Source organism: Streptomyces sp. SAI-127, assembly GCF_029894425.1.
Lineage (GTDB): Bacteria > Actinomycetota > Actinomycetes > Streptomycetales > Streptomycetaceae > Streptomyces.
This window is the reverse complement of sequence record NZ_JARXYJ010000001.1, coordinates 3,828,830-3,886,092: the sequence shown is the minus strand read 5'-3', so window position 1 is coordinate 3,886,092 and position 57,263 is coordinate 3,828,830. Positions and strand designations below refer to the sequence as shown.

Annotated in this window: 51 protein-coding genes and 2 pseudogenes (2 of these 53 running past the window's edge); 31 read left to right on the top strand and 22 right to left on the bottom strand. The window is 70.9% G+C overall.

Annotated features, from left to right (window positions below):
- On the top strand, positions 1-300 hold the end of the coding sequence (locus M2157_RS17590; protein WP_280862719.1) for a bifunctional succinyldiaminopimelate transaminase/glutamate-prephenate aminotransferase. 795 nt of this gene lie to the left of the window's left edge; the window shows 300 of its 1,095 coding nt (coding positions 796-1,095); its start codon lies off the left edge, out of view; it ends in the stop codon at positions 298-300.
- Positions 301-367: 67 nt separating this feature from the next.
- Here the strand turns inward: M2157_RS17590 and M2157_RS17585 are convergent, their stop codons facing one another.
- Entirely contained in the window at positions 368-808 is a 441-nt protein-coding gene (locus M2157_RS17585) for an ATP-binding protein (protein WP_280862718.1), read from the bottom strand.
- Positions 809-1,082: 274 nt separating this feature from the next.
- Complete coding sequence (locus M2157_RS17580) at positions 1,083-2,060, bottom strand: heavy metal transporter (protein ID WP_280865685.1); 978 nt, start codon at positions 2,058-2,060, stop codon at positions 1,083-1,085.
- A gap of 84 nt (positions 2,061-2,144) precedes the next feature.
- Here M2157_RS17580 and dapE point away from each other — a divergent pair, with 84 nt between their 5' ends.
- On the top strand, positions 2,145-3,224 hold the full coding sequence (gene dapE / locus M2157_RS17575; protein WP_280865684.1) for a succinyl-diaminopimelate desuccinylase: 1,080 nt from the start codon (positions 2,145-2,147) through the stop codon (positions 3,222-3,224).
- 109 nt (positions 3,225-3,333) lie between these two features.
- Entirely contained in the window at positions 3,334-4,092 is a 759-nt protein-coding gene (locus tag M2157_RS17570) for a TIGR00730 family Rossman fold protein (RefSeq protein WP_057610047.1), read from the top strand.
- A gap of 77 nt (positions 4,093-4,169) precedes the next feature.
- Here the strand turns inward: M2157_RS17570 and folP are convergent, their stop codons facing one another.
- Entirely contained in the window at positions 4,170-5,030 is an 861-nt protein-coding gene (folP, locus tag M2157_RS17565) for a dihydropteroate synthase (RefSeq protein ID WP_280862716.1), read from the bottom strand.
- 146 nt (positions 5,031-5,176) lie between these two features.
- On the opposite strand from folP, the gene M2157_RS17560 reads away from it, so the two are divergent.
- Positions 5,177-5,536: a DivIVA domain-containing protein gene (locus M2157_RS17560; RefSeq protein WP_280862715.1), complete on the top strand. Its 360-nt coding sequence runs from the start codon at positions 5,177-5,179 to the stop codon at positions 5,534-5,536.
- Positions 5,533-6,111 (top strand): DNA-3-methyladenine glycosylase I, encoded by a 579-nt coding sequence (locus M2157_RS17555; RefSeq protein WP_280865683.1) that lies wholly within the window; start codon positions 5,533-5,535, stop codon positions 6,109-6,111. Before M2157_RS17560 ends, M2157_RS17555 begins: the two co-directional genes overlap by 4 nt.
- Before the next feature lie 22 nt (positions 6,112-6,133).
- Here the strand turns inward: M2157_RS17555 and M2157_RS17550 are convergent, their stop codons facing one another.
- Positions 6,134-6,925, bottom strand: a complete 792-nt coding sequence (locus M2157_RS17550; RefSeq protein ID WP_280862713.1) for an enoyl-CoA hydratase-related protein — start codon at positions 6,923-6,925, stop codon at positions 6,134-6,136.
- Positions 6,926-7,283: 358 nt separating this feature from the next.
- Here M2157_RS17550 and M2157_RS17545 point away from each other — a divergent pair, with 358 nt between their 5' ends.
- Positions 7,284-7,451, top strand: a complete 168-nt coding sequence (locus M2157_RS17545; RefSeq protein WP_003966491.1) for a DUF3117 domain-containing protein — start codon at positions 7,284-7,286, stop codon at positions 7,449-7,451.
- A 103-nt stretch (positions 7,452-7,554) separates the two neighbouring features.
- On the opposite strand, the gene M2157_RS17540 is transcribed toward M2157_RS17545, so the two are convergent.
- Complete coding sequence (locus M2157_RS17540) at positions 7,555-8,253, bottom strand: O-methyltransferase (protein WP_280863795.1); 699 nt, start codon at positions 8,251-8,253, stop codon at positions 7,555-7,557.
- 235 nt (positions 8,254-8,488) lie between these two features.
- On the opposite strand from M2157_RS17540, the gene sigE reads away from it, so the two are divergent.
- The 5 genes from sigE to M2157_RS17515 all read left to right on the top strand — a co-directional run bounded on the left by sigE (position 8,489) and on the right by M2157_RS17515 (position 14,195).
- Positions 8,489-9,187, top strand: coding sequence for an RNA polymerase sigma factor SigE (gene sigE, locus M2157_RS17535; RefSeq protein WP_266522022.1), 699 nt, complete (start codon positions 8,489-8,491; stop codon positions 9,185-9,187).
- Positions 9,184-10,146, top strand: a complete 963-nt coding sequence (locus tag M2157_RS17530; protein WP_280862712.1) for a zf-HC2 domain-containing protein — start codon at positions 9,184-9,186, stop codon at positions 10,144-10,146. Before sigE ends, M2157_RS17530 begins: the two co-directional genes overlap by 4 nt.
- Before the next feature lie 391 nt (positions 10,147-10,537).
- A complete protein-coding gene (locus M2157_RS17525) occupies positions 10,538-12,598 on the top strand; it encodes a trypsin-like peptidase domain-containing protein (RefSeq protein WP_280865682.1) in 2,061 nt (686 codons plus the stop codon).
- A gap of 234 nt (positions 12,599-12,832) precedes the next feature.
- On the top strand, positions 12,833-13,258 hold the full coding sequence (locus M2157_RS17520) for a sec-independent translocase (protein ID WP_280862709.1): 426 nt from the start codon (positions 12,833-12,835) through the stop codon (positions 13,256-13,258).
- Between the two features lie 271 nt (positions 13,259-13,529).
- On the top strand, positions 13,530-14,195 hold the full coding sequence (locus M2157_RS17515) for a hypothetical protein (RefSeq protein ID WP_280865681.1): 666 nt from the start codon (positions 13,530-13,532) through the stop codon (positions 14,193-14,195).
- 45 nt (positions 14,196-14,240) lie between these two features.
- On the opposite strand, the gene M2157_RS17510 is transcribed toward M2157_RS17515, so the two are convergent.
- The 4 genes from M2157_RS17510 to M2157_RS17495 are packed head-to-tail and all read right to left on the bottom strand — an operon-like array spanning position 14,241 to position 19,263.
- Positions 14,241-16,172: a glycosyltransferase family A protein gene (locus M2157_RS17510; protein WP_280865680.1), complete on the bottom strand. Its 1,932-nt coding sequence runs from the start codon at positions 16,170-16,172 to the stop codon at positions 14,241-14,243.
- Between the two features lie 47 nt (positions 16,173-16,219).
- Positions 16,220-17,353 (bottom strand): Mrp/NBP35 family ATP-binding protein, encoded by a 1,134-nt coding sequence (locus M2157_RS17505; RefSeq protein WP_280862706.1) that lies wholly within the window; start codon positions 17,351-17,353, stop codon positions 16,220-16,222.
- Positions 17,354-17,396: 43 nt separating this feature from the next.
- Positions 17,397-17,996 (bottom strand): DUF1003 domain-containing protein, encoded by a 600-nt coding sequence (locus tag M2157_RS17500; RefSeq protein WP_280865678.1) that lies wholly within the window; start codon positions 17,994-17,996, stop codon positions 17,397-17,399.
- Positions 17,986-19,263, bottom strand: a complete 1,278-nt coding sequence (locus M2157_RS17495; RefSeq protein ID WP_280862704.1) for a CBS domain-containing protein — start codon at positions 19,261-19,263, stop codon at positions 17,986-17,988. The genes M2157_RS17500 and M2157_RS17495 overlap by 11 nt, the downstream gene beginning before the upstream one ends.
- Before the next feature lie 214 nt (positions 19,264-19,477).
- On the opposite strand from M2157_RS17495, the gene M2157_RS17490 reads away from it, so the two are divergent.
- A complete protein-coding gene (locus M2157_RS17490; protein WP_280862703.1) occupies positions 19,478-20,230 on the top strand; it encodes a hypothetical protein in 753 nt (250 codons plus the stop codon).
- On the opposite strand, the pseudogene M2157_RS17485 reads toward M2157_RS17490, so the two are convergent.
- Positions 20,227-20,737: pseudogene (locus tag M2157_RS17485) on the bottom strand (hypothetical protein). The gene M2157_RS17490 and the pseudogene M2157_RS17485 sit on opposite strands and share 4 nt — an antisense overlap.
- Positions 20,738-20,747: 10 nt before the next feature.
- Positions 20,748-21,866 (bottom strand): magnesium and cobalt transport protein CorA, encoded by a 1,119-nt coding sequence (locus tag M2157_RS17480; RefSeq protein ID WP_266522050.1) that lies wholly within the window; start codon positions 21,864-21,866, stop codon positions 20,748-20,750.
- A gap of 484 nt (positions 21,867-22,350) precedes the next feature.
- Between M2157_RS17480 and M2157_RS17475 the strand changes: the two genes are divergently transcribed.
- Complete coding sequence (locus tag M2157_RS17475) at positions 22,351-22,935, top strand: suppressor of fused domain protein (RefSeq protein ID WP_280862701.1); 585 nt, start codon at positions 22,351-22,353, stop codon at positions 22,933-22,935.
- Between the two features lie 30 nt (positions 22,936-22,965).
- Here M2157_RS17475 and M2157_RS17470 read toward each other — a convergent pair whose 3' ends face one another.
- Positions 22,966-24,189: an MFS transporter gene (locus M2157_RS17470; protein WP_280865676.1), complete on the bottom strand. Its 1,224-nt coding sequence runs from the start codon at positions 24,187-24,189 to the stop codon at positions 22,966-22,968.
- Between the two features lie 161 nt (positions 24,190-24,350).
- Here M2157_RS17470 and M2157_RS17465 point away from each other — a divergent pair, with 161 nt between their 5' ends.
- From M2157_RS17465 to M2157_RS17455, 3 genes are all read left to right on the top strand, one after another.
- Entirely contained in the window at positions 24,351-24,992 is a 642-nt protein-coding gene (locus M2157_RS17465; RefSeq protein WP_280862699.1) for a DUF6758 family protein, read from the top strand.
- Between the two features lie 102 nt (positions 24,993-25,094).
- Positions 25,095-25,952: a PHP domain-containing protein gene (locus M2157_RS17460; RefSeq protein ID WP_280865675.1), complete on the top strand. Its 858-nt coding sequence runs from the start codon at positions 25,095-25,097 to the stop codon at positions 25,950-25,952.
- Positions 25,953-26,034: 82 nt separating this feature from the next.
- Positions 26,035-26,640, top strand: coding sequence for a MarC family protein (locus tag M2157_RS17455; RefSeq protein WP_280862697.1), 606 nt, complete (start codon positions 26,035-26,037; stop codon positions 26,638-26,640).
- Positions 26,641-26,752: 112 nt separating this feature from the next.
- Here the strand turns inward: M2157_RS17455 and M2157_RS17450 are convergent, their stop codons facing one another.
- Entirely contained in the window at positions 26,753-26,905 is a 153-nt protein-coding gene (locus M2157_RS17450; protein ID WP_007384531.1) for a hypothetical protein, read from the bottom strand.
- 194 nt (positions 26,906-27,099) lie between these two features.
- Between M2157_RS17450 and M2157_RS17445 the strand changes: the two genes are divergently transcribed.
- Positions 27,100-27,993, top strand: a complete 894-nt coding sequence (locus tag M2157_RS17445) for an NYN domain-containing protein (RefSeq protein ID WP_280862696.1) — start codon at positions 27,100-27,102, stop codon at positions 27,991-27,993.
- A 13-nt stretch (positions 27,994-28,006) separates the two neighbouring features.
- On the opposite strand, the gene M2157_RS17440 is transcribed toward M2157_RS17445, so the two are convergent.
- Entirely contained in the window at positions 28,007-28,876 is an 870-nt protein-coding gene (locus tag M2157_RS17440) for an alpha/beta hydrolase (protein WP_280865674.1), read from the bottom strand.
- 165 nt (positions 28,877-29,041) lie between these two features.
- Positions 29,042-31,777, bottom strand: coding sequence for a DEAD/DEAH box helicase (locus tag M2157_RS17435; protein ID WP_280865673.1), 2,736 nt, complete (start codon positions 31,775-31,777; stop codon positions 29,042-29,044).
- Between the two features lie 495 nt (positions 31,778-32,272).
- On the opposite strand from M2157_RS17435, the gene M2157_RS17430 reads away from it, so the two are divergent.
- The gene (locus M2157_RS17430; protein WP_280862693.1) at positions 32,273-33,019 is read left to right on the top strand and encodes a ferritin-like fold-containing protein; all 747 of its coding nucleotides are present in this window, start codon (positions 32,273-32,275) and stop codon (positions 33,017-33,019) included.
- A gap of 69 nt (positions 33,020-33,088) precedes the next feature.
- On the opposite strand, the gene M2157_RS17425 is transcribed toward M2157_RS17430, so the two are convergent.
- The 4 genes from M2157_RS17425 to M2157_RS17410 all read right to left on the bottom strand — a co-directional run bounded on the left by M2157_RS17425 (position 33,089) and on the right by M2157_RS17410 (position 35,039).
- Entirely contained in the window at positions 33,089-33,358 is a 270-nt protein-coding gene (locus M2157_RS17425) for a hypothetical protein (RefSeq protein ID WP_280862692.1), read from the bottom strand.
- A 180-nt stretch (positions 33,359-33,538) separates the two neighbouring features.
- Positions 33,539-33,766, bottom strand: coding sequence for a DUF3107 domain-containing protein (locus M2157_RS17420; RefSeq protein ID WP_020119766.1), 228 nt, complete (start codon positions 33,764-33,766; stop codon positions 33,539-33,541).
- A 177-nt stretch (positions 33,767-33,943) separates the two neighbouring features.
- Entirely contained in the window at positions 33,944-34,585 is a 642-nt protein-coding gene (locus tag M2157_RS17415) for a TetR/AcrR family transcriptional regulator (protein WP_069765852.1), read from the bottom strand.
- Positions 34,586-34,805: 220 nt separating this feature from the next.
- Positions 34,806-35,039, bottom strand: a complete 234-nt coding sequence (locus M2157_RS17410; RefSeq protein WP_280862691.1) for a hypothetical protein — start codon at positions 35,037-35,039, stop codon at positions 34,806-34,808.
- 190 nt (positions 35,040-35,229) lie between these two features.
- Here M2157_RS17410 and M2157_RS17405 point away from each other — a divergent pair, with 190 nt between their 5' ends.
- The 12 genes and pseudogenes from M2157_RS17405 (at position 35,230) to moeZ (ending at position 50,875) form a co-directional block, all read left to right on the top strand.
- Entirely contained in the window at positions 35,230-36,312 is a 1,083-nt protein-coding gene (locus tag M2157_RS17405; protein ID WP_280862690.1) for an alpha/beta hydrolase, read from the top strand.
- A 653-nt stretch (positions 36,313-36,965) separates the two neighbouring features.
- Positions 36,966-38,414, top strand: a complete 1,449-nt coding sequence (locus M2157_RS17400; protein WP_280868220.1) for a DUF3152 domain-containing protein — start codon at positions 36,966-36,968, stop codon at positions 38,412-38,414.
- Positions 38,415-38,471: 57 nt separating this feature from the next.
- Positions 38,472-38,567 carry an Ms4533A family Cys-rich leader peptide gene (locus tag M2157_RS49125; protein ID WP_311714713.1) on the top strand — a complete coding sequence of 32 codons (96 nt, stop codon included), beginning with the start codon at positions 38,472-38,474 and terminating at the stop codon, positions 38,565-38,567.
- A gap of 165 nt (positions 38,568-38,732) precedes the next feature.
- Positions 38,733-40,451, top strand: a complete 1,719-nt coding sequence (locus M2157_RS17395; RefSeq protein WP_280862689.1) for an ABC transporter substrate-binding protein — start codon at positions 38,733-38,735, stop codon at positions 40,449-40,451.
- Between the two features lie 4 nt (positions 40,452-40,455).
- Positions 40,456-41,460, top strand: a complete 1,005-nt coding sequence (locus tag M2157_RS17390) for an ABC transporter permease (protein WP_280865672.1) — start codon at positions 40,456-40,458, stop codon at positions 41,458-41,460.
- Positions 41,457-42,455, top strand: coding sequence for an ABC transporter permease (locus M2157_RS17385; RefSeq protein WP_280862687.1), 999 nt, complete (start codon positions 41,457-41,459; stop codon positions 42,453-42,455). Before M2157_RS17390 ends, M2157_RS17385 begins: the two co-directional genes overlap by 4 nt.
- Positions 42,452-44,044, top strand: coding sequence for an ABC transporter ATP-binding protein (locus M2157_RS17380; RefSeq protein WP_348541794.1), 1,593 nt, complete (start codon positions 42,452-42,454; stop codon positions 44,042-44,044). The genes M2157_RS17385 and M2157_RS17380 overlap by 4 nt, the downstream gene beginning before the upstream one ends.
- Positions 44,045-44,235: 191 nt before the next feature.
- Positions 44,236-45,942 carry a DUF3492 domain-containing protein gene (locus tag M2157_RS17370; RefSeq protein ID WP_280865671.1) on the top strand — a complete coding sequence of 569 codons (1,707 nt, stop codon included), beginning with the start codon at positions 44,236-44,238 and terminating at the stop codon, positions 45,940-45,942.
- A gap of 587 nt (positions 45,943-46,529) precedes the next feature.
- Positions 46,530-47,747, top strand: a complete 1,218-nt coding sequence (locus M2157_RS17365) for a hypothetical protein (protein WP_280862685.1) — start codon at positions 46,530-46,532, stop codon at positions 47,745-47,747.
- 191 nt (positions 47,748-47,938) lie between these two features.
- Positions 47,939-48,899: pseudogene (locus M2157_RS17360) on the top strand (NAD-dependent epimerase/dehydratase).
- Positions 48,887-49,633 carry a spherulation-specific family 4 protein gene (locus tag M2157_RS17355; protein WP_280862683.1) on the top strand — a complete coding sequence of 249 codons (747 nt, stop codon included), beginning with the start codon at positions 48,887-48,889 and terminating at the stop codon, positions 49,631-49,633. The pseudogene M2157_RS17360 and the gene M2157_RS17355 overlap by 13 nt, the downstream one beginning before the upstream one ends.
- A gap of 63 nt (positions 49,634-49,696) precedes the next feature.
- Positions 49,697-50,875: an adenylyltransferase/sulfurtransferase MoeZ gene (gene moeZ / locus M2157_RS17350; RefSeq protein ID WP_057610084.1), complete on the top strand. Its 1,179-nt coding sequence runs from the start codon at positions 49,697-49,699 to the stop codon at positions 50,873-50,875.
- A 53-nt stretch (positions 50,876-50,928) separates the two neighbouring features.
- On the opposite strand, the gene M2157_RS17345 is transcribed toward moeZ, so the two are convergent.
- From M2157_RS17345 to M2157_RS17335, 3 genes are all read right to left on the bottom strand, one after another.
- Positions 50,929-52,473, bottom strand: coding sequence for an alpha/beta hydrolase (locus tag M2157_RS17345; protein WP_280862682.1), 1,545 nt, complete (start codon positions 52,471-52,473; stop codon positions 50,929-50,931).
- A gap of 141 nt (positions 52,474-52,614) precedes the next feature.
- On the bottom strand, positions 52,615-54,159 hold the full coding sequence (locus tag M2157_RS17340) for an alpha/beta hydrolase (RefSeq protein WP_280862681.1): 1,545 nt from the start codon (positions 54,157-54,159) through the stop codon (positions 52,615-52,617).
- Between the two features lie 81 nt (positions 54,160-54,240).
- A complete protein-coding gene (locus M2157_RS17335; protein ID WP_280862680.1) occupies positions 54,241-56,949 on the bottom strand; it encodes a lysylphosphatidylglycerol synthase domain-containing protein in 2,709 nt (902 codons plus the stop codon).
- 186 nt (positions 56,950-57,135) lie between these two features.
- Here M2157_RS17335 and M2157_RS17330 point away from each other — a divergent pair, with 186 nt between their 5' ends.
- Positions 57,136-57,263, top strand: partial view of an MGMT family protein gene (locus M2157_RS17330; RefSeq protein WP_280862679.1) — the beginning only. The gene runs 259 nt beyond the window's last position; the window shows 128 of its 387 coding nt (coding positions 1-128); its start codon is at positions 57,136-57,138; its stop codon lies beyond the right edge, outside the window.

The following is a 57,263-nucleotide window of genomic DNA, read 5'->3' as shown; positions in this document are numbered from 1 at the left end:
GTGGCGGCCCTGGGCGATGACACCCACGTCCACGAACAGCGCGAGCGCTATCTGGCCCGCCGCACCTTGCTGCGCGAGGCACTGGAGTCCCACGGCTTCCGTATCGAGCACAGTGAGGCCAGCCTCTACCTCTGGGCCACGCGGGACGAGTCCTGCTGGTCGACGGTCGCCCACCTGGCCGACCTGGGCATCCTGGTGGCGCCGGGCGACTTCTACGGCGCGGCGGGCGAGAAGTTCGTACGCGTCGCGCTGACGGCGACGGACGAGCGGGTGCGGTCGGCGGTCGAGCGCCTGGCGTAGTGCACGGGCATACGGCGAAGGGGCCCGGGATGGTGTTCCCGGGCCCCTTCGCCGTATGCGCGAGGTACTAGCCGAGCGGAAGGCCCTTCACCGGCAGGGTGCCGGCAGCCGGCACGCCGCCCTTGGTGAGGGAGCTGGTCGGCAGGCCGCCCTTCGTCGCGGTGGACGCGGTCTGCCCGAGGAGGCCCCCGGCGGAACCGGCGGCCTCGCCCGCCGTCTTCTGCGCGACCGGTGCCACCTTCTTCACGGTCTTGCCCGCGGACGGCACCGCCTTCCCGACCGTCTTGCCACCGGTCTTGGCAGCGGTCCCGGTCAGGTTCTGCGCCGCGCTGTCCACCGTGTTGCCGACGTTGGCCCCGTCCAGAGCGGTCAGCCCACCGAGGTTGGGGGTGGCCGGCGGCTGCGCGGGGGCCGCACTGGCGGCGCCGGCCGCACCGACCCCGGCTGCCGCTCCCGCAGCGACGAGCAGCGCGGCACGGGCGATCCTGCGGGTCAGGGGGAGGGACATGTTGCTCCTTCGACGGAGGAAACGTTGCTAGGACGCCGTGACTACCGCTCGAAGCCGACGAAGGTTGCGGAGGGCCAACGTAAAGAGTTGGCAATGCGTCGCATTATCACCTGCGGATAAAAACGGGCAAAAGGCTTCCGGTCTGAAAGTCCGCCGAATCGTTGCAGCCCTTTGAACCCAAGGGTTCTTGCCGATACGGGGGTGACGTGACGAAAACCTGCGCACACCCGCTCCGACCGCGGGCGGACGTGACCCTTCCAGGTGATCTTCCGAACTACCGTGCCGTCAGTATCCGCACCGAGTCCGAGCCGCCCTCGCCGTCCGCCGTACGCCACTGGCTGTCCGTGTTCCCGGCCGTCCACTGCCGCCCGGCGTACGAGACGCGCTCGATGCGCAGCGCGGAGGAGTTGGCGACGGCCCAGTGGGCGAGCTGCCAGCCGCGTTCCCTGAGACTGCGGCCGGAACCCGGGTCGGTGTCCTCCCGCACGGGCAGGGTCACGGTGCGGCCGTCGCCCGAGGTGGGGGCCGGGCTCGGCGAGGTCTTGCCGCCCACCTCCGCCGCGGTCGTCTCCAGCGCGTCCCGCCCGAAGTCCCGTACGAGAGCCGACCGCACCGCGTCGGGGCCCGTGGCGGTGGCCTGGGCGGCCTGGGTGGCCCGTGTGGAGTCCTGGCGCCCGTCACAGGTCAGGGTGGCCGCCGAGGTGCCGGTCATGGCGGCGGCGAGCAGGGTGGCGTCCGGCTCGTGCTTGGCGTACGCCTCCGGATAGCCGCTGCGCTGCACGCGCTGGGCGGCGACGGTCAGCGGGAGGTCCTGATAGCCCCGCACCTTGACGAGGTGCTTGTAGAACTCACCCGCCGCGTACGTCGGGTCCAGGATCTCCCGCGGGGTGCCCCAGCCCTGCGAGGGCCGCTGCTGGAACAGCCCGAGCGAGTCACGGTCGCCGTGCGAGATGTTGCGCAGCCCCGACTCCTGGAGCGCGGTGGCGAGCGCGATCGCCACGGCCCGCTCCGGCAGCCTGCGCCCGGTGCCGACGGCGGTGATCGTCGCCGCGTTCACCGCCTGCTCGGGCGTGAACTCGTACGACGGTCCGCCCGCCCTGCCCGAGACGACTCTGCAGGTCGGCCCGTCGGTGCCTCCGGTGACGTACTGCACCACGAGGTAACCGGCGACCGCGCACAGGACCACGAGGGACGCCCCGAAGCGGAGGAGGCGGCCACGGCGCTTGCGAGTAGGGGGCAACGGCTCTGGCATCCGGACAAGATACTGGAGAGTACTGAGACGTCCGCGCCGGATGTGGACAGTGGGCGCGGACAGCGGGGCGTTAGGGTCGGGAGCATGGCCGACACCCCTCTTGACCTTTCGCTGGACGCAGCTCAGCTCACCGCGCAGCTCGTCGACTTCCCCTCCGAGAGCGGCAGCGAGAAGCCCCTGGCGGACGCGATCGAGACCGCCCTGCGCGCCCTGCCGCACCTGACGGTCGACCGCCATGGCAACAACGTCGTCGCCCGCACCGACCTCGGCCGTCCGGAACGCGTCATCCTCGCCGGCCACATCGACACGGTCCCCATCGCGGGCAACGTCCCCTCCCGCCTCGACGACGAGGGCTACCTGTGGGGCTGCGGCACCTGCGACATGAAGTCCGGGGTCGCCGTCCAGCTGCGGATCGCGGCGACGGTCCCCGAGCCCAACCGCGACCTCACCTTCATCTTCTACGACAACGAAGAGGTCGCGGCACACCTCAACGGCCTGGGACATGTGGCCGAGGCCCACCCCGAGTGGCTGGAGGGCGACTTCGCGGTCCTTCTGGAGCCGACGGACAACCAGGTCGAGGGCGGCTGCCAGGGAACTCTGCGGGTGCTGCTGACGTTCAAGGGAGAGCGTGCGCATTCAGCGCGCGCGTGGATGGGGACCAACGCGATCCACAAGGCCGCTCCCGCCCTCGCGAAGCTGGCGGCCTACGAGCCGCGCAAGCCGGTGGTGGACGGGCTCGAGTTCCACGAGGGTCTCAACGCGGTGCGGGTGGAGGGCGGCGTGGCCACGAACGTCATCCCCGACTCCTGCACGCTGACGGTCAACTTCCGTTACGCCCCGGACCGCAGCGAGGCCGAGGCGGAGGCCTTCGTGCGGGACTTCTTCGCGGACTGCGGGGTCGACGAGTTCACCGTCGACGACCACACCGGCGGTGCCCGCCCCGGCCTCACCCACCCCGTCGCCCAGGCCTTCATGGCGGCGGTCGGGGGCGTCGCCCGCCCCAAGTTCGGCTGGACGGACGTGTCCCGCTTCAGCGCGCTCGGCGTGCCCGCGGTGAACTACAGCCCCGGTCAGCCGCTGCTCGCGCACAAGGTGGACGAGCGGGTGAAGGTGTCGCTGATTCCGGAGGCGGAGGAGAAGCTGAGGGCCTGGCTGACGTCGTGACGTCGGTCCGCGCCGTGGCGCTTCATGGCGGACACGCGGACGTCCCCCCTCCGTAACCCGCGTAGATCTACGCTGAGACGGAAAGACCAGGCAAGCGGAGGGAGCGCACATGGCTACCGGGAACCCCGAGGGCAAGAAGCAGCCGCCGGAGGAGCAGCGCCTGGGACCTGTCCTCCGCAGGCGGGGACAGGTCACGGCGAGCACGACCGACCAGCGCCTGCTGGACGCGGGCGGTCCCTCGGACTGGGTCCACACCGACCCCTGGCGCGTTCTGCGCATCCAGTCGGAGTTCATCGAGGGCTTCGGCACGCTCGCCGAACTCCCGCCCGCGATCAGCGTGTTCGGCTCCGCGCGAACGCCTGCGGACTCTCCGGAGTACGAGGCGGGCGTGCGGCTCGGCCGGGGCCTGGTGGAGGCCGGCTTCGCCGTCATCACCGGCGGCGGCCCCGGTGCCATGGAGGCGGCCAACAAGGGTGCCTGCGAGGCGAACGGCACCTCCGTCGGCCTCGGCATCGAGCTCCCGTTCGAGCAGGGGCTCAACCCCTACGTCGACATCGGCCTCAACTTCCGCTACTTCTTCGTCCGCAAGATGATGTTCGTGAAGTACGCGCAGGGTTTCGTGGTCCTGCCGGGCGGACTCGGCACCCTGGACGAGCTGTTCGAGGCGTTGACGCTGGTCCAGACCCAGAAGGTCACCCGCTTCCCGATCGTCCTCTTCGGCAGCGAGTACTGGGGCGGACTGGTCGACTGGCTCAAGAACACCCTGATCGCCCAGGGCAAGGCGTCGGAGAAGGACCTGCTGCTGTTCCACGTGACGGACGACGTGGACGAGGCGGTGGCGTTGGTGTCCAAGGAGGCGGGTCGGTAGTCCTTGTGGGGTCGGAACGCCGGAGGGGCTGGGAAATCAGCCCCTCCGGCGTGTGAGGAGCGGTTGCGGAAGGGTTCCTACGCCAGCCCTCGACGCGCGACCGCCGGAGGCCGATGCCCCGCGATCGACGCCACCATGTCCAGCACCTGCCGGGTCTCGGCGACCTCGTGCACCCGGTACACCTGCGCCCCCAGCCACGCCGACACCGCGGTGGTCGCCAGCGTCCCGACCACCCGTTCCTTCACCGGCTTGTCCAGGGTCTCGCCCACGAAGTCCTTGTTGGACAGGGACACCAGCACGGGCCACCCCGTCCCGACCATCTCCCCGAGCCGCCGGGTCGCCTCGAGACTGTGCCGCGTGTTCTTCCCGAAGTCGTGCCCGGGATCGATCATCACGGACTCCCGGGGCACCCCCAGAGCCACCGCCCGCTCGGCGAGCCCCACGGTCACCCGCAGAATGTCGGCCATGACGTCGTCGTACGTCACCCGATGCGGCCGGGTACGCGGCTCGGCGCCGCCCGCGTGCGTGCACACCAGCCCCACCCCGTACCGCGCGGCGACCTCGGCGAGCCCCGGATCGACCCCGCCCCACGCGTCGTTGAGCAGATCCGCCCCCGCCTCGCACACGGCCTCACCGACGGACGCCCGCCAGGTGTCGACGCTGATGATCACGTCCGGGAACCGCCGCCGCACCTCCGCCACGAACCCGACGGTCCGCCGCGCCTCCTCCGCCGCGGAGACCTCTTCCCCGGGCCCGGCCTTGACCCCGCCGACGTCGATGATGGCGGCCCCTTCGGCCACCGCCTGCTCCACGCGCGCGAGCGCGGGCTCGTCGAGGAACGTGGCTCCCTGGTCGTAGAAGGAGTCGGGGGTCCGGTTCACGATCGCCATGATCACCGGCTCGTGCGCGTCGAATTCACGCCTGCCCAGCCTGAGCATCGCCTGTGACCTCACTTCGTGCGTCTGTGTGTTCGGAGTCTGCGGCCGCCTGCGACCCTAACTGTCAGACTCGCATGGCACGATCGGACCCTGACACATTCGACGCCGGCGGCCGGCCGCCGGCAGGGACCATGGGGACCTCAGCGATGGTTATGTTCTTGTTCCTGGTCATCGCGCTCGCGGTCGTGGTCGCCGCGGTGACGCTCGCCGTGGTGGGCGGCGGGGAGAGCGACGGCCCGCTGCCGGACGTCACCCCCGAGCGGCTCCAGGACCCGCTGCCGCCGGACCGACCGCTGAACCGCGCGGACATCGACAGCCTGCGCTTCCCGCTGACCGCCCGCGGCTACCGCATGGCGGACGTCGACGACGCGCTCAGCCGCCTCGGCGCGGAACTCGCCGAGCGGGACGCCCGGATCGCCGACCTGGAGTCCGCGCTGGCCGGGGCCCGGGCCGCGGCCCACGTCTCCATGGAGAAGCCCGAGCACGGCCATGGGGAGCAGCGGTGAGCGACGGCACTGCCCTGGCCGGACCGGACGGCGCGCCGCGCTGCCCCTGGGCTCTGTCCACGCCGGACTACGTGACGTACCACGACGAGGAGTGGGGCCGCCCGGTCCACGGCGACGACGCCCTGTACGAACGCCTCAGCCTGGAGGCCTTCCAGTCCGGCCTGTCCTGGATCACGATCCTGCGCCGCCGCGAGGGCTTCCGCGCCGCCTTCGCGGGCTTCGAGATCGCCAAGGTGGCCACGTTCGGCGAGGCCGACCGCGACCGCCTGCTGCTCGACCCGGGAATCATCCGCAACCGCGCCAAGATCGACGCGACGATGGCCAACGCGCGCGTGCTGGCCGAGTGGGCCCCGGGCGAGCTGGACGAGCTGATCTGGTCCCACGCGCCGGCTTCTCATGCGATCCCCAAGACCCTGGGAGACGTCCCGGCGGTGACTCCGGAGTCGACCGCCCTGTCGAAGGCACTGAAGAAGCGCGGCCTGCGCTTCGTGGGTCCGACGACGGCGTACGCACTGATGCAGGCCTGCGGTCTGGTCGACGACCACCTGGAATCGTGCGTGGCGAGACGCCTTTAGGGGCGCGCCCCGCGACGGCGGGTCACCGCCCCAGATACTCCGGCGTCTCCTTGTTCACGAACGCCCGCACGGCGATCGCATGGTCCTCGGACGCCCCGGCCCGTCCCTGCAGCTCGTCCTCCTTCTCCAGCGTCTCCGCCAGAGAGTGCGACAGCGCGTACGAGAGGGACTCCTTGATCGCCCCGTACGCCACCGTCGGCCCCGAGGCCAGCGCCCGCGCCACCTTCTCCGCCTCCGCGGGCAGCTCGGTCGACGGCACGAGACGGTTCACGATGCCCAGTTCATAGGCGTCCTGGGCCGAGACGGTCCGGGGAAAGAGCAGCAGATCCGCGGCCCTGCCCGGCCCGACCACCCGCGGCAGCGTCCACGAGATCCCGGAGTCCGCGGTCAGCGCGACCCCCGCGAAGGACGTGTTGAAGGCGGCGGTGTCCGCCACCACCCGGTAGTCCGCGGCCAGCGCCAGCCCGAAGCCTGCCCCGGCCGCCACCCCGTTCACCCCGGCGACCACGGGCTTCCGCATCTCCGTCAGCGCCCGCACCACGGGGTTGTAGTGCTCCTTGACCGTACTCATCACGACGTCGGAGCCCTGCATCAGCAGCCCGATGTGCTCCTTGAGGTCCTGCCCCACGCAGAACGCCCGCTCCCCGGCGGCGGTGAGCAGCACGGCCCGTACGGCGTCGTCCGAGGCCGCCGACTCCACGGCCTCCCGCAGCGCGACCTTCGTGGCGATGTTCAGCGCGTTCATCGCCTCCGGTCGGTTCAGCGTGATCGTCGCGAGCCCGTCGTGCACCTCGTAGAGCACGGTGTCGGCCATGGCGTATCCCCTCCGGTGTGTCCGCTGCATCCGATGTCCGAGGGACAGCATGGCGGAGATCGCCGTCCGAGGACCGGACCGGACGTGTGACCTGCGTCAAAGAATTCCGGAGCGCTCACGCCCGGCCGGGATCGGCGCGGCGGCGGAGTATCGCAGCCACATCGCCGAATTGAGTGGTTTTGCTCGCGCGCGTTGCCCAAGCGATGCCGACTGATGTTGGTCATCGGGTCCTGAGATGCGGGATAATGGCTTGGAAGCAATGTGTTCGATGCCGGTGGCGCGTGTCCCACTTTGACGCGCGTGCCCTCCCAGGGCTGTCGGCTTTGACGATGAGCTGGTTTCAGGAAGGGGAACGAGCATGGCGGCCATGAAGCCGCGGACGGGCGATGGCCCGCTCGAGGTGACCAAGGAGGGGCGGGGCATCGTCATGCGCGTTCCGCTCGAAGGCGGCGGTCGGCTCGTCGTCGAGCTGACCCCTGACGAGGCCGACGCCCTTGGCGACGCCCTCAAGAAGGTCGTCGGCTGAGCGGAAGCGACCATACCCTTTCGACTGCCCCGGCATCTCAGGAGATGCCGGGGCAGTAGTTTGCCCGGGCTTTTCCACGAATGGCCGTACGGCCCTCACCGGCTCAGCGCTTGACCGCGCAGAGCAGTCCGTCACCCACCGGCAGCAGTGACGGCATCAGGTCCTGGCTCTCGCGTGCGGCCCGCAGCAGCTCCCTGAGGCGCAGCACCTCCGTGGGCTGCGGTCCCGAATCCATCGTGCGGCCGTTGGCGAAGACGCCCTCGAAGACGACCAGGCCCCCCGGGCGCAGCAGGCGCAACGATTCAGCGAGGTAGTCCATGACCTCCTGCCGGTCGCCGTCGCAGAAGACGAGGTCGTAGCCGGCGTCGGCGAGGCGGGGCAGGACGTCCAGCGCGCGGCCCGGAATGAAGCGGGCCCGGTTGCTGGCGAAGCCACAGGCACGGAAGGCCTGGCGGGCGAACTGCTGGTGCTCCGGCTCGGGGTCGACGGTGGTCAGCACCCCGTCCGGGCGCATGCCGTGCAGCAGGTGGATGCCGGAGACACCGGTGCCGGTGCCGATCTCGGCGACCGCCTTGGCGTCCACGGAGGCGGCCAGCAACCGCAGCGCCGCGCCCGTGCCGGGCGACACCGAGCGCAGCCCCGCGTCACGGGCCCGGTCGCGGGCCCAGCGCAGGGTTTCGTCCTCGGCGACATAGGCGTCGGCGAACGCCCAGCTCGTCTGCCGGTTGCCGGTAATGAGCCTCTCCTTGCCCCGTGGTTGCCTGGGCGTGACTGTATCCGTTGCCGCCGGGAACCCGCAGATGGGACCGGGCGTTTAGAGGGGTGGAGACGCACCCGGGGGGACACAGTTGGATCACGATGCCGAGCAGGCCCTCGAGCAACTGCTGACGCAGGGGACCGAGTGGTATCAGCCCAGATCAAATTCTCGTAAAACCGCTTATCCGGAGCTAACGGGCGAGGTGGCTATGGTAGGGGCTCCACTGGAGACAACCAGAGCCGACAGGGGAGGTGCGGCCGCGCCTGGAGATCGTGGGGGAGTGCTGCGGCGCTTCCTCGGATCGGCGGGCAGGCCGAAATCCGTGAACAACACTGCTGACCACAGCCACGCCGGCGACTACGCCCAGACCGCGACCTTTGCCACCGACGCGGACGGGCAGGCGTGGACTCCGCCCACCTGGGAGGAGATCGTCAGCACGCACAGCGTCCGGGTCTACCGCCTCGCGTACCGGCTCACCGGCAACCAGCACGACGCCGAGGACCTCACGCAGGAGGTCTTCGTCCGCGTCTTCCGCTCGCTGTCCACCTACACACCGGGCACCTTCGAGGGCTGGCTGCACCGCATCACCACCAACCTCTTCCTGGACATGGTCCGCCGCAAGCAGCGCATCCGCTTCGACGCCCTCGGCGAGGACGCTGCCGAGCGACTGCCCAGCCGCGAGCCCTCACCCCAGCAGGTCTTCAACGACGCCCACTTCGACGCGGACGTCCAGCAGGCCCTCGACACCCTCGCGCCGGAGTTCCGCGCCGCGGTCGTCCTGTGCGACATCGAAGGACTGTCGTACGAGGAGATCGCCGCGACCCTGGGCGTCAAGCTCGGCACCGTCCGCTCACGGATCCACCGCGGCCGGTCCCAGCTGCGCAAGGCCCTCGCGCACCGTTCGCCCGAGGCCCGCGCCGAGCGCCGCTCCTTCATGGCCAGGGTCCCCGCCTTGGGGGGAGGGGGCGCGTCCGCGTGAGTGGATCACTGCCCAAACCCGGCGAGGGGAGCCTCGCGGAACAGCATCTGGGAGACCGACTCGCCGCCCTGGTGGACGGCGAGCTCGGTCATGCCACGCGGGAGCGTGTTCTCGCGCACCTCGCCACCTGCCCGAAGTGCAAGGCGGAGGCGGACGCCCAGCGCCGCCTGAAGAACGTCTTCGCGGAGGCCGCCCCGCCCCCGCCCTCGGAGAGCTTCCTGGCTCGCCTCCAGGGTTTGCCGGGAGGTGATCCGGAGGACGGCGACAGCTCGCCGTTCGGCGGGGGAGGGCTCGGAAAACTGTCGGGACGACCCGGCGCCGCCGGAGCCTTCGGCGTGAGACGTGGCGAGCGCTTCGAGTTCGGCTACGTCCCCGCCCGCCCGCACGCCGCGATGCTCCCGCCCTCCGCGGGCCGGGGCTTCCGCATCCATGACGTCAGCCGTCACGAGGCCGAGCGCTCCGCCTCGCGCGGCATGAGGTTCGCCTTCGTCGCCGCCGGGGCGGTGTCGCTGGCCGCGATCGCGCTGGGCGGCGTCACCACGGGTGCGCCGGGCGACACCGACGCCCGAGGGGCCGGCAGCAATGTGACTCCGGCGCGCACGCCGGGCACGGGAGCGGCGGTGCCGGAGAACCAACGGCGGCGTGGCGTGGGTCCGTTGCTCGCACAGGATCAAGGACAGCGGATGCTCGGCGACACCCCGGTCTCCCCGACCGAGGCGTCCGCGCCGCTGTTGCCGGGTGTCCCCGCTCAGGTCGAGGAGGCGGCTCTGCACACCCTCACGGCGCCCGTGCTCGCCGGTGCCGCCGCGATGTCCCCCCTCATACGTCCGCTCAGCACCACCCCACCGCTCACCCTGACGTCCTGGTCCGCGACCCCGGACCTCTCCGCCTCCGGCCTCCCCGCCGCGCCCGTCCCCCACAGCATGTCCGCGCCCACGCCTCCCAGCACCTCCCGCTGACCGGCGCCCTGCTCCGCGGCGCGTGAACCTGGTTGAATCCACAGGTAGGTCGACGTGCCGCGCACCGCGGCCGGTCAGCTGTGGGGAGAGCATGGACGAGGGGAAGCCCACGAAGTCGAAATGGTGGAGCCGACCCAGGCCACGGGGGGTTTCCGGGCCGGGCGAGAGCGACACGCCGACACCTGCCACGACACCATCCGACGGCGACTTCGTGTTGAGGGCTCCGGAGGATGGGGTGCCTGGGTCTGTTGTGCCAGGGGTCGAGGGCGACTTCGAGCTTGCGGCTCGGGGGGATGCGGCCGACGGTGCGGGGGCTGGTGTGCCGAGGGTTGGGGTGGACTCTGAGCTCGGGGCGGCTTCCAGGGATCGGGTTGCCGGTGCGGGGACAGATGTGTCGGCGATCCGGGACGAGGGCGACTTCGAGTTGAGGGCTCCGCTCGGCGGGGCGAACGCGGAGGGGGACTACGAGCTCCCGGCCCCGAGCGGCTTGTCCGTCGAGGAGGGGGACTACGAGCTCACGGCGCCGCGGGACTCGTCCGCCGCGGACGGGGAGTTCGCGTTGGCGCGGCCGGTGTCGGCGGCTGCGCTGCCGACGGAGGCCCCTGCGACGGACACTACCGTCGACGACCGGTCCACCGAGCCGGTCGACGCCGTCGGCCAGGCGCCTGCCGAGCCCGCCACGGACCGTCCCGAGCCTGCGCACGTCTCCGACTCCACCAGCACCCCGCCGTACGGCGTGCCGGGCCCCTGGGCCCCCGCCCCGCCGGTCCAGCATCCGGCGACCGCACCCCCACCCGGCACAGCGATACCCACACCGCCTCCGTCGCCCGCCCACGGCACGCCTGTGGCCCGGGGCACGGTCACTTCCGGGCCGCCGGAGGACGGTGGCGTGGCCGTGCCCGAGCCGCAGGGCTCATCTGCGCCCGCACCGCCTCCGTCGCCCGCCTACGGCATGCCTGTGGCCCGGGGCGCGGTCACTTCCGGGCCGCCGGAGGACGGTGGCGTGGCCGTGCCCGAGCCGCAGGGCTCATCTGCGCCCGCACCGCCTCCGTCGCCCGCCTACGGCATGCCTGTGGCCCGGGACATGGTCACTTCCGGGGCGCGAGAAGACGACGGCTCACCCACGCCCACCCCACTGGAAGCACCCCGAACGCCTTCCCACAGCTCACCGGTGCCCTCGTCGGTCCCGGCGGGCGATGACGCCCTTCCGGCCCCGCCCCTCCCCTTCCCACCCCCGACCCCGGGCACCTCCACACGCACCCCCTGGCAGAACTACGACCCCTGGGCCCCCGTCCCCGCCCCCCTCCAGCAAACGGGCGCCGCCTTGGACACGCCGCGTCGCCGGACCCGGCGAGCGCTCCTCGCCGGTGCTCTCCTGCTCGCGCTCGTCGCAGGCGGTGTCGGCGGGATCGTAGGGGCGTATCTCGAGCGCAACGGTGCGGGAGGGGACGTCGTGGAGTTGCCGCAGGCTGCGGAGGAGCCCAGGGGGCGGGCTCCCGACAGTGTCGCCGGGATCGCCGCACGGGCCCTGCCCAGCGTCGTGACCCTGCATGTGAGCGGGGCCGGGGAGTCCGGTACCGGTACCGGCTTCGTGCTGGACGATCGCGGGCACATCCTGACCAACAACCACGTCGTGGAGCCGGCCGGGACCGACGGCGAGATATCGGTGACCTTTCACAGCGGGGACACCGCCAAGGCCACCGTCGTGGGACGGGACAGCGGGTACGACCTCGCCGTCGTCGAGGTGAGCGATGTCAGCGGGCTGAAGCCCATGACCCTCGGCAACTCCGACAACGTCCAGGTCGGCGACCCGGTCGTCGCCATCGGCGCCCCCTTCGACCTGGAGGGCACCGTCACCTCCGGCATCATCAGCGCGAAGGAACGGCCCATCACCGCCGGAGGCGAGAGCGGGGGCGGCAGCGATGTGTCGTACGTCGACGCCCTGCAGACCGACGCCCCCATCAACCCCGGCAACTCCGGCGGCCCGCTCCTCGACTCCCGGGCCCGGGTCGTCGGCATCAACTCCGCCATCCGTTCAGCCGACGGCGGATCCGGTTCCGAGACCGGACAGGCCGGCTCGATAGGTCTCGGCTTCGCGATCCCCGTCAACCAGGCCAAGCGGGTCGCCGAAGAACTGATCAACACGGGCAAGGCGACCCACCCGGTCATCGGCGTCACCCTCGACATGGACTACACCGGCGACGGCGCCCGCGTCGGGACGAAGAGCAGTGACGGCGGACCCGCCGTGACCGAGGGTGGCCCGGGCGACAGGGCCGGGCTCGAAGCGGGCGATGTCATCACCGAGGTGGACGGCCGCCGTATCCACTCCGGCGACGAACTCATCGTGAAGACCCGCGCCCACCGCCCCGGCGACCGCCTCGAGCTCACGGTCGAGCGTGACGGCAGGGAAAAGTCCTTCTCACTGGTGCTCGGGTCCTCGGACGGCGACTAAGAGAATCGGAAGAGAACCGTCAGAGGACCGATTAACAGAAACCTCACAGAGGCGGCCCCAAACCGCGCTGCACAAGGCCAACAACCCGGAAAACAGCCCATCCGCCCGCACTCGGAGCCCTCGGGACAGTACCGGTCGTACGGGAACGGCAGGTACCGTGGACCCGGCCCGGACCACGGAAGACCGCACAGACCACCGAGGGCCGAGGACCGAGGACATCGCAAGGAGCTTCAGGTGTTCAATGACATAGGACCGCTCGAGCTGATCACGCTCGTTGTCCTCGCCGTGCTCGTCTTCGGTCCGGACAAGCTCCCGAAGGTCATCCAGGACGTCATGCGGACCGTGCGCAAGATCCGCGAGTTCTCGGAGAGCGCCAAGCAGGACATCCGCTCGGAGCTCGGCCCGGAGTTCAAGGACTTCGAGTTCGAGGACCTCAACCCCAAGACGTTCATCCGCAAGCAGCTGGACAACGACGAGCTGGGGCTCAAGGAGATCCGGAACGGCTTCGACCTGAAGAAGGAGATGGCCGAGGTCACCGACGCGGTGCACAGCTCGGACACCCCCGCGCAGTCCTCCTCGGGTGGCCGGATCGACATGACCAAGAAGCCCGAGGAGCCCGGCGAGGACAACCGCCCGCCCTTCGACGCGGACGCCACCTGAGCCATACGGCCCACCGGAAGGCGCCTGTCGAGCGGTTCGGCTCGCGGGCGCCTTTTCCCGTCGTACGTGACGCGTTTCATACCCTGCTCTCACCTCGTACGGCCTGAACGCACCACCCGTGCGCCCCGCGCGCCGGGCGGTTTCCCGGCAGCTCGGAGCGGTGTGGCTATGCTGCCGAGTTGTTGTGCGGGCCGTACGCGAACCAGCGACGCCGCCCGAAGGGGGGCGGGCCGGTCCGGTCCGACGAGAGCTAGTAGGAGGCGTCCGGCACATGGAGACGACGAGTGGGGCGGTCGCGCAGGCGCCGGCCGCGGAGGGTGGCCAGCAGGTTTCCTCCGCCCGGCGCACGGTCGACGGCTACCTTCAGGCGCCCTTCCCCTGGTACGGCCTCGACGAGGCCTTCACGGGACCGCGCTGGCTGATGCAGGTCGGCACGTCGGCCGACGGGGCCGTCGAGCACGGGTCGATCGGGCACGGTGACGAGCCCTCGGTGAAGAACGAGGTGGGTTCCACGGCGGAGCCGAAGGAGAAGTTCGCGGTGGTCGTGACCGTCGCCGCGAACCCCTCCCGCAGGAGCGCGGACGGCACGGGGCTGCTGGAGGCCACGTCCGTCTCCTCCGCCGCCTGGCTGGCCGGAGTGGGCCTGCTGTCGTTCACCTGGCCCGGCCAGATGGACCACTCCCTGCGGGACGACTGGCTCGACCAGCAGACCGAGACGGCCTGGGTCCTGGCGGACGACCTCGAAGGAGCCGACTGGTCCACGCTGTCCCTGCCGGTGGACGGGGTGCCCACGCCCTTCCACTACCGGGAGTCGGAGTTCGGCTGGGTGCTCGCGGGCTCCACGCAGGAGGGCGTGCACGTGGGGGCGTACGGGAGAGGCATGAGCGCCTACGGGCTCGGGTTCGCGATGATCAAGGACATCTCGGCGTACGCCTAGCGCGTTCGGGGGCACCGCAGGCCCGTGCGGTGCCCCACAACCGTCCTATCGGCCCAGTCGTCGCCGTACCCGCCGGACCTGGCGGTGGTCGGCGACCGCGTCGAGGAACCGGCGTCCGGTACCGGACTCGTGGGCCGGGCCCTCGAGCCGCAACAGGGCGCCGTCGCGGACGACGGCATACGCGAGAGGGGCATCGGACTTCGGGAGGGCGACCGGGTGGCGTCCGTCCGGGAGCCGGAGGCGAGCGGGCAGCCTCAGCCGTGCCGTCGTCCCGTCGTCACCGGCGATCAGCTCGGCGTCCACCGTCAGGGCGGACACGGTGACCTTCAGGCGGGCCGGGCCACTGGCCGCGGTCGCCGCCAGGTACGGCAGCGGGAGCGACCGCTCGCCGCGCGCCGTGTTCGCCGCGGCCGCACCGGCCGTGTCGGAACCGAGCCGTCGCTGACGCTGGTCCACGTCGAGGGCGAGCTGGCCGCTGCCCGTCCAGTACGGCAGCGCGAGCCGCCCGCCGGTCAGCGCCGGGCCCGCGGCCGGGGCGCCCGGGGTGCCGTCGCCGGTCAGGCGGACCATGCGGTCGACGCCCAGCAGCTGGACGAACGCCCACACGTCGTGCACGCCGCGCTCCAACGGCCGCCCGCCCGCGAGCTGTTCGGGATCGAGTCGCAGCCGCCCGGACGCCACGAGCCGCGACCGCCCCTGGCCGAAGGGCTCGAGCCGCACGTCCAGGTCGCCCTCGGGGTACCACCAGTCCTCGCGGTCGCGGTCTTTGACGACCAGTTCGGCGTACGCCAGCCGGAACGGATCGCGGACCTCCCAGCCGTCCTCGGTCCCCGGTACCCCGGCGAGCAGCTCCGGGTCGAGCCACCACTTCCCGTCCCGCTCGACCAGCACCAGCGGCTCGCCGTCCCCGCGCAACAGGTCGAGGGTGACGTCGGCGACCAGCCGACCACCCTCCCACCGCAGTCCGCCGACCGTACTGCGGGCCTTGACCTCACGGATGCGCTCCGCGAGGGTCACGGCGCCGTCGAAGTCACCGCGTTCGAGGAGTTCGGCGCGGAGGCGGGACACGGTGGGGAGCCCTTCGCGTACGGCCGGCGGGAACTCCTCGAGCGCCAGCTTCCGGGCCGCCTCGAAGCGCTCCCGCTGTTCAGCCGGCTCCTCGCGGAGGATCTCTGGCTCCCGGGTCCGGGAGAGGATCTCGACGTGGTAGAGGCGGTGCAGCAGGCGGTTCTGGAGCGCGTCGACGTCGTCGGACGGAGGTGTGCCGTCCTTGATCTGCCGCACGATGGTGCGGCAGTTGGACCAGAAGCCGTGACGCGGGTTGAAGCGATGCTGGGTGTTGTTGCCGCCGTCGTCCCGCTTCATCCAGTAGTAGCAGGGGTAGTCGGCCAGGACCGAGATCCGCTCGGCCTTCAGATAGGCGGCGCTGACGAAGGCCAGGTCCTCCAGGATCCAGGGCCCCTCGGGGAACAGCAGACCGTGCTCCTCGATGAAGGCGCGCCGGAACATCTTGTGCGGCGACATGCTCTGCATGAGCTCGTCGTTCTCGATCGTGCAGGCGTCCACCGTGTGCCGGAACAGCCGCCGGGGACGCACCATCGTGCTGGACATCTTGCCGAGCACCACGTCGGCGTCATTGCGCTCGGCGTGCTCGTACAGCCGCTCCAGGGCCTCGGGCCCGAGCATGTCGTCATGGTCGACGAACTGGATGTACTCGCCCTTGGCGTGCCGCATGCCGAGGTTGCGGGGTGCGCCCGGCCAGCCCGAGTTCGGCCGGGTGTGCACCTGGACGTTCGGATGCCCGGCGGCGATCTTCTCCAGCCGCTCCAGCGTGTCGTCCGTCGACCCGTCGTCGACGTAGATGACCTCGTACTCGTCGGCGGGCAGACTCTGCCCGAGCAGCGAGGGGGCACACTCGTCGACGTACTTCCCGGTGTTGTAGACGGGAACGATGACGCTGACTTTGACTCTCGGCATTCCACGGACCTTACCGGGCCCTTGGAATGCCTTCTGTCACGTGCGTCTCAGAACTTGTTCTTCGGCGTGATCCCCAGCGACAGCCCCGAAAGCCCCCGCTGCCGCCCCCCGAGCTTCCCCGCGATCCCCCGCAGAGCCGCCCCCGCCGGAGAGTCCGGGTCGGTCAGGACGACCGGCTTGCCGTCGTCGCCGCCCTCGCGGAGGCGGACGTCGATCGGGATGGAGCCGAGGACCGGGACCGTCGCGCCCGTCGTGCGGGTGAGGCCGTCCGCCACCGTCTGACCGCCACCCGTGCCGAAGACGTCCACCATCTCGCCGCAGTGCGGGCACGGCAGGCCGGACATGTTCTCGACGACGCCGACGATCTTCTGGTGGGTCTGGACGGCGATGGAGCCGGCGCGCTCGGCGACCTCCGCCGCCGCCTGCTGCGGGGTCGTCACGACCAGGATCTCCGCGTTCGGGACCAGCTGGGCCACGGAGATCGCGATGTCGCCCGTGCCCGGGGGGAGGTCCAGGAGCAGTACGTCCAGGTCGCCCCAGTACACGTCCGCCAGGAACTGCTGGAGGGCACGGTGGAGCATCGGTCCACGCCACACCACCGGCGCGTTGCCCGGCGTGAACATGCCGATCGAGATGACCTTCACGCCGTGCGCCGACGGCGGCATGATCATGTTCTCGACCTGGGTGGGGGTGCCGTCGGCGCCCAGCATGCGCGGCACCGAGTGGCCGTAGATGTCGGCGTCGACCACGCCCACCTTGAGGCCGTCGGCCGCCATCGCCGCCGCCAGGTTCACCGTCACCGAGGACTTGCCGACACCGCCCTTGCCGGAGGCGACCGCGTAGACACGCGTCAAAGACCCCGGTTTCGCGAAGGGGACCTCGCGCTCGGTCTGGCCGCCGCGCAGCGCGGTCGCCAGCTCCTTGCGCTGTTCGTCGCTCATCACGTCGAGCGTGACGTCGACGCGGGTGACGCCCTCGACGGCCGCGACCGCGTCGGTGACGCGTTGCGTGATCGTCTCGCGCATCGGGCAGCCGGAGACCGTCAGGTACACGGTCACCGCGACCGCCCCGTCGGCCCCGATCTCCACCGACTTCACCATCCCGAGCTCGGTGATGGGCCGGTTGATCTCGGGGTCGTTCACCGTCGCCAGTGCCTCGCGCACCGCGTCTTCGCTAGCCATACAGACGATGGTACGGCGCCGTACAGGAACCCCTGTACGGCTCTCAACGGTCGTCTACGTCACGTCCCGACCGTCGATCCGACCGTTCTGCCGGGAATACGACATGCCCGTCGTGCTGCCGTGCCTCCAGTTCCTTCATCAGGTCCTGGAGCTCCGAGCGGATCCAGTCGCGGGTCGCCACCTCCCCGAGGCCGATCCTGAGCGCGGCGATCTCGCGGGTCAGATACTCGGTGTCCGCGATCGACCGCTCGTTCTGCTTGCGGTCCTGTTCGAGGTTGACCCGGTCCCGGTCGTCCTGCCGGTTCTGCGCGAGCAGGATCAGCGGGGCCGCGTAGGAGGCCTGGAGGGACAGCATCAGGGTGAGGAAGATGAACGGGTAGTGGTCGAAGCGCAGATCGCGGGGCGCGAAGATGTTCCACAGCACCCACACGATGATGACGACCGTCATCCAGACGATGAACCGCCCGGTGCCGAGGAACCGCGCGATCCGCTCCGACAGCCGCCCGAACGCCTCCGGGTCCCACTCGGGCAGCAGCCGGCGGCGCGGCGACCGCGGCTGGTCGAGCCGGGTGCGGGGGCGGGTGGCCGCCGTGGCCCCGGCCGGGCCGCGCTCACGGGCCGAGGTGTCGCGCTCAGGCGCCATGACGGGTCTCCTCCTCGGAGTCGAACTCCGTCTCCCGCCAGTCCTCCGGCAGCATGTGGTCCAGTACGTCGTCCACGGTCACCGCGCCGAGCAGCGAGCCCGAATCGTCGACCACGGGTGCCGCGACCATGTCGTACGTCGCGAAGAACCCGGCGACGACCGGCAGGGTCGCGTCCGGATCGAGGGCCTGCAGGTCGTCGTCGAGCATGGAGCTGACGAGGGTGTACGGCGGGTCGCGCAGCAGCCGCTGGAAGTGGACCGTGCCGAGGTACTTGCCGGTCGGCGTCTCGTCGGGCGCGCGGCACACGTAGACCTGGGCGGCCAGGGCCGGGGAGAGGTCGGCGTTGCGGACGCGGGCGAGCGCGTCGGCGACGGTCGCGTCAGGCCGTAGGACGATCGGTTCCGTCGTCATGAGACCGCCGGCCGTGTGCTCCTCGTACGCCATCAGGCGCCGCATGTCGGCCGCGTCCCCCGGCTGCATCAGGCTCAGCAGCCGCTCCTGCTCCTCCGTGGGGAGCTCGGAGAGCAGGTCGGCCGCGTCGTCGGGGTCCATGGCCTCCAGGACGTCGGCGGCCCGCTCCTGCTTCAGCTTGCCGAGGATCTCGATCTGGTCGTCCTCGGGGAGCTCTTCCAGTACGTCGGCCAGGCGGTCGTCGTCGAGAGCCGCGGCCACCTCGGCGCGCCGCTTGGGGGAGAGGTGGTGCAGGACGTTGGCGAGGTCGGCCGCGCGCAGCTGCTCGAAGGTGGCGAGGAGGCTCTCGGCGCCCTGTCCGTGCTCCTCCAGCGTGAAGCCGGTAACGGCGGACCACTCGACGGTCAGCGCCTCGCCCTTGCGCCGGAACGCCCCGCCCTTGCCGCCCTTGCGCACGAAGACACGGTCGATCTCCCAGTCCCGGCGGGCCGGCAGGTGGTGCACCGAGGCGTCGAGGACGGTGACCTGTTCGTCCGTCTCCACGAGCGTGACGCGCCGGTCGAGGAGCTCACCGAAGACCAGGCGTTCGGTGGGCCGTTGCTCGAAGCGGCGGACGTTGAGCACGCCGGTGGTGATGACCTGTCCGGACTCGATGCTCGTGACGCGGGTCATGGGCAGGAAGATGCGGCGACGGGTGGAGAGTTCGACGACCAGCCCGAGAACGCGGGGCGGCCGGCGCCCGACGCGCAGCACGACGACCAGATCGCGCACGCGGCCCACCTGGTCGCCATTGGGATCGAAGACGGCGACCCCGGCGAGATGCGAGACGAAGATCCGGGGGGCTCCCGCTGCCATGGCTGTGCTTCCTTTGCATACGAGGCTGCGTACGGGGTGTTGCGTTCGTCGTTCGTTGTCCGGATTGCCCGCTCGGGAGGGCTTAAGGCTAGCCCGTACCGATCGGATACGCCCTGGTGAGGGGTGCGGACGGTCTGGCTCCGCCCGGGGCCCGGGGTCCCGGTACGCTGCCGTACGCCGCTGAAGGACCCTCGTCAGAAAGGCAGCCCCACCTGTGACTGCGATTCCCCAGGGCCGTGCCCGCAGGGCCGTACTGGTGAGCGCGATCTGCGCCCTGGTCGTGACGGGAACGGGGCTGACGGGGTGCAGCGAGGACCCCGACGAGGGCACCAACGGGGTCGGCAAACTGCCCGCCGACCAGATCCAGTCCAGGACCCGGGCGGCGGCAGGGTCCGCCGACGCGCTGCGCCTGTCGGGGAACGTGGTCACCAGCGGGCGTACATACACACTCGACATGCGCCTGAACTCCGACGGCGGCTCCGGATCGGTCACCGCGGAGGGGGCCACCTTCCAGCTGCTGCGGATCGGCAAGGAGCTGTACCTGAAGGCGGACGCCGACTTCTGGACCCAGGAGGACGGCAAGGGCGACGGTTCGGACTCGGACGCGGCCGCCGACAAGCTCGACGGCAAGTACGTGAAGGTGCCGTCGGGCGACCCGGCGTACAAGAAGTTCAGCGGTTTCACGGACAAGGACGTTCTCCTCGACGGACTTCTGACGCTGCACGGCAGCCTGGACACCGACGGCCACCATGAGCAGGCGGGTACCCGCACGATTCGCATCACGGGTGACAAAGGCGACGGCGGCACGCTGGACGTCTCCCTGGAGGGCAAGCCGTACCCCCTGCGCCTGGCCCGGGCGGGCGGCGCGGGCACGCTGACCTTCTCGGCCTGGGGCAAGAACTTCTCGCTGACCGAACCGGGCAAGGACGAGACGGTGGACTACGGCAAGCAGCTGCCGACGTCCTAGCGTTTGCGCCGTTTCATCAGCAGCCTCGGAAGCCCTGCGGGAATCGGCTCACGCGTGGTCGCCGGTGTCGGCAGCGGCGGTTCGGCCAGGTCGCCGTCGGGGAGCGGTCCAGTGATCCCCGTCGGTTCGAGGCGGAGCACCCGGCATTCGCGGGACCAACGGTCCGTCATCGCCTCGCCGTCGGGGGCGTTCAGCCGTTTCCCCTTGAGCTCGGCGACCGCCGCCTCCCACGCCTCGGATCCGGGCGCCAGTTCCACGACCTTCGCCGCCCAGGAGACCAGCCGACCGCCCTTGTCCTTGCTCCGGACGGTCACCTCGGCGGCGCCCCCGTCGCTCAGCCCCGGCAGCGGCTGCTCCCCGGGCCCGTCACCGACCAGGCACGCGGGCTCCTTCGTGCCACACGTGCCACAGGGCGCGGGCCGGGCCGCCGGGTCCCGCGACCCAGATGAGGCCGGACTTCTTCGTGGCCTCCTCGACGAGGGCCCGGTCGAGCAGCTCACTTGTCATGGGGCCCACCCTAGAGCCAGCCGTTGCGCTTGAGGGTGCGGTGGATGCCCAGGCAGATGACACCGGTGATCGCCATGATCACCGGATAGCCGAGCTTCCAGTGGGTCTCCGGCATGTAGTCGAAGTTCATGCCGTAGACACCGCACACCATCGTCGGTACGGCGATGATCGCGGCCCAGGACGTGATCTTGCGCATGTCCTCGTTCTGGGCGACGGACGCCTGCGCGAGGTTGGCCTGGAGGATCGAGTTGAGGAGCTCGTCGAAGCCGAGGACCTGCTCCTGGACGCGGGCGAGGTGGTCGGCGACGTCCCGGAAGTACTTCTGGATGTCGGGGTCGACGAGCCGCATCGGCCGCTCGCTGAGCAGCTGCATGGGCCGCAGCAGCGGGGCGACGGCCCGCTTGAACTCCAGCACCTCACGCTTGAGCTGGTAGATCCGCGCCGAGTCGACACCGCGCGAGACCTTGCCGCCGCGCCCCGGGGTGAACACCTCGGTCTCGACCTCGTCGATGTCGTCCTGCACCGCGTCGGCGACCGCGACATAGCCGTCGACGACATGGTCGGCGATGGAGTGCAGCACCGCCGAGGGGCCCTTGGCGAGCAACTCGGGGTCGTCCTGGAGCCGGTGGCGCAGCGCCCTGAGCGAGCCCTGGCCGCCGTGCCGGACGGTGATGAAGAAGTCCCGGCCGGTGAAGCACATGACCTCGCCGGTCTCGACGATCTCGCTGTTGGCGGTGAGCTCGTCGTGCTCGACGTAGTGGATGGTCTTGAAGACGGTGAACAGGGAGTCGTCGTAGCGCTCCAGCTTGGGCCGCTGGTGGGCCTGCACGGCGTCCTCGACGGCGAGCGGGTGCAGCCCGAACTCACCGGCGATACCGGAGAATTCGGCCTCGCTCGGCTCGTGCAGACCGATCCAGACGAACCCGCCGTCGCGGCGCACCTGGCGCATCGCCTCGTGCGGGCTCAGCTGCTGGTCGGTCTCCACGCGCCGGCCGTCGCGGTAGACGGCGCAGTCGACGACGGCGGAGGGCGTCGAGGGGTCGCGCGTCGCGTCGTACGCGCCGGTGTCCTTGCGCAGCGAGGGGCGCGACGGCCGCACGGCGGCACGCAGGTCACGGATCATCGACATGGCAGGCTCCTTCGTGACGGGCAACAAAGGGCGCCGGCGAGGGATGGAACTACCCGGAATGGGGACGTCCTGCTGTGGGTGTTTGGCACGTCCACAAAGCGGGGAGCACCGCACCATCGCGGTGGCGAGCTTCGCTACTGATTCAGCTACTGCTGCAGATCAGACAGATCAGGCAAAACGAACGAAGTGCTCTTCCGCACGAAGACGCGAACGTGAGAGGCGGCGGTTGCCGAAAGTCACAGAGCTGCATCAGCGGCCGGAAGAACGAGTGGTACTACCAGGTCGACTTCGATCCATGACAGCCCCACCTCCTCCGGCCGGTCCCTCGTAAGGGACGATCCATTCCCGTAAGGGAGTCTCACTGGCGTCGGGACTCGATGCGCGACGCTTCTGCGTGCTGCCCCGGCGACCGGGCAAGACTATCAGCCGACCCAAGTGTCAAGGCGCTGCTTTGCCCGGTACTGACGAGTTCTATGCTCGCCACATGGCAGATGTTCTTCCTCTGGTCGAGGCCCGGTTGCGCAGCGCGCTGGGCGAGCCGGACGCGCGCGCGGCGGTCACCTTCCTCGGCACGGACCGCATCGAGGTGCTCCGCTTCACCGACGGGGACGTCGTCCGCTACGCCACCCTCGGCATGTCCGCCCAGCCGATGGGCGACCCCACCGCGATGCTCGCCGACCCGGTCAAGGGCCCGCGCGCCGAACTGCTGATGTCCGTACGGTCAGGGCTGGCCGACACCGACAAGGTGCTCCGCCCGCTCGCCGTGCTCGCCGCGTCCCCGCAGGTCGAGGGCGTGGTCGTGGCTCCGGGCGCCTCACTCGACGTGGGTGAACCCCTGTGGCCCGGCGCCCCGTTCACCTCGGTCCTGGTGGCCGAGCCGGGCGGACTGGTCCAGGACCTGGAACTCGACGAGCCCCTCGACCCGGTCCACTTCCTGCCCTTGCTCCCCATGACGCCGAACGAGGCCGCCTGGAAGCGCGTCCACGGCGCCCAGGCTCTGCAGGAGCGCTGGCTGACGATCGGGACGGACCTCAGGGATCCGTCCCGGAAGTCCGTCCCGCTGGAGTGAGCAAGGTCACCAAGTCGTGGCCGGAAGCTGTCAGTTGGCGAAGACGGCGACACTGTCCTCGGTCGCGTGCCTCGGCTCCAGCTCCTCCGCCTCGTCGGTGAGCGCGTTGCGCCGTACGACGACCACGAGCGCGCCCAGCACCGCCGTCACCGCGGCCACCACGAACGGGATGTGGATGTCGGTCCACTCCTCGATCTTCGGCGCGAAGTAGGGCGCCGCGGCCGCCGCGAACCAGCGCACGAAGTTGTAGCCCGCGCTCGCCACGGGCCGCGGGGCGTCCGAGACGCCGAGCGCCAGCTCTGTGTAGACGGTGTTGTTCACGCCGATGAAGGCGCCGGACAGGATCGTGCAGACGATGGCCGCCGTGTGGTTGCCGTAGCCGAGGACGAGCACGTCGAGGGCGAGCAGGACGAGCGAGCCGCCGAGCACCTTGAGCGAACCGAACCTCTCCTGGAGGCGCGGCGCGGCGAACACCGAGAAGACCGCGAGCAGCACGCCCCAGGCGAAGAACACGGCACCCGACTTGTACGGGGTCATGTCGAGCACGAAGGGCGTGAAGGCCAGCACGGTGAAGAACGTGTAGTTGTAGAAGAAGGACGACACCGCGGCCGAGGCGAGCCCGCCGTGGCCGAGCGCCTTGATCGGGTCGAGCAGGGACGTCTTCCGGGCCGGCTTGGGCTGTTCCTTCAGGAACACCGTGATGCACAGGAAGCCGATCGCCATCAGGAAGGCCGTACCGAAGAACGGGTAGCGCCAGCTGGCGTCACCGAGCAGCGCGCCCAGGAGCGGGCCGCAGGCCATGCCGAGGCCGAGGGCGGACTCGTACAGCAGGATCGCCGCCGCGCTGCCGCCCGCCGCCGCGCCGACGATGACGGCGAGGGCCGTGGAGACGAACAGCGCGTTGCCCAGGCCCCAGCCGGCCCGGAAGCCGACCAGCTCCTGGACCGAGCCCGAGGTGCCCGCGAGCCCCGCGAAGACCACGACGAGGGCGAGGCCGAGCAGCAGGGTCTTCTTGCCGCCGATGCGGCTGGAGACGAAGCCGGTGACCAGCATCGCGATCGCGGTGATCAGGAAGTACGAGGTGAACAGGAGGGAGACCTGGCTCGCCGTGGCGTCCAGGCCCTGTGCGATCGACGGCAGGATCGGGTCCACGAGTCCGATGCCCATGAAGGCGACGACGGAGGCACCCGCCGTCGCCCACACGGCCTTCGGCTGGCGCAGGATGCCGCCGGCTCCCGCATCGAAGGGGTCCATGGTCGTTCCTCCACTCCTCACGGAGATAGTTGGTATATGCACATAGTAAGTTAGAGCAGCTAACTAATGCAAGCTACATCTATATGTGCTGGTGAACCGCTTCCGTCCGGACGGGTGATCGTCCTTGACGTGAGGGAGCGAGGGTAGGACCGTGGGGCCCTATGAGGGGCGAACCCAGTTGCCCGAAGTGTGGTGGCCGGGTCAGGGCTCCCGGACTCTTCGCCGATTCCTGGCAGTGCGACGTGCACGGGACCGTGCATCCGCTGCAGCCCGTGATCCCGCCCAGCGTCGAGGCCCTCGAGGTCGTGGTGCATCGCACGCAGGTGCCGGTGTGGATGCCCTGGCCGCTGCCGGTCGGCTGGCTGTTCACGGGCGTGACCTGCGCCGGTGACGACCGCAGCGGCGGCCGCGCCACGGCGGTGGCCTGCACGGGACCCGGGCCGCTCGGGGGTGTCGGCGAGCTGATTCTCGTGGCCGAGGAGCTCGGGGTCGGGCTCGGGGCGCGTTACGCGGGCATCGACGGGCCGGATCCGGGACCGTACATGAGCGTGGAGAAGCCGGCGCAGGCGAAGGTGCTCGCTGCCGGCCGGCCGACTCCGCTGTGGCATGTCGCCGGGGCGCCGGACGACCGGGCGGTGTTCGCGGGGGAGGCGCTCGGGATGTGGCTGTGGGCGGTCGTCTGGCCCGAGCAGTCCGGGTTGCTGATGTATGACGAGCTGGTGCTCACGGATCTGCGGGACGCGGGGGCGGAAGTGGAACTGGTGCCCTGCGGGGCGCTGTCGCCCCGGCTGCTGAAACCCTGACTGTAGGGGGCGCACCCGTGCAGCGGGTGTGACAGAGGAGCTGGATGATCTGGTTATCCTTGAGCGTCCTCTTCTGTTCCGTCAGTGTCTGGAGTCCGCGTCGTGCGCATCGATCTGCACTGCCACTCCACGGCCTCCGACGGGACCGACACGCCCGCCGAGCTGGTGCGGAACGCCGCCGCTGCGGGGCTGGACGTCGTCGCCCTCACCGATCACGACACGACTCGCGGGTACGGCGCGGCCGTTGCCGCGCTGCCCGTGGGACTGACCCTCGTCACCGGGGCCGAGCTGTCCTGCCGGATCGGCGGGGTGTCCATGCACATGCTGGCCTACCTCTTCGATCCCGAGGAGCCTGCGCTGCTCGCCGAGCGGGAGCTGGTGCGGGACGACCGGGTGCCCCGGGCCCGCGGGATGGTGGCCAGGCTTCAGGAGCTGGGCGTGCCGGTCACCTGGGAGCAGGTGGCGCGCATCGCCGGTGACGGATCCGTCGGGCGGCCGCATGTCGCCACCGCGCTCGTCGAGCTCGGGGTCGTACGGAGCGTGGACGAAGCCTTCACCGAGGACTGGCTGGCCGACGGCGGGCGGGCCCACGTGGAGAAGCACGAGACCGACCCCTTCGAGGCGATCCGGCTGGTCAAGGGGGCCGGCGGGGTCACGGTGTTCGCCCACCCGGGCGCGAGCAAGCGCGGTCTCACCGTTCCGGAGTCCGCGATCGCCGACATGGCCGCCGCGGGGCTCGACGGCATCGAGGTCGACCACATGGACCACGACGAGGACACGCGCGTACGGCTGCGCGGGCTCGCCAAGGAACTGGGGCTGCTGACCACCGGCTCCAGCGACTACCACGGCAGCCGCAAGACGGTCGCCCTCGGCGAGTACACGACCGACCCCGAGGTGTACGGGGAGATCACGCGACGGGCGACGGGCGCGTTTCCCGTTCCGGGGGCCGGCGGAATCTGAGGCTCGACCCCGCTTCCCGTCACCCGGCGCCGGGCCGTGCCCGGCTCCTTGTTCCACCCCCTTCGGTAAGGCCAGTTCCGTCATGTTCGACGTCGCCGTCTTCGGCTCGCTCTTCCTCACCCTGTTCGTCATCATGGATCCCCCCGGGATCACCCCGATCTTCCTCGCGCTGACCGCCGGCCGGCCCGGCAAGGTGCAGAAGCGGATGGCCTTCCAGGCCGTCTGTGTCGCGGGCGGTGTCATCGCCGTCTTCGGGCTCCTGGGCCACCAGATCCTGAACTACCTGCATGTCTCCGTGCCCGCGCTGATGATCGCGGGCGGGCTGCTGCTCCTGCTGATCGCGCTCGACCTGCTCACCGGCAAGACCGACGAGCCGAAGCAGACCAAGGACGTGAACGTGGCGCTCGTCCCCCTGGGCATGCCGCTGCTGGCGGGCCCGGGTGCGATCGTCTCCGTCATCCTCGCCGTGCAGAAGGCCCACAGTGTCGCCACGCAGGTCTCGGTGTGGACGGCGATCCTCGCCATCCATGTCGTGCTGTGGCTGGTGATGCGGTACTCGCTGCTGATCATCCGGGTCATCAAGGACGGCGGGGTCGTGCTGGTGACACGGCTCGCGGGGATGATGCTCTCCGCGATCGCCGTGCAGCAGATCATCAACGGGATCACCCAGGTGGTCCAGGCGAGCTGAGCGGCCATGAATATGGCGGCCATGGGTACGGCGGCCATGGGTATGCGCAGAGCCCCCGCCCGGCGTCGATGCCTGGCGGGGGCTCTGAAGCTTCGGCGGTGATCCGCGTCTGTTACGAGGCCGAGGTGTCGGCCGGACGGATCCAGAGCCGCTGTCCTATGGCGGCGGCCTGCTGAACGATCCGGTTGACGGAGGCGGCGTCCACGACAGTACTGTCCACGGGCGTGCCGTCGACGTCGTCGAGTCGCATGATTTCGAAGCGCATGGCTTCTCCCTTCGTCTGGTCATCCTCCTGCGGAGAATTACTGCGTACGTGAGTAGTCAACGGGGTTCGTGTTACAAACATTCCCTACGCTAAAGAAATTTTTCGAACGGCTAACTACTGACCGGTAAGTGAGTCTCCGGAGACTCCTTGGGACCGGTTGTGTTCGCAGCGTGACCGCCGGGACAATGGGTGCGATGAACGACGACCTGGCGCCCCTGAGCGCCCGCATCGACCGCACCAACGAGCTGCTCACGCGCATGCTCGCCGAGGTCGCGAAGACGCCCTCGACACATGCGATCTTCGTCGACGCGGGATACCTCTACGCGGCCGCGGGACGACTCGTCGCCGGCACCGAGGACCGTCGCGCCTTCGACCTCGACGCCGAGGGCCTCATCGAGGCCCTCATCGACCGGGCCCGCACCATCTTCGCGGACAGCAGACTGCTGAGGGTCTACTGGTACGACGGCGCGAGACGCCGCATCCACACGTCGGAACAGCAGTCCATCGCCGAACTCCCGGACGTGAAGGTCCGGTTGGGCAACCTCAACGCCAACAACCAGCAGAAGGGCGTCGACTCGCTGATCCGCTCCGACCTGGAGTCCCTGGCCCGGCACCGCGCCATCAGCGACGCGGCACTGCTGGGCGGAGACGAGGACCTGGTCTCGGCGGTCGAGGCGGCTCAGGGTTACGGCGCCCGCGTGCACCTGTGGGGCATCGAGGCACCGGAGGGCCGCAACCAGGCGGAACCCCTCCTCTGGGAGGTCGACAGCCAGCGCACCCTCGACCTCGACTTCTTCAAGCCGTACGTCTCCCGGCGGGCGGCCGTGCCCTACGAGGCGACGACCACCCGGCCCACTCGCGACGACGTCCGTTTCGTGGGCGCGCAGATCGCCGCGAAGTGGCTTGCGGAGCGGGGGAGGGCGGCGCTGCAGGAGCTGCTGCCCGGCCATCCGTATCTGCCGGGCTCGGTGGACCAGGACCTGCTGGTGGAGGCGGAGGTGCTTCTCCAGTACTCACTGCGGGGGCAGGCGGATCTGCGACGGTCACTGCGGGACGGGTTCTGGGAGCACTTGCAGGGGCAGTACTGACCACTCGCCCCGCTCAACGGCCGACGCCGTCCCAGAAGTCGGCCAGGGCGTGGGCCATGGGGAGGGGCTGGTCGGCGTTGGGGGAGTGTTCGGCTCCCGGGATCACCGTGCGGCGGGCGCCCAGTCGTACGGCCATGTCGTCGAGGAGAGGCACCGGCCAGGTGTCGTCCTGCGATCCGGACAGGACGTGGAACGGCAGCGGGACGGCGGCGAGTTCGCCGACCCGGTCCGGCTCGGTGCACAACTGGCGGCCCGTCGCGAGGAGTTGGGCGGGCTTGTTGCCGAGCCAGCGGCGGCGGAGCTGTTCGACGTCCCCGATGCCCTTGGCGGGGCCGCCCACCTCCTCCGGCGGGCCCATGGCCAGGATCGCGTCCCACACCTCGGTCATCGTCATCACACCGAGCGCGTCCCGCAGCAGCTTCACCCGCTGCTGCTGGGAGTCGGAGATCTGCGCGGGGCCCGAGGAGACGAGGGTGAAGGACAGGAAGGGGGAGTGGTCGAGCAGTACGGCAGCGCGCGCGATCTGACCGCCCAGGGAATGTCCGAGCAGGTGCAGGGGTGCGTCGAGCGCGGCGGCCTGGGCGAGCACGTCCCGTGCCAACTCGCCTCGCGTGTAGGCGGATTCGTCGGTCTCCGGGCCGTCCGACTCGAACTGTCCCCGCCCGTCCACGGCCACGACCCGGTATCCGCGCGCCGTGAGCGGCTCGTGGAGGAGCGTGAAGTCCTCCTTGCTCCCCGTGAACCCGGGCAGCAGCAGCGCGGTGCCCTTCTCGGCGACACCGGGGGGCACGGCCGAGTCCACGGCCGCGAACTCACCGCGGTCGGTGCGCAGGGGGTAGGCACGGGCGCCGGGGGGCGGGGTGAAGACGGCTCGGGTGCTCACGGGGTGAGGGTATCCGGCGGGGGTGAGGGGCCGGCGTCGTAGGGGGCCGCGGGGCGCCGGCCTGGTCGTGATGGGTGTGGTCGGCGCCGGCTGCTGCGGGCCGGTGCGGTGCGGGTACGCCGACGGCCCGGCCCCAGGTGAAGGGGCCGGGCCGTCAGTCTGGGTTCAGCTGTCCGCGGGCTCCGCGGCGGCCGTCTTGCGGGTCCGGCGGCGCGGTGCGGCAACCTTCGGCTCCTGGTCCGCCTGGGCCGGGATGTCGGCGGTCAGGACGGGCTCGGCGGCCTTGCGGGTGGTACGCCGACGGGGCTTGGCCTCGACCGTGTCCGCGACGACCTCGGCGGTGGCCGCGGTCTTGCGCGTGCGCCGGGGCTTGGCCTCCGCGGTCTCCGCCGTGTCGGCGGTGGCCTCCGTCGTCGCGGTCGCGGTCGCGGTCGTGGTCTTGCGGGTGCGGCGCGGCTTGGTGGCCGTGCCTTCCGCGGTGTCCACTGCCGTCTCGGCCGCCTTCGCCGAGCTCGCCGTCTTTCGCGTACGTCGCGGGTTGGCCACCTCGACCGCCTCCGGCTCCTGGACCGCCTGGGCCGGGATGTCGGCGGTCACGGCGGGCTCGGCGGCCTTGCGGGTGCGGCGGCGCGGCTTGGCTTCCGTCGCCTCGGCCGTGTCCACCGCGGCTTCCGCGGCCGGAGTGGCGGCTGCCTTGCGGGTGCGGCGGGGCTTGGCCTCGGTGGCTTCGGCCGTGTCCACCGCGGTCTCGGCGGCGGTCGTAGCCGGGGCTGCGGCCTTGCGGGTGCGGCGCGGCTTGGCCTCGGTGGCCTCTGCCGTATCCACGGTGGCCTCCGCGGCCGGAGTGGCGGCTGCCTTGCGGGTGCGGCGCGGCTTGGCCTCCACGGCCTCCGCCGTGTCCACCGCGGTCTCGGCGGCGGTCGTAGCCGGGGCTGCGGCCTTGCGGGTGCGCCGGGGCTTGGCCTCCGCGGTCTCCGCCGTGTCGGCGGTGGCCTCCGTCGTCGCGGTCGCGGTCGCGGTCGTGGTCTTGCGGGTGCGGCGCGGCTTGGTGGCCGTGCCTTCCGCGGTGTCCACTGCCGTCTCGGCGGCGGGAGTGGCGGCTGCCTTGCGGGTGCGGCGGGGCTTGGCCTCGGTGGCTTCGGCCGTGTCAACGGCGGTCTCCGCGGCCGGAGCCGCAACCGCCGTCTTGCGCGTACGGCGCGGCTTCGTGGCCGGAGCCTCCGCCTCCGGAGCGGCCTCGGTGGCCGGAGCGGCATCCGTGACCGGCGTGGTCTCGACGACCGTCTCCACCGCGGCCGGCGTCTCCGCCGACCTGCGGGTCCGGCGGCGGCGCGGCTTGGCCGGGGTCTCGGTGCCGAGGGACGGGCCCTCCGCCGCCGTGACGGCGGACTCCGCGGCCTCGGACACGGCGGGTTCGACCGCCGCCGCTGCCGCGGTCGCCGTGGCCGGCGCCGAGTCGGACGCCCCGCCGCGGGTGCGGCGGCGACGGCGCGGGGTGCGGGTCGCGGTGGTGTCCTCGACCGCGGTGGTCTCCGACGGGGCGACCGCCTCGGCGGGGGCCGTCACGTCCGGCGCCGTCCCACCACGGGTACGACGGCGACGGCGCGGCGTACGCTCCGAGCGCTCGCGGTCGGCGGAGCGGGACTCGTCCCGGCCACCACGCCCGCGGCCCCGGTCACGGTCACCACGGCCGCGTGCACCGCGTCCGCCCGGCTCGCCCAGGTCCTCCAGCTCCTCCGCGGCGAGCCCCGCGCGCGTGCGCTCGCCCCGCGGCAGGACACCCTTGGTGCCCGCGGGGATGCTCAACTCCTCGTAGAAGTGCGGGGAGGTGGAGTACGTCTCCGGCGGATCGTTGAAGTTGAGCTCGAGCGCCTTGTTGATCAGCTGCCAGCGCGGGATGTCGTCCCAGTCGACGAGGGTGATCGCGATGCCCTTGGCACCCGCGCGACCGGTACGGCCGATGCGGTGCAGGTACGTCTTCTCCTCTTCGGGAGACTGGTAGTTGATGACGTGCGTGACGCCCTCGACGTCGATGCCGCGGGCGGCGACGTCGGTGCAGACGAGGACGTCCACCTTGCCGTTGCGGAAGGCGCGCAGCGCCTGCTCACGGGCGCCCTGGCCCAGGTCGCCGTGGACCGCGCCGGCGGCGAAGCCGCGCTGCTGGAGCTGGTCGGCCAGGTCGGCCGCGGTGCGCTTGGTGCGGCAGAAGACCATGACCAGTCCCCGGCCGTCGGCCTGCAGTATGCGCGCGACCATCTCGGGCTTGTCCATGTTGTGCGCGCGGTACACGTGCTGCTTGGTGTTCGCGACCGTCCTGCCCGCGTCGTCGGGCGAGGTGGCGTTGATGTGCGTGGGCTGCGACATGTAGCGGCGCGCGAGACCGATGACCGCGCCCGGCATGGTCGCCGAGAACAGCATCGTCTGGCGGCGGGCCGGCAGCATGTTGATGATCTTCTCGACGTCGGGCAGGAAGCCCAGGTCGAGCATCTCGTCGGCCTCGTCGAGGACGAGCGCCCTGATGTGGCCGAGGTTGAGCTTCTTCTGGCCCGCGAGGTCCAGCAGTCGGCCCGGGGTGCCGACGACGACGTCGACGCCCTTCTTGAGGGCCTCGACCTGAGGCTCGTAGGCGCGGCCGCCGTAGATGGCGAGGACGCGTACGTTGCGCACCTTGCCCGCGGTCAGCAGGTCGTTGGTGACCTGGGTGCACAGCTCGCGCGTGGGGACGACGACGAGCGCCTGCGGGGCGTCGGTGAGGTCCTCGGGCTTGGCGCGGCCGGCCTCGACGTCGGCGGGGACGGTGACGCGCTCGAGGAGCGGAAGGCCGAAGCCCAGCGTCTTGCCGGTGCCGGTCTTGGCCTGGCCGATGACGTCGGAGCCGGAGAGGGCGACCGGGAGCGTCATCTGCTGGATGGGGAACGGGTTGATGATGCCGACGGCTTCGAGGGCCTCGGCCGTCTCGGTGAGAATCCCGAGATCGCGGAAGGTCGTAGTCAGGGTGCTGCCTCTTCTGTGTGCGCGGTGCGAGGCGAGCGCAGGGGGTCGTCTACCGTGCTGGGGACGTCGGCTGCCTTACGGGCTAAGCCGTAATGACACGGGACCACTGCCGACGCTCTAGCGCTCGTACCGCTGAGGGTCCCCCTCCGAACTCCGTACGCACAGTGCCGTACGGGCGAGGAGGGCTGTCGGGTCGGAGCCGATCGGGCCACCGACCGGGCATCCTCATACGTGCGGCCTGTCGAGGTTCGGTGCACTCATGAAGTGCCGTCGTACCAGCAGGCGCATTACCACCATACCCCGGAATCGTGCACATGCGATGGCCGATTTGGTCACGTAGTCGTCGTCACACTGATTGACCAGGGCCTTCCGCCGTCCGGAGAGCGGGCTATTGTGCGCTTCATGACGACCTCTGACAAGCCCGACAACGCCTCCGAGACCCCTGCCGAACCCACCGGAGTCGCCGCCCAGGACTGGACGAAGGCCTCCGCCGACCCGCAGTACCGAGCCGCGGTCGTCGACCTGCTCGGCGCGCTCGCGTACGGCGAACTGGCGGCCTTCGAGCGGCTCGCGGAGGACGCGAAGCTGGCGCCGACGCTGGCGGACAAGGCGGAGCTGGCGAAGATGGCGTCGGCCGAGTTCCACCACTACGAGAAGCTGCGTGACCGGCTGGCCGAGATCGGCGAGGAGCCGACGCTCGCGATGGAGCCGTTCGTCGCGGCACTCGACGGCTTCCACCGGCAGACGGCGCCCTCGGACTGGCTGGAGGGGCTCGTCAAGGCGTACGTCGGCGACTCGATCGCCAGTGACTTCTACCGTGAGGTCGCGGCGCGGCTCGACGCGGACTCGCGCGAGCTGGTGCTGGCCGTCCTCGACGACACCGGGCACGCCGGGTTCGCCGTCGAGAAGGTGCGGGCGGCGATCGACGCGGACCCGCGGGTGGGCGGCCGACTGGCCCTGTGGGCGCGGCGCTTGATGGGGGAGGCGCTGTCGCAGTCGCAGCGGGTCGTCGCCGACCGGGACGCGTTGTCGACGATGCTCGTGGGTGGGGTCGCCGACGGGTTCGATCTCGCCGAGGTGGGGCGGATGTTCTCGCGGATCACCGAGGCGCACACGAAGCGGATGGCTGCGCTGGGCCTGGCGGCTTAGCGCCCGGCAGCTCGGGGGCTGTGCTCTGTCGGCGGCTGCGGGTTCGTTGTGGCTGGTCGCGCAGTTCCCCTACGCCGGCGCTGATCGGCGCAGTCTGCCGTTCGGCCGCAGGAGCAGGGACAGCGACGCCACCGAGACCACTGCCGCGCCCAGGAGGATCAGCAGGATGTTGCCCGGGTCCAGCGCGGTGTGGGTCACGAAGGCGCCGAAGAGTGCTCCCGCGGTGCCCGTGGCGAGGACCAGGGAGCGGGTCGGCAGGCGGTGGGCGAGGCGGTGAACCGCCACCCCCGCCAGTACGAGACCGAGCAGAGCGGAGCCGAGCGCTTCGATCAACATCATGGGGTCCCTCCCACGGCCACACTGCGCATCACGGTCGTAGCCCGTCATACCCGTGACCTGCGGAATGCAATCCTCCTCCGGGTGGTCCCCGTGCTCCATACGTGGAGAGAAGAATCTTGCCCGCGGCACGAAGAGGGGCCCGGCGACTTCCGGTCGCCGGGCCCCTCTTCGTCTGTGTGGCTACAGCGCGCCGAAGCCCACCTTGCGCGGAGCCGGCTCACCGAGCTCGACGTACGCCAGACGGTCGGCCGGGACGAGGACCTTGCGGCCGTGCTCGTCCACCAGGCTCAGCAGCTGAGACTTGCCGGCCAGGGCCTCCGCCACCGCCCGCTCGACCTCCTCGGCGCTCTGACCGCTCTCCAGAACGATCTCGCGGGGCGCGTGCTGCACGCCGATCTTGACCTCCACGGCTATGTCCCTCCGACGGTCAGTGAAGTGCGCGACCTTCCGCGCCGTACCCAGCACACATTAGCCCGGTGAGGGGACGTCCACGTTCCGCGCAAGAACGCCAACAGCGAACAACGGACGGGAACAAACGACCCGCACGCGCGCGTGCGGGTCGAAGTGGTGGTCCCAGTGCTGCTTTCAGTGGTTCTCCATGCCGTGCAGCGGGAATCCGGCGATGCCCCGCCACGCCAGTGACGTCAGCAGCTGGACCGCCTGGTCGCGCGGGACGCTGCGGTCGCTGTGCAGCCAGGACCGGGCCACCACCTGGGCGAGCCCACCGAGGCCCGAGGCGAGCAGCATCGACTCCGCGCGCGAGAGGCCGGTGTCCTCCGCGATGACCTCGGAGATCGCCTCGGCGCACTCGACGGTGACCTTGTCGACGCGCTCGCGCACCGCGGGCTCGTTCGTCAGGTCCGACTCGAAGACCAGGCGGAAGGCTCCGCCGTCGTCCTCGACGTACGCGAAATAGGCGTCCATGGTCGCCCGTACGCGCTGCTTGTTGTCGGTCGTCGACGCGAGCGCGGTGCGTACCGCCAGGATCAGGGACTCGCAGTGCTGGTCCAGCAGCGCGAGATAGAGGTCGAGCTTGCCCGGGAAGTGCTGGTAGAGCACCGGCTTGCTGACGCCGGCGCGCTCGGCGATGTCGTCCATCGCGGCCGCGTGGTAGCCCTGTGCCACGAAGACTTCCTGCGCGGCGCCCAGCAGCTGGTTCCGTCGGGCACGGCGCGGCAGGCGCGTCCCGCGCGGGCGTGCCGCCTCTGTCTGCTCGATGGCTGTCACGCCGCCTCCCAATGTCGTCCACATGCGGTGTGCGCCGCGCCGCCATCGTACTTTTCGGTAACCGTGCTGTGCGCGGTACGAACGCAGAATTTCACGGACCGGACGGTGACGAAAACCGCCCAAAGGTTTCAAACAGTCATCTAGTGGGCATCGGCCGTCCCGCTCCTGCTCGGGAATTCCCTGATGAGTGCGTTGTCGGCCACTCGGCGCCGGACCGACGTCACCGATAGTCGTCCTCGTCGAGCGAGACGACCCTGGCCTGTTCGACGAGGTCGGCCTCGTTGGCCCGGTCGGGGTCCACGCCGGTCAGGGGGTCGTCGCGGTCGGGCGCGATGTCGGTGTGCTGCTCGGCCGCGTCGACCTCGGGGGCCTCGACGTCGAGCTCGACGACGTCCTCCTCCTCGAAGGACTCGGAGTCGGTGAAGGCCTCGGGGTCGGTGGGGTCGTAGGCCATGGTGGGCTCCCTTCCTAGAACGTCCCTGATGTACACAGGGGGCCACATTCGGGTGCCCTGCGTACGAGCCTAGGAGACACACGATCTGGATGCCATGCGATGTGCGTGCCGCCGCCGCGCACACCTCGTACATGTGCTCTGTGATGGCGAACACATGAACCACTGCGTGATCGTCTCGTAACATTGCCGCATGTCTTCGTCCGAGCTGCCCTTCGTGCCGCCCGCCACCGTCCTTCCCAAAGTGGCGCCCGTCAGGGTCGGTGAGGGCGAGCGGATCAGGTCGGTGGGGCTGCCGGGGATCACCCTGGCGGTGCGTTCGAGACCGCCCGCGCGCGAGGGGCTGCCGCCCGCCTTGTACGTCCATGGCCTGGGCGGTTCCTCGCAGAACTGGTCGGCGCTGATGGAGCAGCTGGAGGGCGACGTCGACGGCGAGGCCGTCGATCTGCCGGGCTTCGGTGACTCCCCGCCGCCGGACGACGGCAACTACTCGATCACCGGGCACGCGCGCGCGGTGATCCGCTTTCTCGACGCGTCCGGCCGCGGTCCGGTCCACCTCTTCGGGAACTCCCTCGGCGGCGCGGTGTCCACGCGCGTGGCGGCGGTGCGGCCCGACCTGGTGCGCACCCTCACCCTCGTTTCGCCGGCCCTCCCGGAGATCCGCGTCCAGCGCACCGCCGTGCCCACGGGGCTGCTGGCGGTGCCCGGCGTGGCCGGTCTGTTCACCCGGTACAGCAAGAACTGGACGGCCGAGCAGCGCGTCCGCGGGGTCACGGCCCTGTGCTACGGCGACCCCGGACGGGTCACTCCGGAGGGCTTCCGGAACGCGGTGGAGGAGATGGAGCGGCGGCTGCAACTGCCGTACTTCTGGGACGCGATGACGCGTTCCGCGCGCGGGCTGGTGAACGCGTACACACTGGGTGGCCAGCACGCGCTGTGGCGCCAGGCCGAGCGTGTTCTCGCGCCCACGCTCCTCGTCTACGGCGGCCGCGACCAGCTCGTCGGCTTCCGCATGGCCCAGAAGGCGGCCCGAACCTTCCGCGACTCCCGGCTGCTGACCCTGCCGGAGGCGGGGCACGTGGCGATGATGGAGTACCCGGAGACGGTGGCGGGGGCGTTCCGGGAGTTCGCCGCGGACGGGGCGACTTCTGACGGTTCCGTGGGAGGCTCTGACAGGCGCTCCGTGGGTGCCTCCGCTGAGGGGGCCTCGGGTGACGGGGGCGATGCCGCGACGGCCTCCGGTGACGGGGCCGACGCCACGACTGTGGGGAGCTGAGGCGGGGCGTGGGACGCCACAGTCGACGCGGGCCCGCTCCCAAGAAGGGGCCCGACAAGGGCAGTTCCGACCAGGGCGATGCGGGCCGGGCGGGCGCCGAGGGAGTGCGGGGCGGCAAGGGTCTCGGTACGGAGGCTACGGGCCGGGCGGGTGCCGAGGGGGCGCGGGGCGCCAAGGGTCTCGGCGCGGAGGCGACGGGCCGGGGACGGATGCCGACTTCTCCCGCTCCGGCGCCGCAGACTGCTCGACAGACGGCGCCGGGCGGCCGGGGGGCCGACCGCGGCGCACCCGGGGCTGGACCCGGGGCTGGACCCGGGGCTGGACCCGCGGTCGACGCTGCCGGGTATCGGGTGCCTGCGCAGGGCGGCCCGCGGCTTCCGGATGGCACGCCTGCACACGGTTTTCCTCGGCTTGGGGACGGTACGCCTGGGCGTGGCGTTCCCCGGGCTGCGGAGGGGACGCCTGCGCACGGGTTTCCGCGGGTTCAGGACGGGACGCCCGGGCACGGGTTTCCTCGGCTTGCGGACGGCGCCCCTGCGCGTGGCATTCCTCGGCTTGCGGATGGGACGCCCGCGCACGGCTTTCCCCGGGTTCCGGACGGGACGCCTGCGCACGGGTTTCCTCGGCTTGCGGACGGCGCCCCTGCGCGTGGCATTCCTCGGCTTGCGGATGGGACGCCCGCGCACGGCTTTCCCCGGGTTCCGGACGGGACGCCTGCGCACGGGTTTCCGCGGCTCCCGGACGGGACGCCCGCGCACGGCTTTCCTCGGCTGCCCGACGGCACGCCGGCGCGTGGAGTCCCTCGGGTGTCCGACGGTCCGTCGGGCCAAGGTGTGCGGCGGTTCCCGGACGGGACGCCCCCGCACGGTTTCCCGCGGCAGGCCGACGGCACCCCGGCCCATGGTGTCCCCCGGGTCCGTGGCGGCCATCCCGAGCAGCGTGAATCCGGGGGCGGCTGGGGGGAGTCGAGCGATCGGGGGCCGGACGGGCACGCCGCCGCCGGACCGGGAGCCGCTCCTCCGCGGCAGCGGCAGGGCCCGTCGGGATCGAGGTCGGGGCCACGACAGGATTACGTCGACGCGTTCACCGACGAGGTCGACGTCTTCGCGCCCGGCGGCCCGCGTGGCCCTGGTGGGCCCAGCAGCACCGCTCCCGCGAACGGTCCCGTCCCGGGAGCCGGCGCGCCCGTCGCCGCGCACGCCTCCGGCCCGTACGGCTCGGTCACCGACTGGCCCGACGACACCGACACCGACGAGGGCGCCCGGCCCGACCCTGACGACGCGCCGCCGGTGGCCAAGGGCGGCAAGGGCCGGGCGTTCACCGGCATCGCGGCCGCCGCCGTCGTCACGGTGCTCGCCGTCGTCGTGGCAGGACAGGTCACCGACGGGCGCGACACCGCCGTGGGCACGCAGTCCGCGACCGACCAGGCCCGGGACGCCCGCGACACCGTCACGGGCGCGGAGGGGCAGCCGACGCCGTCCTCCTCGGCGAGCGTGGCGACGCTGACGTACGAACAGGCGATGGCCACCAAGTACCCGCTCAGCGCCAAGCTCGACGGCTCGGGGAAGTTCGACGCGATCCAGGGGGTCGACAAGGCGCCCGGCAAGGGACAGAAGTACACCTACCGCGTGGACGTGGAGCAGGGTCTCGGACTCGACGGCGCACTCTTCGCCGAGGCCGTGCAGAAGACGCTCAACGACGACCGCAGCTGGGCCCACGGCGGCGCCCGGACCTTCGAGCGCGTCTACTCGGGCAAACCCGACTTCGTGATCACGCTCGCCAGTCCCGGCACCACGGCCGACTGGTGCGCCAAGTCCGGTCTCGACACCACCGAGGACAACGTCTCGTGCGACTCGGCCGCCACCGAACGCGTGATGATCAACGCGTATCGATGGGCGCAGGGATCAAGTACATACGGTGACCAGATCCATGCCTACCGTCAAATGTTGATCAACCACGAAGTCGGTCACCGCCTCGGCTACTCCCATGTCACCTGCGACAAGAACGGCGAGCTCGCGCCGGTGATGCAGCAGCAGACCAAGTTCCTCGACCACGACGGGATCCACTGCCGGGCCAACGCCTGGCCGTACCCCGGGAGTTGATGGATGGCGCCCATGTCACATTGACATGGGTTGATTCGGTCGTACATATTGCTGCGCATGTGGTCTAGTCATGCCGTCGAGAGCAGCGCCGCCATCCAGCTGGCGCTCATCGGTGTGACCCCGCTCTGCGTGGCCGACATTCTCTGTCGCTGACGCCCGCCCTCAGGCGCGCGCGTCGCGAATCCCGCATTTTCTCCGTGACCTGAGTCACGGCTCTTTCGACGACCCGACGCCGGGGCAGACGTCTGTCCACTTTCGTCTCATCCTTCGTCAATCTGTCTCGCCATTCGAGACCCATCATTCGAGAGGTCGTCTCCGATGCGTCCACCGTCCCTCACCACGCGCCGTGTGGCAGCGGTATCCGTAAGCCTGGTTCTGGCAGCGGGCGCCGCCGCCTGCGGACCTGAGGACAACGATGCCAAGAGCTCCGGTGGCGACTCCACGCCCCACAAGGGCGGCACCCTCACGGTGCTGAACTCCAACCCGCAGCAGGACTTCGACCCCGCCCGCCTGTACACCTCCGGCGGCGGCAACGTGCCCTCGCTCGTCTTCCGCACCCTCACCACCCGCAACCGCGAGAACGGCGCCGCCGGGGCCGAGGTCGTCCCCGACCTCGCCACCGACACCGGGCGCCCCAACAAGGACGCGACCGTGTGGACGTACACGCTGAAGGCCGGACTCAAGTACGAGGACGGCACCGCGATCACCTCGGCCGACATCAAGTACGGCATCGAGCGCTCCTTCGCGCCCGAACTCTCCGGCGGCGCCCCCTACCTGCGGGACTGGCTGGTCGGCGCGGCGGACTACCAGGGGCCGTACAAGGACAAGAAGGGTCTCGCGGCCATCGGGACGCCGGACGCCCGCACCATCGTCTTCCATCTGAACAAGCCCGAGGGCGAGTTCCCCTTCCTGGCCACGCAGACGCAGTTCACGCCCGTCCCGAAGGCCAAGGACACCGGTACGAAGTACGAGGAGCACCCCGTCTCGTCCGGCCCGTACAAGGTCGTCACGAACGACAACGACGGTGAGCACCTCGTCCTGGAGCGCAACACGTACTGGTCCACTTCCACGGACGCCGAGCGAAAGGCGTACCCGGACAGGATCGACGTCAAGTCGGGGCTCGACTCATCGGTGATCAACCAGCGGCTGTCGGCGTCCCAGGGTGCGGACACCGCCGCGGTCACCACGGACACCAACCTCGGCCCGGCCGAACTCGCCAAGGTGACGGGCGACAAGGAACTCGCCTCCCGCGTCGGCACCGGGCACTTCGGCTACACCAACTACATAGCGTTCAACCCGACGGTCAAGCCGTTCGACAACGTCAAGGTGCGGCAGGCCATCTCGTACGCCATCGACCGGTCCTCCGTGGTGAACGCGGCCGGCGGCAGCGCGCTCGCCGAGTCCGCCACCACCTTCCTGCCGAACCAGAAGTCCTTCGGCTACGAGCCGTACGACCTCTTCCCGGCCGGTGCGACGGGCAACGCGGCGAAGGCCAAGGAGCTGCTCAAGGAGGCCGGACACCCGAACGGGCTCACGGTCACGCTCACCCACTCCAACGCCAAGGACTTCGAGACCAGCCCCGAGATCGCGACCGCGATCCAGGACGCGCTCAAGAAGGCCGGCATCACGGTCAAGCTCCAGGGCCTGGAGGACAACGACTACTCGGACAAGATCCACAGTGTGAAGACCGAGCCCGGCTTCTTCCTCGCCCACTGGGGTGCCGACTGGCCCTCCGGCGGACCCTTCCTCGCCCCGATCTTCGACGGCCGTCAGATCGTCAAGGACGGCGCGAACTTCAACACGGGCCTGCTCAATGACAAGTCGGTCAATGACGAGATTGACGCGATCAACAAGTTGACCGATCTTGACGCTGCCGCCAAGCGGTGGGGTGCACTGGACAAGAAGATCGGCGAGCAGGCACTGACCGTGCCGCTGTTCCACCCGGTCTACAAGCGTCTGTACGGCAAGGACATCAAGAACGTCGTGATCAGCGACTGGACCGGTGTGCTGGACATCTCGCAGGTCGCGGTCAAGTAACCCGATGAGCGAGGCACTTGTCGCCACCGAGGTTCCCGAGGCTTCCGTCCCGGGGGCCTCGGGGGCCCGTCAGTTCTGGCGGCGGCTGCGGGCGCAGCGCGCCGCCATGGTCGCGGCGCTCGTCGTCGCCCTGCTCGTCCTGGTGGCGCTCGCGGCGCCCCTGCTCACCGCGCTGGAGGGCCAGGACCCGACCACCTACCACCCCTCCCTGGTGGACTCCGCGCGCGGTGGCGTGCCCATCGGGTCCTTCGGAGGCATCAGTGCGGACCACTGGCTCGGCGTCGAACCGCAGACCGGACGCGACCTGTTCGCGCGTCTGCTGTACGGCGCCCGGGTCTCCCTGGGCGTCGCGCTGACCGCGACCGCCGTACAGGTCTTCCTCGGCGTCGTCGTGGGCGTCGCGGCCGCGCTCGGCAACCGATGGGTTGATCAACTGTTGAGCCGGATCACCGACATCATCGTGGCCATGCCGTTGATGATCATGGCTTTGGCGCTGCTGGCCATCGTGCCGAGCAGCTTCCCGAGGCCGGTCCTGGTCGCGCTCATCATCGGCTTCGTCGCCTGGGGAACGATCGGCAAGATCGCGCGCGCCCAGACACTCACCCTCAAGGAACTCGACTACGTGGCCGCCGCCCGGCTGAGCGGTTGGGGCACCTTGCGGATCGCCCGCCGGGAACTGCTGCCCGGCCTCGGCGCGCCCGTCATCACCTACGCGGCACTGATGGTGCCGGCGAACATCACCATCGAGGCCTCCTTGTCCTTCCTCGGCGTCGGCGTGAAGCCGCCCACCCCGTCCTGGGGACAGATGCTCTCCTCGGCCGACGTCTGGTACCAGGCGGCCCCGCAGTACCTGCTGCTGCCCGCGGCCGCGCTGTTCCTCACCGTCCTCGCGCTCACCGTCCTCGGCGACGGCGTCCGCACCGCCCTCGACCCGCGCGCGGCCTCCCGCCTGCGCATCGGCACGGGCCGCAAGCAGGAGTCCAAGGCCGGAAAGGAGGGCACCGCATGAGCGGCTTCACCGGATTCGCCCTGCGCCGGACCGTGAGCGCCGTACTCACCCTGCTCGCCCTCTCGGTCATCATCTACGTGGTCTTCTACGCCACTCCCGGCAACGTCGCCCAGATCTCCTGCGGTCCGCGCTGCTCGCCGGAACAGGTGCACCAGGTCGCCCAGCAACTCCGGCTCGACGACCCGCTGTACCTGCGCTACTGGCACTTCCTCCAGGGCATCGTCGCAGGCCACGACTACTCCACCGGCACCTCGGTCGAGCACTGCCCGGCGCCCTGCCTCGGGCTGTCGTACCAGAGCGACCAGCAGGTCACGCAGATCATCCTGGACAAGCTGCCCGTCAGCCTGTCGCTGGTGGTCGGCGCGATGGTGCTCTGGCTGCTGCTGGGCGTCGGCACCGGTGTGCTGTCCGCCTGGCGGCGCGGCCGCTTCACCGAGCGCGCGCTGACCGGCCTCACCCTCGCGGGAGTCGCCACACCCGTCTTCGTCATCGGCCTCGTCCTGATGATCGTGGTCTGCGGGCAGCTGGAGATACTGCCCTTCCCGGAGTACGTCTCCTTCTCCGACGACCCCGAGCAGTGGATGTGGGGCCTGCTGCTGCCCTGGGTCACGCTCGCCCTCGCCGAGGCGGCCTACTTCGCGCGGCTGACCCGTGCGTCGATGCTCGAGACGCTCGCCGAGGACCACATCCGCACCTTCCGGGCCTACGGCGTCGGCGAGCGGTCGATCGTCGGCCGGCACGCCCTGCGCGGGGCCCTGGCACCGATCATCGCCCTGAACGCCAACGACTTCGGCAGCGCGATGGGCGGGGCCGTCCTCGTCGAGTCACTGTTCGGCCTGCCCGGCATCGGCCAGGAACTGGTCCACGCCGTCACCGTCGTCGACCTCCCGGTCGTCGTCGGCATGGTCCTGGTCATCGGCTTCTTCGTGGTGCTCGCCAATGCCGTCGCGGATGTCCTGTACGCGGTGGCCGACCGACGGGTGGTGCTCGTATGAGCCTCGTCCATGTCACGGACCTGACCGTCGAGTTCGGCGACCTGCGTGCCGTCGACGGCCTCTCCTTCCGCCTGGAGGAGGGCGCCGCCCTCGCCCTGGTCGGCGAGTCCGGCTCCGGCAAGTCCACCGTCGCCTCGGCCCTGCTCGGGCTGCACCGGGGCACGGGCGCCCGCGTGGGCGGCTCGGTCGAGGTCGCCGGGGCGGACGTACAGCAGGCGTCGGACGACGACCTGCGGCGGCTGCGGGGCGCGAAGGCGGCGATGGTCTTCCAGGACCCGCTGTCGTCCCTGGACCCGTACTACGCGATCGGCGACCAGATCGCCGAGGTGTACCGCGTGCACACGCGTGTGTCGCGACGAGCGGCACGCGCGCGTGCCGTGGAGGTGCTGGACCGGGTCGGCATTCCGGACGCCGTACGGCGATCCCGGGCCCGTCCGCACGAGTTCAGCGGCGGTATGCGTCAGCGCGCCCTCATCGCGATGGCGCTGGCCTGCGAGCCCGAGCTGCTGATCGCCGACGAGCCCACGACCGCGCTCGACGTGACCGTCCAGGCCCAGATCCTCGACCTGCTGCACAGCCTGCGCCAGGAGACCGGCATGGGCCTGCTGCTCGTCACGCACGACGTGGGCGTCGCCGCCGAGAGCGTCGACGACGTGCTCGTCATGCGGCACGGTCGCGCGGTCGAGCAGGGGCCGGTCGGCGCGGTGCTCGGGGCGCCCGCGGAGGCGTACACGCGTGAACTGCTCGCCGCGGTACCGCGCGTGGACGCGCCGCGGACACCTTCCCAGGCCTCCGGCGAGGTGGTTCTTGAAGCGAAGAGCCTGCGGCGCGAGTTCGGGCGCGGCAAGAAGGCCTTCGCGGCGGTCGACGACGTCTCGCTGACGGTCCACCGGGGCGAGACCCTCGGCGTCGTCGGCGAGAGCGGCAGCGGCAAGACGACGCTGGGACGGATGCTGGTCGGGCTGCTGGAGCCGACGGCGGGCGAGGTCCGTCACGACGGCCACGCGCGCGCGGGCCTGAACCCGGCCGTGCAGATGGTCTTCCAGGACCCCGTCTCCTCCTTGAACCCACGCCGCGGCGTGGGCGAGTCGATCGCCGACCCGCTCCGCGCCCGTGGTGAACGGGACGAGAAGCGGATCAGGGCGCGCGTGACGGAACTCCTGGAGCGCGTGGGGCTCGAAGGGGCGCATTACGACCGCTACCCGCACGAGTTCAGCGGCGGCCAGCGCCAGCGCGTGGGCATCGCGCGGGCGCTCGCGGCCGACCCGCGCGTCATCGTCTGCGACGAGCCGGTCTCCGCGCTCGACGTCACCACCCAGGCCCAGGTGGTCGCCCTGCTCGGTGAGTTGCAGCGGGAACTCGGACTCGCGCTCGTCTTCGTCGCGCACGACCTGGCCGTCGTACGCCAGGTCAGCGACCGGGTCGCCGTGATGCGGCGCGGCCGGATCGTCGAGACCGGGCCCGCCGACGAGGTGTACGACAACCCTCGGGACCTATACACCAAGCAGCTCCTGGCCGCCGTACCGGCGCTCGATCCGCGGATCGCGGCCCGGCGAAGGGCGGAGCGCCGGGAAGTGGCCGTGACCTGACGTTCCGTGTCCACATGATCTCCTAGCGCGACCGAACGCGATCCGCGCGCGAAAGTTACGACCGTTCACCCCCTTTTGGTGGCGCGATGGACAACCGTCCGTCGCGCCACCGCCTTGTCCGCATACGTTCGTCCCGCTGCGAGCCGCCGGGCCAACGGCGGCTCTCGACACGGGAGATCGGGGGCGCACTCGTGCGCATAGGACTGCTTACGGAGGGTGGCTATCCGTATGTGAGCGGTGACGCCAGGCTCTGGTGCGACCGACTCGTGCGCGGCCTCGAGCAGCACGAGTTCGACATCTACGCGCTCAGTCGCAGCGAGCGCCAGGAGGACGAGGGCTGGGTCCAGCTGCCGCCGCAGGTCGGCCGGGTCATCACGGCCCCGCTGTGGACCGCGGCGGACGACGGGGTGGTGTACGGCAGGCGGGCGCGCCGTCGGTTCGCCGAGTCCTACGGCGAGTTGGTGGCGGCGCTGAGCGTAGGGGGGGTCGGCGACGCCTCGGGGGAGTCGTCGGCCGCTGAGGCGGACCGTTTCGCCAGCGCCCTGTACGGGCTCGCCGAACTCGCCCGCGACGAGGGCGGACTGGTGGGGGCGCTCCGCTCCGAGACCGCCGTACGCACCCTGGAGCGCGCCTGTCGCGCCCCCGGCGCCCGGCAGACGGCGCGCGAGGCGCGCGTACCGGATCTGCTGGCCGTCGCCGCGCACCTTGAGCGCGCCCTGCGCCCCCTCTCGCTCGACTGGTACGAGGACGACGGCCTCGGCGCGGTCGACCTGTGCCACGCGGCCTCCGGCGGCTCGGCCGCCCTGCCCGGTCTCCTCGCGCACCACTTCTGCGGCGTCCCGCTGCTGGTGACCGAGTACGGCGTGCGGCTGCGCACGCACTACCTGGCGGACACCGAGTCCGCGCCCGCCGTACGGGCCCTGCTCGCCGCCTTCCACGGTCGGCTGGCCACCGAGACCTACCGACGGGCCGCGGTCGTCACGCCCGGCAACACCCACGCCCGCCGCTGGCAGGAGCGTTGCGGCGCCGACCGCGAGAAGCTGCGCACGGTCTACTCCGGTATGGACGCCGCCCGCTTCACGGAGGTGGGGGAGTCCGCGGAGTGCGGGGACCCGGACAGGCTGGTCTGGGTGGGCCGTGTCGAACCCGCCAAGGACCTGATCTCCCTCCTCCACGCCTTCGCGGAGATCCGCAAGGAGGAGCCCAAGACACGGCTGAGAATCGTCGGCGCGCCCACCGGCCCCGAGGGCGCGGCGTATCTGGGGCACTGCAAGGCGCTGGCCGCGCAGCTCTTCCCGGACGAGGCGGAGGGGCTGCACGCCGTCGGCGACAACCCCGTCTCCTTCGAGGAGATCGGCGGTCCCGAGGTGCCGACCCTCGCCGACGCCTACGCCTCGGGCGCGGTCACCGTCCTGTCCAGCGTCGTCGAGGGCTTCCCGATCAGTCTCGTCGAGGCCATGTTCTGCGGCCGGGCCACCGTGTCCACCGACGTCGGCGCGGTCGTGGAGGTCATCGGCGGCACGGGACTGGTCGTCCCGCCGCGCAATCCGAAGGCGCTCGCGGAGGCGTGCGTGACGCTGCTGCGCGACCCGGAGCGTCGTGAGCGCCTCGGCGCCGCCGCGCGCGCCCGCGCACTCGAACTGTTCACCGTGGAGCAGAACATCACGGCATTTCACAGCATTTACCTGGAGATCGTCTCGCACACGCCGGTCCGCCGGGTCGTGCTGGACGACACCGGCGAGCCCCTCCCGTTCGCCGCCCCCGCGGAGGCCCATGTCCCCGGCCACTGGACCGAGCTGAGCAACCGCGTCGTGGCCCGCGGCGGCCCCGGCTGGGCCGCGGGACCCCCGGTCCGCGCGACGCCTCCCCTCGCCGCCACGGAAGGAGCGTCCGGATGAGCGACGTGGGACTCGACCGCCCCGGCACCCCGGGCAGCTCGGCTGCGTGGGACACGGAGTCCGAGGAGTGGCTGACGCGGGAGACGTCCATGGCGGGCGGGCGGGGGGCGGGCGAGCACAGGGCGGATGGCGGCACGGGGGGCGTTGGGGCATCGGGAACGTCGGGAACTTCGGAGCCGCGAGCCGTGGAGAGCCGCGAGAAGTCCGAGGAGTTCGGGGGTTCCGAGGAGTTCGGGGGTTCCGAGGAGTTCGGGGGTTCCGAGGAGTCCGGGGGTTCCGAGGAGTCCGGAGGTTCCGAGGAGTCCGGAGGTTCCGAGGAGTCCGGAGGTTCCGAGGAGTTCGGAGGATCCGGAGCGTCCAAGGCCTCCACGGCCTCCAAGGCGTCCGGAGAGTCCGAAAGGGGTGAGCCGGGCGTCGCCGACATACTCACCGGTGGGCCGGAGCCGCTCACCGATGAGGCTTCCGGGGGCGCCGCCGCGCACGCCCCTGAGTCCGCTGGGGGTGCCGCCGCACACACGCCCGTGACCTCGGGAGACACCCGCGCGCGCACCCCCGAGTCCTCAGGAGACGCCGGAGCGCACACCCCGGTGTCCTCGGAGGGCACTGGCGCACACACCCCCGACGCTTCCGAGGGCGCGGACTCGCATACCCCCTCGGCAGCCGCCCCCCGCGCCCCCGAGGCCTCCACCGGCCGCAAGCCCACCCCCGGCCCCGTCCGCCGTTCACCGGCCGACCCGGTGAAAGCCCTGATGCACCGTCACCGCGAGCTGTGCGACCGGGCCGTCGACCCCCTGGAGATCGCCGCGGGTCTCGAGGCGCACGGCGTCACCGACCGCACCGCCGTCCGCTTCCGGCACCGGGACGTCTTCTCCCTCGCCGAGGAGATGTACGCCCGCGTCCCGAGGGACGGCGAGACGCCCCCGCCCCCCACGGCGGAGCAGGCACCTCGTGCCCGTGCCGACTGGGCCCTGCTCACGCTCCTCCCCGGCGCCCTCTGCGCGGCCACGGTGGCCGGGATCCGCCTCACCGACGGCCAGTCCCGCCTGGTCGCCGCCCTGGTGGGCTTCCTGGCCGTGTCCATGGCCATGCGCGCGGCCCTGTCCCGCGGCCCCCTCGGCATCCCCGACCGCGCACCCACCACCGGCACCTCCACCTGGACGTACTGGCTCCTCACTTACGCAGCCCTAGGCGACGGACTCCTCACGGCGGCCGTGACCGGCGGTCCCGACGCCCTGCCCACCGGCGCCGCCGACGCCCCCTGGCCCATGGCCACGGCTCCCGTCCTCGCCCTGGCCCTGTCCTGCGCTCCGGCGGCCTGGTGCGCCCACCTGTTCGCGGCGCGCGCCCGCAGCAAACTGACCGTCAGCCGAGGCCTGGAGGACTTCGCGGCCTCCGTACGTCCTCTGCTGCTCGGCACGTTCGCCCTGTATCTGTGCGCCCTGACGGCTCTCTCGGCCCTGTCCGGCGCCGCCCTGGACGAACCGTCCGCGCACCCACAAGTCATCGCCCTGGGCGCCCTCCTCTTTCTCGCCCGCCTCCTCACCGTCCACGGCTTCACCCACGCCCCCGCGGTGGTGCTCATCGCCGCCGCGACAGCCCAGGCGACGACCCTGGCCGCGGCCTTCGCCTCCCGCCTGCCCGGCTGCGGCTTCCTGACCGCTCCGGTGGAAGCCCTCGTGGACCTCTGGGGCGTGGGCGGCATCCAGACCCTCTCCTGCGGGATCGGCGCCCTGGCCCTGCTGATCCACGGGATCCGCAGGCTGACCAGGGCATCGGCCCACGCCCAGCTGGAGGACCCGTGCTGACCCGGCCCCGAGCGACACACCCGCCGTAGACGCGACCACCCGCCCGCCGTGGGCGCAACCGCCCCGCTGAACCCGCACAGGCCGCCGCAGGCACCCCGGCCTTACCGCCGAAGCAATTCGCAAGCCCCTCCCGAAGGAGAACCCGCAATGACCACCTCCCGACCTGCCCCCAAGGCCCCGGGAGCAGCCCGATGAGAGTCCTGCTGATCGGAGCCAACGGCTACCTCGGCCGCTTCGTCGCCGACCGCCTGCTCGCCGACCCCGCCGTCCAGCTCACCGCGCTCGGCCGCGGCGACGACGCCGACGTCCGCTTCGACCTCGCGTCCGGCAGCCCCGGCGCCCTCACCCGCTTCCTCGACGCGGTCCACCCCGGGCGTCGTCGTCAACTGCGCCGGCGCCACCCGCGGCGGTGCCCGCGAACTCACCCGCCACAACACGGTCGCGGTCGCCACCGTCTGCGAGGCCATGCGGCGCAGCCGCTGCGCTGCCCGCCTGGTGCAGATCGGCTGCGGCGCGGAGTACGGCCCCAGCCAGCCCGGCTCCTCCACGGCCGAGGACGCCGTCCCCCGCCCCGGCGGCCCGTACGGCGTCAGCAAACTCGCCGCCACCGAACTGGTCCTCGGGTCGGGCCTGGACGCGGTCGTCCTGCGGGTCTTCTCACCGGCGGGCCCCGGCACTCCCGCGGGCTCCCCGCTCGGCCGTCTCGCCGAGGCCATGCGCCGCGCCATGCAGTCCGGCGACGGCGAACTGAAACTCGCCGGCCTCGGCGCCCAGCGCGACTTCGTCGACGTCCGCGACGTTGCCCGCGCCGTCCACGCGGCCTCGCTCTCCGCCGCACAGGGCGTCATCAACATCGGATCGGGCCGTGCCGTCCGCCTCCGCGACGCCGCCGCCGTCCTGGCCCGGGTCGCCGGATACGGCGGCGCCCTCCATGAACTCGACGGTCCCCCCGGCCAGCTGAGGGCGACCATCGGGCACCCCCGCTCCGAATCGGAGCACGCCGGACCCGTCGCGTACCCGTACCCCGACGGCTGCGGCAGCTGGCAGCAGGCCGACGTGCGCACCGCACGCGACCGGCTCGGCTGGCGCCCCCGGATCAACCTCGAAGAGTCCCTCGCCGACATCTGGATGGAGGCGGCATGCCGCATCTGACCAGCACGAAGACAAACACGCCGAGCACCGACCTGCGCGTCGGCTTCGGTGCCCCCGGCTTCGCCCATCCCTTGGTCGCCCCTGCCGAATGGGCCGAACTCACCCGTCCCGGCACCCCACTGGACTGGGCCGTCCTCAACGTCGCCGACGGACCCGGTGCCCGTCCCGACCCGCACTGCCTCGAAGCGGCCGGCCGGCTGCGCAACGCGGGCGTCCGCGTCCTCGGCCACCTCGACACCTCCGGGGTCCGCACCTGCGGCGAGCTGGTCCCCGAGGCGCACCGCTACGTCGACTGGTACCAGGCCGACGGCTTCTTCCTGGACCACTGCCCGGCCGAACACGCCGCGCTCCCCGAAGTCCGCCGCACCGTCACCGCGCTCCGCGCGATCCGTGACGATGCCCACATCGTCCTCGGCCACGGCACCCATCCCCACCCCGGTTATGCCGAGAACGCCGACCAGTTGGTCACCTTCTCCGGCCCCTGGAGCGACTACCGCTGGTCGCAGGTGGCCGAGTGGACCGCCGACTACCCGCCCGACCGCTTCTGCCACTTCGTCCACGGAGTGCCGGGCCCGCACCTCGAGGAGGCCCTGCGGATCGCGCGCTGGCAGGGTGCCTCGACGATCTGGTTCACCGACCGCACGGACCGCGGCGGCCGCGTCGACCCCTGGGAGACCATGCCCGGCTACTGGGACGAAATCGTCTCGCGGATCGGAACGGGTGTCTCGGAATGAAGAAGCCCATGGCAGTGTTACGGGGAGAACAACTGTAGTGATTGACCGACCAACGGAGTCCCCGTGTCGCTGCCACCCCTGGTCGAGCCCGCCTCCGAGCTCACCGTAGACGAGGTCCGCAGGTACTCCCGCCACCTGATCATCCCCGACGTCGGGATGGACGGGCAGAAGCGGCTGAAGAACGCCAAGGTGCTCTGTGTGGGCGCCGGCGGCCTGGGCTCGCCGGCGCTGATGTACCTGGCCGCGGCGGGCGTCGGCACGCTCGGCATCGTGGAGTTCGACGAGGTCGACGAGTCGAACCTGCAGCGCCAGATCATCCACAGCCAGGCCGACATCGGCCGCTCCAAGGCCGAGTCCGCGCGCGACTCGGTCCTCGGCATCAACCCGTACGTGAACGTGATCCTTCACGAAGAGCGGCTCGAGGCCGAGAACGTGATGGAGATCTTCAGCCAGTACGACCTGATCGTCGACGGAACCGACAACTTCGCGACCCGCTACCTGGTCAACGACGCGTGCGTGCTGCTGAACAAGCCGTACGTCTGGGGCTCGATCTACCGCTTCGACGGCCAGGCCTCCGTGTTCTGGTCCGAGCACGGCCCCTGCTACCGCTGCCTCTACCCGGAGCCCCCGCCCCCCGGCATGGTCCCCTCCTGCGCCGAGGGCGGCGTGCTGGGCGTGCTGTGCGCGTCCATCGGCTCCATCCAGGTCACCGAGGCGATCAAGGTCCTCACGGGCGTCGGCGAGCCGCTCGTCGGCCGCCTGATGATCTACGACGCCCTCGAGATGCAGTACCGCCAGGTCAAGGTCCGCAAGGACCCGGACTGCGCGGTCTGCGGCGAGAACCCGACCGTCACCGAGCTCATCGACTACGAGGCCTTCTGCGGCGTCGTCTCCGAGGAGGCCCAGGAGGCGGCCGCCGGTTCGACGATCACTCCGAAGCAGCTCAAGGAGTGGATCGACGACGGCGAGAACATCGAGATCATCGACGTCCGTGAGATCAACGAGTACGAGATCGTCTCGATCCCGGGCGCCAAGCTGATCCCGAAGAACGAGTTCCTCATGGGCACCGCCCTGGAGGGCCTCCCGCAGGACAAGAAGATCGTCCTGCACTGCAAGACGGGTGTCCGCAGTGCGGAAGTCCTCGCGGTCCTGAAGTCCGCGGGCTTCTCCGACGCCGTGCACGTCGGCGGCGGTGTGATCGGCTGGGTCAACCAGATCGAGCCGGACAAGCCGGTCTACTAGGCACATGTCTTCCCGGGAGGGGCTCGGCACCAGGTGTGCCGGGCCCCTTTCCGCTACTGGCGGCCGCAGACCTTGCCGTCCTTCGGCACCGTGCCCTTCAGCAGATACGCGTTCACCGTGGAGTTCACACAGTCGCTCCCGTTCCCGTACGCCCCGTGTCCCTCGCCTTTCCAGGTGAGCTCCACGCCGACCCCCTTGCCCAACTCGTCCGCCATCCTGCGGGCCCCCTCGTACGGGGTCGCCGGGTCGCCCGTGTTGCCGATCACCAGGACCGGTGCCGCACCGGGTGCGCTCACCTCCGGGGTCTCGTACTGCCCGGGCACCGGCCAGTCGTGGCACCAGCCGGCCGCGTCCCAGCCGAGGAAGGGGCCGAACACGGGCGAGATCCTCTCGAACTCGGGCAGCAGCTTCTTCGTCTCCGCGAGCGTGGGCCGCTGCTTGTCGTCCACGCACGATATGACTCGTTGTGACTGCGTCAGCAGGCCGTAACGGCCCGAGACATCCCGTTCGTTGTAGCCGTCGGCGAGCGCCAGCAGTTCGGAGCCGTCCCCCTGCTCGGCCGTGTCGAGAGCGCTGGTCAGCGAGGGCCAGCTGTCCTGGCGGTACAACGGCCAGACGATGCCGGTGAACGCCAGCACCTGCGTCAGCTTCCGCCCGGAATACGTGTCCAGCGGGTCCGCATCGATCCGCTCCAGCAGGTCCGCGATCTTCCGGGTGCCCTTCTCCGGGTCCTGTCCGGTGGATTCGAGGTAGTTGTCGAGGGCGCGCTGGAAGCCCTGGGCCTGGTTCTTGCGGTGGTCCACCAGGTCGGCGGTCGGATCGACGACCGCGTCCAGCACCAGCCGCCCGACATTCCCGGGGAACAGGTGGGCGTAGACGCCGCCGAGTTCGGTGCCGTACGAGATGCCGAAGTAGTGCAGCTCGCTGTCGCCGAGGACCTGGCGCATCAGGTCCATGTCCCGCGCGGTGTCGGTGGTCGAGACATGCGCCAGCAGTCTGCCCACGCCCTTCTCGCAGCCCTGGGCGAAGTCGGTGGCGTCGCGGAGGTACGCCCGTTCCTCGGCTGGGGTGTCCGGGGTGGCGTCCACCGCCTCTGCGGCCTGGGTCTCCTTGTCGCCACGGCAACGGACGCCTTCGCTGGCGCCGACCCCACGCGGGTCCCAGCTCACCAGGTCGTACCGCTCGCGCAGCAGGGAGACCGTGGCGGCGTACCCGGGCATTCCGGCGACGCCCGACGCGCCGGGGCCGCCGAAGTTGAACAGGAGCGAGCCGATGCGGTCGCCGCCGCGGGCCTTGGAGCGGATCAGCGCGAGGTCGATCGTCCCGCCGTCCGGCTTCGACCAGTCGAGCGGCACCTTCAACGTCGCGCATTGCCAGTCTCTGCCGGGTGGCGAGGAGTCCGCGGTGGCCTTGCAGCGCTCCCACTCGAGCTTCTGCGAGGTCAGCGCGGCGGGCAGCCCTTTCCCGCCCGTGGTGGTGGGCCTCGCGCTGCCCGACCGCTCGTCCTCCTCACCGCCGCCGGACGAGCCGCCGCTGCAGCCCGCTGCCAGCAGTGCGGCCGCGGCGGTCACAGCCGCCCACCGTACGAAACGCCCCATTCCAGTCCCCCTCCCAAACCGTCCGTGCCGAGCCACGAACGTCGGTCCGGCCATGGTAGGCCGATCACGTGACACCCGTCGGGGCCTGTGGATAACCCTCTGACCAGCGATTTCACTGGATGCTCGGAGGCTGCGGTGGCGCTAGGAGCAGACGGTCCCGGCTGTCGGCACCTTGCCGTTCAGGAGATAGCCGTCCACGGCATCCTGAACGCACTTGTTCTTGCTGTCGTACGCTCCGTGCCCCTGCCCCTTGTACGTCAGCTCGACCCCGACGCCCGCTCCGAGCGCCTCCGCCATCCTGCGCGCGCCCTCGTACGGGGTCGCCGGGTCCCCGGTGTTGCCCACGACCAGGATCGGTGCCGAGCCGGTGGCGCTCACGTCGGGATGGTCGGCGGCGCCCGCCACGGCCCAGTCGGTGCAGTTCACCATCGACCAGGCCATGAAGTCGCCGAACAGAGGGGACGCGGCGCGGAACTCGGGCAGCTTCCGCTCGACTTCGGCGGAGGTGTACCGGGACTTGTCGTCGGCGCAGTTGATGGAGATGTTGGCCGCGGCGATGTTGCTGTACTCGCCGTTCTCGCTGCGCCCGTTCAGCGAGTCGGACAGCAGCATCAGGATGCTCCCGTCACCGTCGTACGCCTGCTCCAGGCCCTCGGTGAGGTACTCCCAGAAGTCCTTCGAGTACAGCGCCTGCACGATGCCGTTGGTCGCGGCGGTCTGGGTCAGCACCCGCTGCCCGAGGCCGGGGATCGGCTTCTTGTCGAGCTCGGCCAGCAGAGCGGCGATGCGGTTCTTGACGTCCTGCGCGGTGTCGCCCACGGGGCAGTCCGTGGGCTGCGAGGTGCAGTCCTCGGCGAAGTTGTCGAGCGCGAGCTGGAATCCCTCGGCTTGTCCGAGCGAACCCTGTTCGCTGCTCTGCGTAGGGTCGACGACCGCGTCGAAGACCGCGCGCCCCACGTGCTTCGGGAACAGATGGGCGTAGACACCGCCGAGTTCCGTGCCGTACGAGATGCCGAAGTAGTACAGCTTGTCGTCGCCGAGGACCTGGCGCATCAGGTCCATGTCGCGGGCCGCGTCGGTCGTGCGCACATGCGGCAGCATCTTCCTGGAGTTCTCCTCGCAGGCCGCGTTGAACTCCTTGGTGTTGTCGAGCAGCGAGGCGCGCTCGGCCTCGTCGTCAGGGGTCCAGTCCTGCTCGAAGTACACGTCGAGCTGGGGGTCGTTCAGGCACTCCACGGGGACGCTGCGGCCGACCCCCCGGGGGTCGAAGCTCACCAGGTCGTAGCGGGTGCGCAGTTTCGCGTAGTCCGTGCCGAAGGCGGGGAGCGTGGTGACACCCGAGCCGCCGGGCCCGCCGAAGTTGAAGACGAGCGAGCCGATGCGCTTGTCCTCGGCGCCACTGGCCTTCGCCCGGATCAGGGCGAGGCCGATCGTGTCGCCCTTGGGCTTCGCCCAGTCGAGAGGGGCCTTGAGGGTGGTGCACTGCCACTCCTCGTCGCCCGGCAGCGGGGAAGGGGCGTCACCGCCGCCCTCGGCCCGGGAGGGTGCCGGGCAGTCCTTCCAACTCAGCTTCTGAGCCGACAGGTCCTCGTCCTGGGAGTCGTCGCCGCAGCCCGCCAGCACGGAGGTCAGCAGAAGGGCGGTGGCGGTCAGGGCGGCGGCGCGCAGTCGAAGGGGGTTCGGCATGACCCCATCCTGCGCTCGCGCGCGCGGGCACGCTCGGGGCGCGAGCCGTAAGAGGTAGCTGTCCCGGCTCGGCGGTACAGACTACAGCGCGCCCTTGCGGGACAGCTGGTTGAAGGCCAGCCAGCCCGGCAGCACCGGCAGCCACAGCGTCAGCAGACGGAACAGCAGGACGGCCGGGGCAGCGACTTCCTTGGGGAGCCCCACGGCGATCAGACCGACCGTCAAAGTGGCTTCCACGGCCCCCACACCACCCGGTGTCGGAGCCGCCGACCCGAGCGCGTTGCCGGCGAGGAAGACGACGGCGACGCTGGCGATGCTGAGCGACGTCCCCTCTTGGCCGAAGGCGCGGATCGAGGCGTCCAGGCACATCACGAAGCAGGCCGTCAGCAGCAGCATGCCGCCGATGCCGGTGACCAGCTTCTGCGGCCGCTGGAGCACGTCCAGCATGCGCGGCACGACACCCGCGAACAGCGACCTCACGCGCGTGACGACGAATTTCCTGAGGAACGGCACCGAGGTGACCACGAGCACGAGCACCGCCACCGTCAGCAGACCCGCGATGACCGTTCGGGACGGCGACAGCGACGGCGTCTTCTCGGTACCGGTCAGATAGCCGAAGGACAGCAGCATCAGGATGTGGCAGCCGAGCCCGAACAACTGCGAGGCGCCGACACTCGCCACCGCGAGCCCCGGCCGCACCCCCTGGCGTTGCAGGAAGCGCGTGTTGAGAGCCACACCGCCGACCGCGGCCGGCGCGACGATCTTCACGAACGAACCGGCGACCTGGGCCGCGACCGTCCGCAGGAACCCCACCCGCTCGGGCACGAAGCCCAGCAGCGCCATGGCCGCGGCGAAGTAGCTGCACGCCGAGAACAGCACGGCAGCCGCGACCCAGCCCCACTCGGCGTTGGCGACGAGCGGCCCGAACTCGATGTGGGTGAGCTGCGTCAGCAGGAAGTACGCGCCGATGGCACCCGCGATGAAGCTGATCAGAGTTCGCGGCTTCACCCGCTCCAGGCGGGCCGGTTCGACCGGTGCCTGTGGCCTGATCAGCAGCACCTGGTGGCGGATCTGCGTCAGCAGGTCCTCCTCGCGCGCCTCCTCGATGGCCTCGTCGATGGCCCGCTTCTCGGCCCGCGCCTCCGCCTTGACGGTCTTCTTGTCGGGCTTCTCGAGTACGGGTCTGGCGTCCTCCGGCGTCTCCTCCAAATGGGCCTGCTTGGCCTGCTGGGCCGCGTCCAGGACCGCCTCACGCTCGCGCTGGGCCCGTTCCCGGGCCAGTCTGCGCAGCGTCGCGCGCGTGGAGCGCGTCAGCGCGATGGGCTGCAGCATCGGCAGACAGTCGGCCACGGCGTCCGGGCCGAGGATGCTGACCGCCGAGGCCACCGCGCGCTCCGCGCCGGCCAGCAGTCCCAGGGTCGTCACCAGCTGGGCGACGTCCATGCGCAGCAGCAGGGTGCTGGCCGCGATCTCGCCGCCACGAAGATCGGTGAGGATCACCGCACCGGAACGATCCACCAAGATCGCGTCACCCGCGAGCCTGCGGTGCGCGATACGCCGCGACTGCAGCGCCTGCACCTGACGCCAGGTGTTGCGCAGCAGTTCGTCGGTGATCTCCTCCTCGGCCAGTGACTCGAGCGTGCGCCCGCCGGTGTGCTCGTAGACCAGCATCACGGCGTCGGGGCCGAGCTCGGAGGTGGCGATCAGCTTGGGCGCGTTGGCACCGGCCGCGATGGCCGCATAGGCGAGCAGCGCCTCCTGCTCCAGCGCCTGCCTGAGCGACTGGAGGCTGCTGCGGGTGGCGAAGCCGCGCAGCGTGAGATTGCGCCACACGCGGTAGAAGAAGCCCTGCGCCTGCTGCTCCCGGTCGACCACCGTCACATCCAGCGGGGGGCCGTCCTCCAGGGTGACGAAGTAGCGCCGGCCGCGGTCGCTGTTCTCCGCGGTCTCCGAGGCCTCCTCGCGGGCCGCGCTGACCGGGTGGAAGCCGACGGTCCTGAGGCCCGCGATCAGCGTCCGCCCGGTGGGCCGGACATTGGGCGAGCCGACCGCGTACAGCGTCCCGTAGGCGACCGTCCAGCCGATCAGCACCGTCAGGATGATCGAGAACGGTGTGGTGTAGCCGGTGACGAGCATCGAGAACGCGTCGAGCATCAGCACGATCCACAGCACCGACCGCCAGCGCGGCCTGCGGGACATGCCGACGGCCGTCATATAGGCGATGACGGGCGCCAGATAACCGTGCACCGGGTCGGTGAGGGCATGGATGTCGCCGGGGGAAGGCTGGGTGAGCGCCTCCTGGATCGAGCCCGGGGCGGCCTTGGCGACCCACAGGTCGGTGGCGAGAGTCACACCGTGGGCGAGGACCGCGGCGAGCACGCCGTCGGCGATCCGCAGTCCGTCGCGCTTGATCAGCCGTTCGATCGCGAAGGCGACCGGGACGAGGAGGATCGCGATGCTGGAGGCGAGACCGGCGATCTTGATGAGCAGGTCGGGCGCCTGCCCGGTGCCCTTGTTGATGTCCTGTTCGAGGCCGGAGGTGGTGCCGTGCGCGAACGCGGCGATCGCGAGCAGCACGACGACGGCCAGCACACCGACCAGCAGTCGCATGAGGTCGGAGGGCCGGTGCACGCGCGCGGGAAGCAACGGTTCGTCGCTCTCGACCTCGTCGACGTGCACCTCCTCGACGCAGTCGTCGGTGTCCTTGCCGTCCGTGTCGGCGGTGTCGGGGCGCGACGAAGCGTCAGAGGTGCTCTCGGCGTCCTCCGGGTGCACACCCTGTGGCTTCATCGTCTCTTCTTGATCTCGTATCACCAGTCACCGCCCGCACGATGGTGGCATGCCCCACCGACACACGGGGGCGTCAGGGTGCACATGCGGGGGCGCACAGTCTGCCGGAAGCGCTGTCCCTGGGCGAGGGATACGCACCGTCGCGAGCCCGTCACATTGTCGGTGGGGTGGGGCAGGATGGGGCGGATGAGCGAGCAGAGCCTTCCTCGGGACGCCCACCCGGAGTACGCGGACACCCTGCCGGAGTACGCCGAGCGGGTCCTCGACGTCGCCGAACGCATTCCGCCCGGGCGCGTCATGACGTACGGCGACGT

Bases quoted from the DNA above. Each gene is read 5' to 3' on its own strand.
- M2157_RS17585 (WP_280862718.1), bottom strand. From the start codon at position 808: ATGTCCCTCCCCCTGACCCGCAGGATCGCCCGTGCCGCGCTGCTCGTC.
- M2157_RS17580 (WP_280865685.1), bottom strand. From the start codon at position 2,060: ATGCCAGAGCCGTTGCCCCCTACTCGCAAGCGCCGTGGCCGCCTCCTC.
- dapE (WP_280865684.1), top strand. From the start codon at position 2,145: ATGGCCGACACCCCTCTTGACCTTTCGCTGGACGCAGCTCAGCTCACC.
- M2157_RS17570 (WP_057610047.1), top strand. From the start codon at position 3,334: ATGGCTACCGGGAACCCCGAGGGCAAGAAGCAGCCGCCGGAGGAGCAG.
- folP (WP_280862716.1), bottom strand. From the start codon at position 5,030: ATGCTCAGGCTGGGCAGGCGTGAATTCGACGCGCACGAGCCGGTGATC.
- M2157_RS17560 (WP_280862715.1), top strand. From the start codon at position 5,177: ATGGTTATGTTCTTGTTCCTGGTCATCGCGCTCGCGGTCGTGGTCGCC.
- M2157_RS17550 (WP_280862713.1), bottom strand. From the start codon at position 6,925: ATGGCCGACACCGTGCTCTACGAGGTGCACGACGGGCTCGCGACGATC.
- M2157_RS17545 (WP_003966491.1), top strand. From the start codon at position 7,284: ATGGCGGCCATGAAGCCGCGGACGGGCGATGGCCCGCTCGAGGTGACC.
- M2157_RS17515 (WP_280865681.1), top strand. From the start codon at position 13,530: ATGGAGACGACGAGTGGGGCGGTCGCGCAGGCGCCGGCCGCGGAGGGT.
- M2157_RS17510 (WP_280865680.1), bottom strand. From the start codon at position 16,172: ATGCCGAGAGTCAAAGTCAGCGTCATCGTTCCCGTCTACAACACCGGG.
- M2157_RS17505 (WP_280862706.1), bottom strand. From the start codon at position 17,353: ATGGCTAGCGAAGACGCGGTGCGCGAGGCACTGGCGACGGTGAACGAC.
- M2157_RS17500 (WP_280865678.1), bottom strand. From the start codon at position 17,996: ATGGCGCCTGAGCGCGACACCTCGGCCCGTGAGCGCGGCCCGGCCGGG.
- M2157_RS17495 (WP_280862704.1), bottom strand. From the start codon at position 19,263: ATGGCAGCGGGAGCCCCCCGGATCTTCGTCTCGCATCTCGCCGGGGTC.
- M2157_RS17480 (WP_266522050.1), bottom strand. From the start codon at position 21,866: ATGTCGATGATCCGTGACCTGCGTGCCGCCGTGCGGCCGTCGCGCCCC.
- M2157_RS17475 (WP_280862701.1), top strand. From the start codon at position 22,351: ATGGCAGATGTTCTTCCTCTGGTCGAGGCCCGGTTGCGCAGCGCGCTG.
- M2157_RS17470 (WP_280865676.1), bottom strand. From the start codon at position 24,189: ATGGACCCCTTCGATGCGGGAGCCGGCGGCATCCTGCGCCAGCCGAAG.
- M2157_RS17465 (WP_280862699.1), top strand. From the start codon at position 24,351: ATGAGGGGCGAACCCAGTTGCCCGAAGTGTGGTGGCCGGGTCAGGGCT.
- M2157_RS17455 (WP_280862697.1), top strand. From the start codon at position 26,035: ATGTTCGACGTCGCCGTCTTCGGCTCGCTCTTCCTCACCCTGTTCGTC.
- M2157_RS17450 (WP_007384531.1), bottom strand. From the start codon at position 26,905: ATGCGCTTCGAAATCATGCGACTCGACGACGTCGACGGCACGCCCGTG.
- M2157_RS17445 (WP_280862696.1), top strand. From the start codon at position 27,100: ATGAACGACGACCTGGCGCCCCTGAGCGCCCGCATCGACCGCACCAAC.
- M2157_RS17435 (WP_280865673.1), bottom strand. From the start codon at position 31,777: ATGACGCTCCCGGTCGCCCTCTCCGGCTCCGACGTCATCGGCCAGGCC.
- M2157_RS17430 (WP_280862693.1), top strand. From the start codon at position 32,273: ATGACGACCTCTGACAAGCCCGACAACGCCTCCGAGACCCCTGCCGAA.
- M2157_RS17425 (WP_280862692.1), bottom strand. From the start codon at position 33,358: ATGATGTTGATCGAAGCGCTCGGCTCCGCTCTGCTCGGTCTCGTACTG.
- M2157_RS17410 (WP_280862691.1), bottom strand. From the start codon at position 35,039: ATGGCCTACGACCCCACCGACCCCGAGGCCTTCACCGACTCCGAGTCC.
- M2157_RS17405 (WP_280862690.1), top strand. From the start codon at position 35,230: ATGTCTTCGTCCGAGCTGCCCTTCGTGCCGCCCGCCACCGTCCTTCCC.
- M2157_RS49125 (WP_311714713.1), top strand. From the start codon at position 38,472: ATGTGGTCTAGTCATGCCGTCGAGAGCAGCGCCGCCATCCAGCTGGCG.
- M2157_RS17395 (WP_280862689.1), top strand. From the start codon at position 38,733: ATGCGTCCACCGTCCCTCACCACGCGCCGTGTGGCAGCGGTATCCGTA.
- M2157_RS17390 (WP_280865672.1), top strand. From the start codon at position 40,456: ATGAGCGAGGCACTTGTCGCCACCGAGGTTCCCGAGGCTTCCGTCCCG.
- M2157_RS17385 (WP_280862687.1), top strand. From the start codon at position 41,457: ATGAGCGGCTTCACCGGATTCGCCCTGCGCCGGACCGTGAGCGCCGTA.
- M2157_RS17380 (WP_348541794.1), top strand. From the start codon at position 42,452: ATGAGCCTCGTCCATGTCACGGACCTGACCGTCGAGTTCGGCGACCTG.
- M2157_RS17355 (WP_280862683.1), top strand. From the start codon at position 48,887: ATGCCGCATCTGACCAGCACGAAGACAAACACGCCGAGCACCGACCTG.
- M2157_RS17345 (WP_280862682.1), bottom strand. From the start codon at position 52,473: ATGGGGCGTTTCGTACGGTGGGCGGCTGTGACCGCCGCGGCCGCACTG.
- M2157_RS17340 (WP_280862681.1), bottom strand. From the start codon at position 54,159: ATGCCGAACCCCCTTCGACTGCGCGCCGCCGCCCTGACCGCCACCGCC.
- M2157_RS17335 (WP_280862680.1), bottom strand. From the start codon at position 56,949: ATGAAGCCACAGGGTGTGCACCCGGAGGACGCCGAGAGCACCTCTGAC.